At 44.2% G+C, this 57,671-nt stretch carries 44 protein-coding genes (2 of these 44 running past the window's edge); 21 read left to right on the top strand and 23 right to left on the bottom strand.

The window, feature by feature from the left end:
• Positions 1 to 2,513: the 5' portion of a hypothetical protein gene (locus J7I42_RS04300; RefSeq protein ID WP_209137536.1), read on the bottom strand. Its footprint begins 796 nt before the window's first position; the window shows 2,513 of its 3,309 coding nt (coding positions 1-2,513); the start codon lies at positions 2,511 to 2,513; its stop codon lies off the left edge, out of view.
• 278 nt (positions 2,514 to 2,791) lie between these two features.
• Here J7I42_RS04300 and J7I42_RS04295 point away from each other — a divergent pair, with 278 nt between their 5' ends.
• From J7I42_RS04295 to J7I42_RS04285, 3 genes are all read left to right on the top strand, one after another.
• On the top strand, positions 2,792 to 4,258 hold the full coding sequence (locus J7I42_RS04295; RefSeq protein ID WP_209137535.1) for a DUF3375 domain-containing protein: 1,467 nt from the start codon (positions 2,792 to 2,794) through the stop codon (positions 4,256 to 4,258).
• A 5-nt stretch (positions 4,259 to 4,263) separates the two neighbouring features.
• Positions 4,264 to 4,896, top strand: a complete 633-nt coding sequence (locus tag J7I42_RS04290) for a DUF4194 domain-containing protein (RefSeq protein ID WP_209137534.1) — start codon at positions 4,264 to 4,266, stop codon at positions 4,894 to 4,896.
• Between the two features lie 63 nt (positions 4,897 to 4,959).
• The gene (locus J7I42_RS04285) at positions 4,960 to 8,361 is read left to right on the top strand and encodes an ATP-binding protein (protein WP_209137533.1); all 3,402 of its coding nucleotides are present in this window, start codon (positions 4,960 to 4,962) and stop codon (positions 8,359 to 8,361) included.
• 150 nt (positions 8,362 to 8,511) lie between these two features.
• Here the strand turns inward: J7I42_RS04285 and J7I42_RS04280 are convergent, their stop codons facing one another.
• The gene (locus J7I42_RS04280) at positions 8,512 to 10,854 is read right to left on the bottom strand and encodes a family 10 glycosylhydrolase (protein WP_209137532.1); all 2,343 of its coding nucleotides are present in this window, start codon (positions 10,852 to 10,854) and stop codon (positions 8,512 to 8,514) included.
• 214 nt (positions 10,855 to 11,068) lie between these two features.
• Between J7I42_RS04280 and J7I42_RS04275 the strand changes: the two genes are divergently transcribed.
• A complete protein-coding gene (locus tag J7I42_RS04275; protein ID WP_209137531.1) occupies positions 11,069 to 11,494 on the top strand; it encodes a hypothetical protein in 426 nt (141 codons plus the stop codon).
• Positions 11,495 to 11,654: 160 nt separating this feature from the next.
• On the opposite strand, the gene J7I42_RS04270 is transcribed toward J7I42_RS04275, so the two are convergent.
• A complete protein-coding gene (locus J7I42_RS04270; protein WP_209137530.1) occupies positions 11,655 to 12,701 on the bottom strand; it encodes a nucleoid-associated protein in 1,047 nt (348 codons plus the stop codon).
• Between the two features lie 91 nt (positions 12,702 to 12,792).
• Here J7I42_RS04270 and J7I42_RS04265 point away from each other — a divergent pair, with 91 nt between their 5' ends.
• Entirely contained in the window at positions 12,793 to 13,515 is a 723-nt protein-coding gene (locus tag J7I42_RS04265; RefSeq protein ID WP_209137529.1) for a hypothetical protein, read from the top strand.
• 9 nt (positions 13,516 to 13,524) lie between these two features.
• Here J7I42_RS04265 and paaE read toward each other — a convergent pair whose 3' ends face one another.
• Positions 13,525 to 14,613: a 1,2-phenylacetyl-CoA epoxidase subunit PaaE gene (gene paaE, locus J7I42_RS04260; protein WP_209137528.1), complete on the bottom strand. Its 1,089-nt coding sequence runs from the start codon at positions 14,611 to 14,613 to the stop codon at positions 13,525 to 13,527.
• 24 nt (positions 14,614 to 14,637) lie between these two features.
• Entirely contained in the window at positions 14,638 to 15,237 is a 600-nt protein-coding gene (locus J7I42_RS04255) for a TetR/AcrR family transcriptional regulator (protein ID WP_014222187.1), read from the bottom strand.
• A 437-nt stretch (positions 15,238 to 15,674) separates the two neighbouring features.
• On the opposite strand from J7I42_RS04255, the gene J7I42_RS04250 reads away from it, so the two are divergent.
• Entirely contained in the window at positions 15,675 to 16,598 is a 924-nt protein-coding gene (locus J7I42_RS04250) for a PfkB family carbohydrate kinase (RefSeq protein WP_209137527.1), read from the top strand.
• Between the two features lie 79 nt (positions 16,599 to 16,677).
• On the opposite strand, the gene J7I42_RS04245 is transcribed toward J7I42_RS04250, so the two are convergent.
• Both J7I42_RS04245 and J7I42_RS04240 read right to left on the bottom strand, forming a co-directional pair.
• Positions 16,678 to 16,893: a type II toxin-antitoxin system HicB family antitoxin gene (locus tag J7I42_RS04245; protein ID WP_209137526.1), complete on the bottom strand. Its 216-nt coding sequence runs from the start codon at positions 16,891 to 16,893 to the stop codon at positions 16,678 to 16,680.
• Between the two features lie 301 nt (positions 16,894 to 17,194).
• Complete coding sequence (locus J7I42_RS04240; RefSeq protein ID WP_209137525.1) at positions 17,195 to 18,925, bottom strand: lamin tail domain-containing protein; 1,731 nt, start codon at positions 18,923 to 18,925, stop codon at positions 17,195 to 17,197.
• 388 nt (positions 18,926 to 19,313) lie between these two features.
• Here J7I42_RS04240 and J7I42_RS04235 point away from each other — a divergent pair, with 388 nt between their 5' ends.
• A complete protein-coding gene (locus tag J7I42_RS04235) occupies positions 19,314 to 20,321 on the top strand; it encodes an aspartate-semialdehyde dehydrogenase (protein WP_209137524.1) in 1,008 nt (335 codons plus the stop codon).
• A gap of 88 nt (positions 20,322 to 20,409) precedes the next feature.
• Here the strand turns inward: J7I42_RS04235 and J7I42_RS04230 are convergent, their stop codons facing one another.
• From J7I42_RS04230 to ligA, 3 genes are all read right to left on the bottom strand, one after another.
• The gene (locus J7I42_RS04230; RefSeq protein WP_209137523.1) at positions 20,410 to 21,084 is read right to left on the bottom strand and encodes a DUF2461 domain-containing protein; all 675 of its coding nucleotides are present in this window, start codon (positions 21,082 to 21,084) and stop codon (positions 20,410 to 20,412) included.
• Positions 21,085 to 21,654: 570 nt separating this feature from the next.
• Positions 21,655 to 22,218 (bottom strand): NUMOD4 domain-containing protein, encoded by a 564-nt coding sequence (locus J7I42_RS04225; protein ID WP_081200295.1) that lies wholly within the window; start codon positions 22,216 to 22,218, stop codon positions 21,655 to 21,657.
• 68 nt (positions 22,219 to 22,286) lie between these two features.
• Positions 22,287 to 24,386 carry an NAD-dependent DNA ligase LigA gene (gene ligA, locus J7I42_RS04220; protein ID WP_209137522.1) on the bottom strand — a complete coding sequence of 700 codons (2,100 nt, stop codon included), beginning with the start codon at positions 24,384 to 24,386 and terminating at the stop codon, positions 22,287 to 22,289.
• Positions 24,387 to 24,898: 512 nt separating this feature from the next.
• Here ligA and J7I42_RS04215 point away from each other — a divergent pair.
• The 5 genes from J7I42_RS04215 to J7I42_RS04195 all read left to right on the top strand — a co-directional run bounded on the left by J7I42_RS04215 (position 24,899) and on the right by J7I42_RS04195 (position 37,335).
• Positions 24,899 to 25,618, top strand: a complete 720-nt coding sequence (locus J7I42_RS04215; RefSeq protein WP_209137521.1) for an NUDIX hydrolase — start codon at positions 24,899 to 24,901, stop codon at positions 25,616 to 25,618.
• 311 nt (positions 25,619 to 25,929) lie between these two features.
• The gene (locus J7I42_RS04210; RefSeq protein WP_209137520.1) at positions 25,930 to 28,920 is read left to right on the top strand and encodes a SusC/RagA family TonB-linked outer membrane protein; all 2,991 of its coding nucleotides are present in this window, start codon (positions 25,930 to 25,932) and stop codon (positions 28,918 to 28,920) included.
• Positions 28,921 to 28,947: 27 nt separating this feature from the next.
• Positions 28,948 to 30,543: a RagB/SusD family nutrient uptake outer membrane protein gene (locus J7I42_RS04205; RefSeq protein ID WP_209137519.1), complete on the top strand. Its 1,596-nt coding sequence runs from the start codon at positions 28,948 to 28,950 to the stop codon at positions 30,541 to 30,543.
• Between the two features lie 108 nt (positions 30,544 to 30,651).
• Entirely contained in the window at positions 30,652 to 33,969 is a 3,318-nt protein-coding gene (locus tag J7I42_RS04200; protein WP_209137518.1) for a VCBS repeat-containing protein, read from the top strand.
• An 18-nt stretch (positions 33,970 to 33,987) separates the two neighbouring features.
• Positions 33,988 to 37,335, top strand: coding sequence for a VCBS repeat-containing protein (locus tag J7I42_RS04195; RefSeq protein WP_209137517.1), 3,348 nt, complete (start codon positions 33,988 to 33,990; stop codon positions 37,333 to 37,335).
• Here J7I42_RS04195 and J7I42_RS04190 read toward each other — a convergent pair.
• Complete coding sequence (locus tag J7I42_RS04190; RefSeq protein ID WP_209137516.1) at positions 37,327 to 38,253, bottom strand: hypothetical protein; 927 nt, start codon at positions 38,251 to 38,253, stop codon at positions 37,327 to 37,329. The genes J7I42_RS04195 and J7I42_RS04190 overlap by 9 nt on opposite strands.
• A 60-nt stretch (positions 38,254 to 38,313) precedes the next feature.
• Positions 38,314 to 38,916: an HD domain-containing protein gene (locus J7I42_RS04185; RefSeq protein WP_209137515.1), complete on the bottom strand. Its 603-nt coding sequence runs from the start codon at positions 38,914 to 38,916 to the stop codon at positions 38,314 to 38,316.
• Between the two features lie 601 nt (positions 38,917 to 39,517).
• Between J7I42_RS04185 and rplM the strand changes: the two genes are divergently transcribed.
• The 7 genes from rplM (at position 39,518) to J7I42_RS04150 (ending at position 44,914) form a co-directional block, all read left to right on the top strand.
• Entirely contained in the window at positions 39,518 to 39,961 is a 444-nt protein-coding gene (gene rplM / locus J7I42_RS04180; protein ID WP_209137514.1) for a 50S ribosomal protein L13, read from the top strand.
• A gap of 13 nt (positions 39,962 to 39,974) precedes the next feature.
• The gene (rpsI, locus tag J7I42_RS04175) at positions 39,975 to 40,364 is read left to right on the top strand and encodes a 30S ribosomal protein S9 (protein WP_209137513.1); all 390 of its coding nucleotides are present in this window, start codon (positions 39,975 to 39,977) and stop codon (positions 40,362 to 40,364) included.
• A gap of 95 nt (positions 40,365 to 40,459) precedes the next feature.
• A complete protein-coding gene (rpsB, locus tag J7I42_RS04170) occupies positions 40,460 to 41,404 on the top strand; it encodes a 30S ribosomal protein S2 (protein WP_209137512.1) in 945 nt (314 codons plus the stop codon).
• A gap of 195 nt (positions 41,405 to 41,599) precedes the next feature.
• The gene (tsf, locus tag J7I42_RS04165) at positions 41,600 to 42,439 is read left to right on the top strand and encodes a translation elongation factor Ts (protein ID WP_209137511.1); all 840 of its coding nucleotides are present in this window, start codon (positions 41,600 to 41,602) and stop codon (positions 42,437 to 42,439) included.
• A 294-nt stretch (positions 42,440 to 42,733) separates the two neighbouring features.
• On the top strand, positions 42,734 to 43,447 hold the full coding sequence (pyrH, locus tag J7I42_RS04160) for a UMP kinase (RefSeq protein WP_209137510.1): 714 nt from the start codon (positions 42,734 to 42,736) through the stop codon (positions 43,445 to 43,447).
• 202 nt (positions 43,448 to 43,649) lie between these two features.
• Positions 43,650 to 44,711, top strand: coding sequence for a coiled-coil domain-containing protein (locus J7I42_RS04155; RefSeq protein WP_209137509.1), 1,062 nt, complete (start codon positions 43,650 to 43,652; stop codon positions 44,709 to 44,711).
• Positions 44,712 to 44,728: 17 nt separating this feature from the next.
• On the top strand, positions 44,729 to 44,914 hold the full coding sequence (locus J7I42_RS04150) for a hypothetical protein (RefSeq protein WP_209137508.1): 186 nt from the start codon (positions 44,729 to 44,731) through the stop codon (positions 44,912 to 44,914).
• Between the two features lie 118 nt (positions 44,915 to 45,032).
• Here the strand turns inward: J7I42_RS04150 and J7I42_RS04145 are convergent, their stop codons facing one another.
• The gene (locus tag J7I42_RS04145; protein ID WP_209137507.1) at positions 45,033 to 46,106 is read right to left on the bottom strand and encodes an RsiV family protein; all 1,074 of its coding nucleotides are present in this window, start codon (positions 46,104 to 46,106) and stop codon (positions 45,033 to 45,035) included.
• 92 nt (positions 46,107 to 46,198) lie between these two features.
• Here J7I42_RS04145 and pdxH point away from each other — a divergent pair, with 92 nt between their 5' ends.
• Positions 46,199 to 46,843, top strand: coding sequence for a pyridoxamine 5'-phosphate oxidase (pdxH, locus tag J7I42_RS04140; RefSeq protein ID WP_209137506.1), 645 nt, complete (start codon positions 46,199 to 46,201; stop codon positions 46,841 to 46,843).
• A gap of 199 nt (positions 46,844 to 47,042) precedes the next feature.
• Here the strand turns inward: pdxH and J7I42_RS04135 are convergent, their stop codons facing one another.
• The 4 genes from J7I42_RS04135 to J7I42_RS04120 form a co-directional block, all read right to left on the bottom strand.
• Complete coding sequence (locus J7I42_RS04135) at positions 47,043 to 47,153, bottom strand: 30S ribosomal protein THX (RefSeq protein WP_014222161.1); 111 nt, start codon at positions 47,151 to 47,153, stop codon at positions 47,043 to 47,045.
• Positions 47,154 to 47,252: 99 nt separating this feature from the next.
• The gene (locus J7I42_RS04130; RefSeq protein WP_014222160.1) at positions 47,253 to 47,522 is read right to left on the bottom strand and encodes an HU family DNA-binding protein; all 270 of its coding nucleotides are present in this window, start codon (positions 47,520 to 47,522) and stop codon (positions 47,253 to 47,255) included.
• 290 nt (positions 47,523 to 47,812) lie between these two features.
• On the bottom strand, positions 47,813 to 48,118 hold the full coding sequence (locus J7I42_RS04125) for a DUF4286 family protein (protein WP_209137505.1): 306 nt from the start codon (positions 48,116 to 48,118) through the stop codon (positions 47,813 to 47,815).
• A 72-nt stretch (positions 48,119 to 48,190) separates the two neighbouring features.
• Positions 48,191 to 48,961 carry an exodeoxyribonuclease III gene (locus J7I42_RS04120; protein ID WP_209137504.1) on the bottom strand — a complete coding sequence of 257 codons (771 nt, stop codon included), beginning with the start codon at positions 48,959 to 48,961 and terminating at the stop codon, positions 48,191 to 48,193.
• A gap of 40 nt (positions 48,962 to 49,001) precedes the next feature.
• On the opposite strand from J7I42_RS04120, the gene J7I42_RS04115 reads away from it, so the two are divergent.
• Positions 49,002 to 49,751 carry an LOG family protein gene (locus tag J7I42_RS04115; protein ID WP_209137503.1) on the top strand — a complete coding sequence of 250 codons (750 nt, stop codon included), beginning with the start codon at positions 49,002 to 49,004 and terminating at the stop codon, positions 49,749 to 49,751.
• 79 nt (positions 49,752 to 49,830) lie between these two features.
• On the opposite strand, the gene J7I42_RS04110 is transcribed toward J7I42_RS04115, so the two are convergent.
• The 6 genes from J7I42_RS04110 to J7I42_RS04085 all read right to left on the bottom strand — a co-directional run.
• Complete coding sequence (locus J7I42_RS04110; protein ID WP_209137502.1) at positions 49,831 to 50,646, bottom strand: hypothetical protein; 816 nt, start codon at positions 50,644 to 50,646, stop codon at positions 49,831 to 49,833.
• 90 nt (positions 50,647 to 50,736) lie between these two features.
• Entirely contained in the window at positions 50,737 to 53,475 is a 2,739-nt protein-coding gene (gene metH / locus J7I42_RS04105) for a methionine synthase (protein ID WP_317196238.1), read from the bottom strand.
• A gap of 3 nt (positions 53,476 to 53,478) precedes the next feature.
• On the bottom strand, positions 53,479 to 54,507 hold the full coding sequence (locus tag J7I42_RS04100) for a homocysteine S-methyltransferase family protein (RefSeq protein WP_209137500.1): 1,029 nt from the start codon (positions 54,505 to 54,507) through the stop codon (positions 53,479 to 53,481).
• Positions 54,508 to 54,873: 366 nt separating this feature from the next.
• Positions 54,874 to 55,491 carry a recombination mediator RecR gene (gene recR, locus J7I42_RS04095; RefSeq protein ID WP_209137499.1) on the bottom strand — a complete coding sequence of 206 codons (618 nt, stop codon included), beginning with the start codon at positions 55,489 to 55,491 and terminating at the stop codon, positions 54,874 to 54,876.
• 96 nt (positions 55,492 to 55,587) lie between these two features.
• On the bottom strand, positions 55,588 to 57,051 hold the full coding sequence (locus tag J7I42_RS04090) for an Ig-like domain-containing protein (RefSeq protein WP_209137498.1): 1,464 nt from the start codon (positions 57,049 to 57,051) through the stop codon (positions 55,588 to 55,590).
• Positions 57,052 to 57,188: 137 nt separating this feature from the next.
• Positions 57,189 to 57,671, bottom strand: the final stretch of a protein-coding gene (locus tag J7I42_RS04085) for an ATP-dependent helicase (protein ID WP_209137497.1). 2,709 nt of this gene lie beyond the right edge of the window; only the last 483 of its 3,192 coding nucleotides appear in the window; its start codon lies off the right edge, out of view; the stop codon is at positions 57,189 to 57,191.

Genomic DNA, 57,671 nt, shown 5'->3' with positions numbered 1-57,671 from the left:
AATAAACTGCTGATGTCATCATGCAAACCCTCGCTGCTTTCTTTTCTTAACAAATAAGGGATTAGCGTATCGGCTGCGTTTTCACCGAAGCGCCGGTCTTTTTGTGCGAGCCGGGCCATAACCGGCCCCATGCCCCGGCGTACATCCTGGAACGGGGAAGCGCAGCAAAGGATGATGTCATCTTCATATTGAAACAGGGTGTCTTCAGTTATTTCGTTCAAAAAGGACAATCCTACTTCGCGTATCGGTCCAAAAGGATGTTCCAACAAACTAAACAACACCGCCCGGTTCACCTCCTGCGCGCCCTGTGATTGTTGTTTAAGGCGCAGTACCTGTAAGCCGAATAATAATACAGCTGGTACTTCGTGTTGCATCAGGTCTTCTATTACTATAAGAGGGACCTGGCTTAGGTCTTCGTAAAAATAATTGACCAAAGCATGGCTAACCCGGCTGAGGATCTCCTCATTCACTTTGGTCATTTCAGTAAATGCCATTACCTGAGCAATGGATTTGCCAACAACCACTTTTTTTACTTCGTTACTAAGACCGCTTTTGGTGATCAGGTCCCAGCCCCAGCTGAACACGTCAATATCAACTGCAAAGATCAGGTCTTTGACAAAATCACTTTGTTGCAGGTAATGCTGCAGGTACTGGCTTGTCCATTCTTTACCCTTGCTTCGGGCATCGGCATTGCGAGAGTTCAGCAAGGCCATAACCAGGTCAGCGTCTATTTGCTGGCCTCCGAAGTTTTCAAGCGTTATTCGTAAACCGAAGGCGGCGGGTATCTCAAAAGGTGATAATAATAATATTTTGCAGGCGTGTTTGTCCAGTTTTCCCTTGATCTCATTCCATTGCGGATGCGCGAGTAATCCGCCCTGTGCAAATTCATGGATCTCGTCCATTTGTGCTTCCATAAGAAGCTGTACATACGATTGTGGCAGCTTATTCCACAAATGCAGGAATGGGGTGCCGTTCTCATTTACTGCCGGGGTGGTGGATTCTTCTCCGCCACCAGGTGTTGGCAGGGTATCTTTCTTCTTCCCAAAAATACCCGTGATCTTCTTAAGCAGTCCTGCCTCGCCTTTTTTATTGTTGGGAATGGGGTTCTTTCTGTTAGCGAGTAATTCCTCCTCTGATCTTAAACGCCAGATCCGGTTGTTGACCAGTTTTAATTCAGGGTGTTCACCACTTAGGATCTGGTGCATGAAAATGGCATGCGCATTCTGCGGGTATTTGGTCTTTACCGTAGCGTAATTGCGGCCATTCCATTTATAATCGGAAGTAGAAAAAGCTTCTTTAAAGTCTGTCGATTTATTGTAGGCTAATAAAATACCCGTTGCCAGCTTTACATAATCGAGGCTGTTAAGATGGCCATACATGAGCAAGCGGCGATTTACCCGTTGGCGCAGGTATTTACGTGTTTTTTGCGAATAGGCCAGTCGGCTGTTGCCTTTGCGTAATTCGGTATTCGGGTTCACCCAGCCGTTTGTTTGCCGTAAATAAACTTCAGCCTTGTTATTATTGGCCGCAATGGTATGTTTGAAAAACTCAGGGTGTCGCTCGAAACGCAATGCCAGCATCCCGGAGACCTCAAAATCATCTAACAGTTCAGCCTGTTTGAATACGGCCCTGAGATGTTTAAAATAAACGGGTTTTAGCGGAGCTTGTAATAATATCTTCTTTATAACCGGACGCATCCAGCTTTTTTGGGTGCTGATCAGATAAAGCGTCTCCAGCCAGTGGTAATGAGATTCCTGATTGGTGATCCTTTCGTCTGCAATGGCTTCCAGCACACCCGGGTGACTGGCCTCCACTGCTGCTTTTATTGTTTCCGGTAAACTGCTGATAAAGATCTTTACGTGTTCCTCTTTCGCTGTGCCGCTTAGCACTTTCAGTAAACCAGCGCCAGCTATTTTTTTTATTACAGGTGATGGGTGTTCTGCAAAGATCTGTTGTAAAGCGGTCACGTTTGTTTCATTGGCACAACGCGCCAGCGCCCAGGTGCAACTGTATTGATGTACAATATCACCATTGTTAAACAACTTGATAATGTATTGAGCGGCTTCCGTGACCTTATATTCACCGGCTTTCCATATAATGCGCGACAATTTCCATTTTGTACGATGGGAACTTATATTTCCCTGTGTGGCATTGTACAATCGTTGCAGGATACCTTTGGTTGGGCCTGGGGGCATTGACATGAAAGAGGCGCCAATGGTAGTTTCGGTATTTAATTTAAATGTGTTGACGGTAGGAGCAGCTGCAACGCCGTTGGCGGATGACGAATACCCTTTTGAAATTTTTTCAGCTTCTACTTCATTGAAGATGTTTTCAGCATCGGCGAGGGGAACGGGTATCGGGGTTTTACTACCCTCTTTTAGTTTTGAATACCTGCGACCATACCTGAAGTTCACCACATATCTGTCATTACCTACATCGCACAGGTCAATTTCATACACTTTATCGGAATTTCCTTCCTTAAAATAGAGGATACTTTGTTTTACAAGGCGCATGGGATAAGCTACAAATTAAGAGGCAGGTAAGATAGAGAAAAACATTCGATAATACCAACACCTCGTTTATTTTTAATACGTTATGAATATATTGTCAGGTGAATGATGATGGGATGATTTAGTCACGGTGGGGTGTGAAAAATTCATTCCGTAACTGGGTGGTGAGAAAACAAGGAATTTATGCACAGTACGGGGACATATAAAATAAAGAATTTCCATAATTCTCCTATTTTACACCCCTTGTAGTAATCAGAAAACTATTTACAGGAGTTGTGAACATGAAACAGGAAGATTTATTGTATTTATTGACTGCGAATCCTGCCATACAAATGCTCCGCTCCCGGAGCGCCCGTTGGTATTTACCCTTTCTTTACCAGGTATATAAGGAGGAGAACCGGTTTGTTATAGGGGAAGACATATTAATACAATTATTATCTGAAGCGCTGTCGCACCAGGAAGACGGTACCGAAGATTTTGAGGAGGCGAAAATCATTTTCGGGGAAGATGAGGAGACCCGCAGCCGCAAATACATTTTAAACTGGGTACAAAAAAGAATTCTGCAGGATTTGCAGGACGCCGAAGGCAATATTCAATACCAGCTTAGCGCCCATACCGAAAAAGTATTTCAGTGGATGCTTACGCTGCAGGCGCGTAATCACGTTGGTACCGAAAGCCGGTTTAAATTACTGTTCAACTCCCTGCAGGATATAGTTGAAAAAACGGAAGACGACCGGCCCAAGCGGTTACAGATGTTAAAAGACCGCCGTGCAGAGATCGATAAAGAAATAAAAGCAATAGAACTGGGGGTAGCTCCCGATAACTACAGCAATGCACAGGTGCAGGAACGCCTGGAATTATTTACCCGCCTTTGCTATGAGCTCATCAGCGATTTCAGGGAGGTGGAAGACAATTTCAAACAGATACACCGCGCCATTGTTGAACAACATACCAAGGCCGAGCAGAACAAAGGGGCCATTGTTGGTTTTGCCTTTGCGGCGTATGATGCCCTGCGTAACAGCAACCAGGGTAAAAGTTTTTATGCGTTCTGGGACTTTCTTATTTCCCGCGCCGGTCAAAACGACTGGAAAGAGCTGACAGAGCAATTGCTCGACCTGTTAAAAGACCGGGGCATTGAGACGGATGTTCAGTTCCTGGAGAATATAAAATCATTATTGTTAGAACAGGGCAAAACGGTTTACGACGCCAATGATAAAATGGCGGAAAAGCTGAGCCGTATTATCTCTGAAAAAGAAATTGCCCGCCATAAACGCCTTCGCCACCAGATAGGCAACATCAAGGAGCTGATCTTTGATCTGATGGAAGAGGATGACGTAAAGGCTGGCATTAGTTTGGATGAAGGGGTGGAGGTAAAAATGCTGATGGAACGGCGGCTGCTGTTTGAACAAAAGAAAGCAGCGGTGGCCGTAAAACAACCCGCAGCAGCCAGCGAAAAGATCGCCGATCCGGAAAGGTTCGGCCGGATGATGAACGTTACCCATGTAGATAAAAAAAGATTATGGCAAAAGGTGGAGCATGCTTTACAGAAAAAGCAAACAGCCACTTTAAAAGAAGTGCTGGAGCTACAACCGCTGGAGAATGGCATCGCTGAAATAGTAAGTTATTTTAGTTTTTTGCGTGATAAAGCAAGCCGGGTACAGGTTATCCATAATACCAGCGAGCATATTCCGTTAAATGCAGCCGCCACCAAATTTGTAGAAGTACCTTATTTATTATTTAGTAAATAGCCGATATGAGCGCTCAGCAAAGAATATTACCCTATACATCTGTATTTGTTAAACTGTTGAAGGGACCCGTTGAATATGTGGAGAAAAGTACCTGGGAAAAACTGATCCAATACAAAGTAGAACTCACAGGTTTTCTGCTGCAACTGGGGCTGGCCCTTGTGCTGGATGAACAGGATGGTTATGCCTACATAAAGCATTACCCTTTTGAAGAAGATGAGAACCCGGTATCGTGGATCCAAAGAAGAGCGCTTACCTATGAAGAAAGCGTGATGCTGGTGTTGTTGCGCGAAATGATGGCCGAGTTTGAAGTAGGGGAAGCCACCAACCGGGAACTGATAAAAAAGCGCCGCGAAATAAAAGAATACGCCGAATTGTTCTTTAAAGAAAACGCCAGCCGGGTAAAATTCCTTAAAGAAATAGACCGGCTGATAGACAAAGCCGAGGAGAATGGTTTCCTGGATAAAACAGAAGCAAGTGAACTGGCCGATGAACAGAAGTTCCGCATAAAAAAAATTATCAAAGCAAAAGTGAGCAGCGAGGAGCTGGACCATTTTTACCAACAACTGGTACGGATCAAAGATGGTAAAGACAATCAAGAAGAGCAATTGGAAGAACAAGGGGTGAAGGTTGAAAATTAAAGGCTTGCCCGACGGCGCCCTTTCATCTTTCTTCTTTCAACTTTCAACACATAACCTGGAATTATGCAGTTAAGCGTTTTTAGTACTGATAGCCAAAAGAGCGGATTTAGGTTACAATATATGGAGATCTTTAACTGGGGAACCTTTGATGACGTAGTGCATAGCATACGGCCTATGGGGGAAACCAGTTTGTTGACCGGCGCCAACGGTAGTGGTAAAACCACTTTTGTGGACGCCTTGCTTACCCTGATAGTGCCTGAAAAACGCTATCGTTTTTACAACCAGAGTAGTGGTAGTGAGAAAAAGGGCGATCGTACCGAAGAGACCTATGTAATGGGCGGGTATGGCTCCATGAACAGCGAGAGTACCGGTTCATTAAAAACCTTGTACCTGCGTGAAAACAGAGACGAAGCCTATAGCATACTGCTGGCCCATTTTGCCAATGAAGCAGAACAGGCCGTTACTCTTTTTCAGGTCCGCTACTTTTCGGGTGGCGATATGAGAAGGCTGTTTGGCATTGCCCATAAAGCCCTGCGCATAGATGAAGACTTTAAACCATTTGACCTGAATGGCCAATGGAAAAAAGCACTCGATCAGAAATACAACAAAGGCCCCCGTAAACAAATTGAATGGTTCGATGCAGCCAGTAAATATGCCCAGCAACTGGTGCATGTGTTAGGGATGCAAAGTGTGCAGGCGCTGCAACTGTTTAACCAAACGGTGGGTATTAAAGTGCTGGGTAACCTCGATGAGTTCATTCGCACCCATATGCTGGAGCCCCGGAATATGGAAGAATCGTTCCAGGACCTGAAAAAACACCTGGCCACCCTGCTCGATGCCCGCCGCAATATTGAAAAAGCGGAAGAACAGATAAAGCTGCTGCAACCTATAGAACAACACTTCACGGCGTATAATACCTTAAAAAAGGAAATAGAGGAGAGCGAACTGCTTTTGCAAACAGCCAGGATCTGGAACAGTTATACCCGGAACGAATTATTACAACAGGCAATTGAAGAGAGCGACACCAGTATAAAAGATATTCAACAAAAGCAACAGATCGTAAAATTAACCTACGACCAGTTACAGGAAGAAGAGCGCGTGATCAAAAACCAGATCGATCAAAATAAGGCCGGTCAGCGCATGCAACAACTGGAAAAGGATGCGCAGGACCTGGAATTGAAAAAACAGGAGGCCACACAGGAACTGGCGACGTTTGCCAGCTGGTGCGAAGAGTTGCAACTGGAAGAAAAACAGCCTGCCGATGAATCCACCTATCAACGCGTAGTAAAGGAGGCCAATCGTAAAAGGCTGGAGCTGGAAACCAAACAGCGGCTAAACGAAGAAGATGAGTATGGAGCCAAGCGTGCCAAGGAAAAATCAGATGCAGACAGAAAGAAAGTGGAAGATGAGCTGAATAACCTGTTGCAGAGTAAGAACAACATGCCGGCCAATTTAATTGGGGTGCGTAAACAACTTTGTGATGTATTGAACCTTGATCAAAACGATCTGCCCTTTATCGGGGAGTTGATGCAGGTACGGTCAGATGCTTCAGAATGGCAACCGGCGTTGGAGAAGTTATTACGGACCTTTTCCCTTCGCCTGTTGGTGCCCGATAAATACTACAAAAAAGTAAACAAGTACATCAATAATAACCACCTGGGTATGCGGTTGGTGTACGAACATGTGACCGATGACCCGCTGATACAAAATCCGGATAAAGATACCGTGTATGAAAAACTGGAGTTCCATCCGGATAATCCTTTGTGTAAATGGGTAGAGCAACAGATCATCAGACAGTTTGATCATGTTTGTATTACCGATGAAAAAACATTGGACCGCTATGAAAAGGCGATCACGCTGAACGGACTGGTAAAAAACAGATCGCGGCATGAGAAAGACGACCGGAACGGGAAGCACGACCCCAGTAAATATGTAATGGGTTGGAACAATGAGAAGAAAAAAGATTTCCTGATAAAACGAAGGAACCAGTTTGCCGACCTGGTTACAAAAGCCAATGAGACCCTGGAGAAGTGTAAAAGCAAAGACGACCGGTTGCAAAAGCAATTCTATGCTATAACCCGTATTCGGGAGCATAAAGGTTTTGCAGAACTGGATATGGCAGGCATTCAGCGCGGCATTCATAAATTACAGGAACAGATCAATGGATTGCGAAAAGCCAATAAAGACCTGGATAATTTAAAAGCGCAGTTGATAGATATTCAACAAAAAAGAGATGAAGCGGAAAGTCAGCGTGGTCAGCTATTAATTGATGAGACCAGGTTAAAAGACCGCATTCAGCAATACTACGAACAGCAGGAAGTTTTACAGCCGTTGTTACAGCACATCAGCGAAGCTGATAAGGACGGGCTGCTGCAATTTCAGCAGCAACAGGCTGCTTTGTTATCGGATATTACGTTGAATAACATTGATGAGGTATATGAGGGCCTGAAGGTAAAGCAAACGCGGTTGAATGAAAAGCAAAGGGATGAGCTGCACAGAGAGGAAACGCAATTGAACAAATGTATCAACCGCATTAAGAACCCTTCTACAGAAATTAAAAATAAATTTTCACCGGAGTGGGACGGCGATGTACAACACCTGCCCGAAGATGCGGCCTACGCCAATGAGTATATTGACTGGCTGGGCAAACTGGTGCATGAGAACCTGCCTAAATACAAACGGGATTTTGAAAGCTTCATCAATGATACCATTACGTACAAGATCGGTGGGCTGAATGAAGAAATGGAAAGATGGGAGCGCGATATCAACAACAGTGTAACGCGGTTGAATCAGTCGCTGGGCGGCATTAATTTCAACCGCCTGCCCGATACCTATATTCAATTAGGAAAAAGACCAGTGCCTTCAGGAACGGACATTAAAGAGTTCAGGGGCCGTTTGCTCGATGCCTTACCACAGGCAGCCAACTGGCAACAAAGCAGCTTTGAAGAAAAATCGAAACACTTTACGCAAAAGGTACAGCCGCTAATTGATGAACTGGATAAAAATGAAAGCTATCGCAACAAGGTAATGGATGTGCGTAACTGGTTTGAGTTCTGGGCCGATGAAAAATTCCGCAACACCGATGAGATAAAGAAGACCTACCGGCAAATGGGACAGTTATCGGGTGGTGAAAAAGCGCAGTTAACGTATACCATTTTGTGTAGTGCCATTGCTTACCAGTTTGGTATTACCCGCGAAGGAAAGAACAGCCGAAGTCTTCGTTTTATTGCGGTGGATGAAAGCTTTAGTAACCAGGATGAGGAAAAAGCTACTTACCTGATGGAGTTATGTAAACAGTTACACCTGCAGTTACTGGTTGTAACGCCCAGTGATAAGATAGCCATCGTACAAAACTTTATAGCCCACGTTCACCTGGTGCAGCGTGTACAAAACCGCCATAGTGTACTGTATAATATGACTATAAAAGAGTTGAAGGAGAAAGTTGAGGAGTTGGCATTGGCATAGCGTTACACTGTCTTGTCGTGAAACGTCAAACGTGAAACGTGAAATACGATTATACGCAAAGTCTGACTAATTTTTAACTCCCCGAACCGGCGATCTGCATACATAACTAAAAAAGCCATCCGCTGCAGGATGGCTTTTTTATTAGCAGGATCAATGTCCCAGTTTGATTAGCTTGATAGTTTGTTTACTATTCCCTTGTTTTATCTGTAAATAATAAACACCTGGTATATATCGGTCGCCCAGGAAGAATAAGCCGGTAGCCGGCAATCCACTCCTTGATTCAATCAGGGTACCACCATTATCAGTTACGGAAATACTAAGTGCCTTGGGTGAGGTGCTCAGGGTCATAATAATGAACTGACCTGGGGAAGGATTGGGATATGCCTTTACCGTCAGGATGCCATCATTTTCACCAGGGAAGTTAGACACGGTAACTGTAGTAGAGGCGGTACTTGTATTGCCTGCACTGTCAGTGGCCGTGATGGAAATGGTATAGGTCCGGTCTTTGTTGATGTGTGATTTCTCTGCGCGCAATTTAACATGGTGTTCATCTACCACTATAAAGTCGGGTTCAAAATTAGTGGCCGGTTCATTGCTGGTAACTGCCAGAGAAGCCGAAACAGCGCCGCAATTATCAGTAAGCGTATAATCGATGGTAACATCGCGCATGGTATGATTTGGCGGCCATAATGTGGCTGGCGAAGCGTTTATGTCAGCGATCACCGGCGCCTCATGGTCAACCGTTCTTACATGGAGAGTGCAGGTGTCGGCATTCCCCGCCACATCCGTTGCAATAAGGGTGATCAATGTATCCTGCTGACCATTTATAATACTGCCTGCCGCAGGTATTTGTGTAAGGTTAACGGGAGCCGAAGCCTGCACGGTTACCTGCGAAGTAAAATCAGGTAATGCAACCGAACAGGCCGTGTTCAACACCAGCATGGTATCGGGCAAACATACAATGGCCGGTGGCAGTGTGGAAACCGTGTTGGAGGCCCCGCTTTCATTATGGAACCGGTCAGTGGTGGTAACTACGTAATAATAGGTGCTGTCTGGTGTAACAGCTCTGTCGGTATACGCGGTTGTATCGTTGGTTGTGATGTACAGGATATTTTCTGCCAGGCTGGTATCAACTACCGGATTGGTAGAACGATAGACAACAAATTGCCAGGCCTTATTTAATTCATCGCTGGAAACAGGTTTGCTCCAGTTAAGTACTACAGAATCATTGCCAAATTTAACAGCCGTTACATTGACCGGTTTATCGGGAGCAATGCTGTCGCGCCAGGGCATGTTGGGAAGTAAAGCTGGTTTGTTATAGAAAAACAACCGCAGCGAATCGCGGAAACCCAATTTGGTAGTGCTGCGTAAACTGTTTGTGTTATACACCGCTTCTCCATAAATATTGGGCAGTGACCGGTTCATTCTTACTTCATTGGGGATCATGGAGGGGTTTGCCCAGTTAACGCCCTGCGCGGGATCATTTACTTTATAACCAGCCAGCCCGATATAGATGTGGCGGCCAAAGGAATTGTTATTCCACCAGGGAACAACCACGCCATAATTGGCACCGGGTTGGCCAATATACCAATATACCTGTGGGCACAGGTAATCGAGCCAGCCCATTTGAAGCCACTTACGTGTATCTGCATACAGGGAAGTATAATGTTCCAGTCCGCTGGTGGCGGAACCGATAGCGGGGTTGGTGCTGTTGCGATAGATACCAGAAGGCGATACACCGAATTTTACCCACGGTTTTATGGCTTTGATGCTGTCGTACACCCTTTCAATCAGCAGGTTTACATTGTCTCTGCGCCAGTCGGCCCGTACGGTAAAACCACGGGGATCGGCATTGTAAGTAGAATCATCGTTGAACGGGGTTACGCCGGACCCGGGCGGAGAAGGATAAAAATAATCGTCGAAATGAATACCGTCTACCTCATAACGGTGTACAATATCTGTGATAACACTGGTAACATAATCCCGAACGGCCGGTATCCCGGGATCGAGGATTCTGAGGGTGCCCTGACTTAACTGCCACTCAGGATGCGTTTTGGTAACGTGGTTGGCAGCAAAGTTGGGAATGTTGTTTGAGTTACCTGCAGAGCGGTATGGATTTAACCAGGCGTGAAATTCGATGCCGCGTTTATGGCATTCTTCAATAGCAAATTGCATGGGGTCCCAGCTGGGATCAGGAGCTTTGCCCTGTGTGCCGGTAAGATCGGCTGACCAGGGTTCAATGCCGCTGGCATATAGGGCATCGCACTGACTGCGTACCTGAATAAACAAGGCTGTTATTCCGGTCGCTTTGTGGTGGTCGAGGATGGTGAGTAAAGCCGCCCGTTGCTGAGCCGGTGTTTGGGTGCGATTGGGCCAGTCGATATTGGTGTACGTGGCTATCCAGGCGCCCCTGAATTCTCGTTTTGGTGCATGTTGGGCCAGTCCCGCCATGCAAAGCATACAGGATAAATAAAGAGCTAATAAATGTTTCATGGTAGGTTATTTTAGCAGGTGTAGTCGAATTTACTGTGTATGTTGCAAAAGTTTGCGATATTTCAGGACTTTATAGCCGCAAAAAGCCGCACTGGGTCTGCATTTAATGATTACATCATATTACGGGTTACCTTTGGTGCGGAAGCAATCGTTTGCGTAGGGGCAAAAAACGGCAACCCCTACCTGAAAAATGAATTAGGAAACTGAATTATATATGTATCGGAAGAAATTAGATGTAGATGTAGTGAAGGATGTGCTGGAAGCTTTGCTTATTGCACAACCCCATTCAACATTTGTGCAAAGCCTGTATCAACAGTACCAGGAACGCGGTGGATTAAGCAAGAAGCAACTGGAGGGAATCTATAACAAGTCGCTGAAAGTAAAATCTATTCCGGATGGCAAACTGGCCACCCTGGAAGCGATGATCCTTAAGCGGCCTACCCGGTATAAATCAGCGCCCCCACCACCCAAACCCATGTATGAAAAAGATGAACGGATTGGTCAGTTAATGGACGCCATACTGGCTAAATATCCCGAACATAAACGGGTGCTGTTTTTGAAATCGAAATACGACAATAATGAAACACTCACTCCGGCTGAAGTGTTGGATGTGGAACGTTTTTTTAAAGCTTTGAAATAGTTTGTGCCTAGACCTGTGAGGCGCGCCATTTGAGCTTGAATTTATAGAATGTGTATGCGCTCCTGACAGGTCGGGTTAATTGAGATGAACCAGACCTGTCAGGTCCAAAACGTCAGGCTGATCGTGCAAGACCCAATGATGGACCTTACAGGTCTTTTTTCTAACTCTCCTCATCAAAAAACAACTTATAATACTTCTTACCAGTCATTTCATCAACTCCTTTTTCAATTAGGTCGCGCCGGCCATGGATGTAGACGTGAAAGTTCTTATCGAGCTTTAATACGGTTTTGAAAGCGCGTTGTTGTTGTTTTACCGCCGAAACGTGAATGGCAAACTCATCCTGTATTTCAAAGTTGCGGGCCGATTCAAAGTTCTTTTTATAATCCATAAAGGTATCTACCACTTCCTGGTGGTGGATCACCTCGTTGGTAAACTCTTCAATACTGAAATTCTCCTTGGTTTTAAAGTAATCCATAGAGCGGTTCAGCATATCTATCTGGTCGCTTTTTGAGACATCGAATTTCTCGGGGTATTCATTGGTGATAAAGCTCTTGCACAGGCTGAGGTATTTATCCGTATTGTGATAGTCATCGGCATAAGGTGTTACCTGTAAGAAATCGGTGACCCAGTATTGGGCATCGTTTTGCTTATTAGTAGCATCAACGATACTTACTTTAAAGCCTTCGTTGGTATTAGTATGAAAGATCAGACAGCCTTTGTCGAGTTTGTTGATGTTCACGCCTTCTTCCTGTATCACTTCCCAGCTTGGGCCATGTTGAAATACTTTCAGAAAGGTTTCTTTGGTCTCCGATTTGAAGATACCAACTGCTCTTATGAAATCACCCTCATAAGGTACATTGTCGAACTTCACTACATACAACTCCCCTTCTTTTACTTTTACGTGGGTGGATTTACTATACAGGAATTGCGCCAGCAATGCAGATTGCTCGGTAAAGCTTTCCCTTTCCTCGAAGATCCTGCGAACAAAGGCGTATACCTCGTTCATATTTACGTCGCTGAGGTGGGTAAAATGGTAAGTTTCATTTTCATTAAAGGGCCCCAGGAAATATTTGGTAAGCAGGCCTCTTACCATTTCATCATTCAGGGTGAGTGGGTTTAGGGAAAGTTTTAATTCCTCGCCGCGGGAGGGGTTACCCACTTTATGAACGATCACCTGTTCCAGCTGTACGCTATCAATTCCGGTCATAACCTGTTTTTGAGGCCGCGAAGATAAGGTTGGATAGCTATGGAAACAGACAATTTTGGCGGGGCGGCTTCAGATGTGAATAATTTCCAATTTGCAACGAATAGCTATATGCGCTTGTCATACAATAAAAGCCATGGTAAAATACCTGCTATCCTCGTTGATAGTCACGTTGTTAGTATTAGTTTCCTGCGAAAAAGATGAAAATACGATCCCGGACGGAGAAGATTATGGATGTATTCAGCGAGTGTATGTTAAGGCCAAAGACCATACGATCAGTGGTGCCGATGTGGCCATCGTCGACAACTTGTTTTCAAAAAACAAAATAGACTATAGTATTTTCAGGTATTATGAGTTTAGGCACGATACAATTCAGGATAGTTACCCGCCTTATACAAAGCGCGACAGAAAGTGGGTGCGGGTAGATCAGTATTCCAGGGATCTGCGAATTTTTAATGCAGAACGAGTATTCGCATTTTATAATGACACGCTTCCTGAACCCGATTTTTACCAGCGCACGCTGGGTCCGTATACTCCTCAACTGGATACTACTCCCAATTTATCATTACCGCGGGTAAGACGGCTGTTTGCGTATAATCTGGACAGGCACCTACCTTTGGACAGTAATTCCGTAAGGATTAACTATAGCGACACCTGCTTTTCGGCTGAATTTGGGTTTTATAAAGAAATAGTGGATAAGCATGAAACTATAAAATTTCACAAAGCCTGGCGGGTGTTCAAAAAGAACAGTAAAAATGATAGGCCAGTTGGATACTATGATGATGAAACTGGAAAACAGATAGCGTTTTCCCAGTAGTAATTAAACTTATTTAACATCAAAATCAATAACGATCCTTTCGCTTCGTGGGTGGCTTTGGCAGGTAAGGATGAAACCGGCGTCTACTTCTTCCTGTTCCAGGGCGTAGTTGGTGTCCATATCTACCTTGCCTTCCAGAAGTTTGGCCTTGCAGGTACTGCATACCCCTCCTTTGCAGGAGAAGGGCAGGTCGGCGCCTTTTTGTAAGGCGGCTTCCAGCACAGTTTCGCCATCGTAGGGAAGTTGAAAGTCAAAGGAAATACCATCCAGCTTCACGGTGACCTTGCTTATGTCATTAGCGCTTTCTTCATTTCTGCCTTCTGCCCTCTGCCTCCTGCCTTCGGTTTTTTCCCCTGGCGTGGTAAACAATTCAAAGTGAATTTTTTTCTTTTCAATACCCTGTTGTTCCAGCCAGCCTTTGGCCGTAAAGATCATTTGTTCGGGACCACAAATAAAGATGTCGTCCATGCCTTGTACATCGATCAGTTTCTCGCTCAGCAGGGATAATTTTTCCTCTGTAATGCGGCCCGAATAAATAGCGGCTTCCGTTTGTTCCCGGCTCAGCAGGTAATGAACGGCCAGGCGGTTGAGGTATTTATTTTTTAATGCCTCGAGCTGCTCTTTAAAAATAATGCTGGTACGGTGTTGATTTCCATATACCAGGGTAAACGAGCTGTTGGGCTCGGTTAGCAGGACTGTTTTTATAATGGAGATCACCGGTGTAATGCCACTGCCGGCGGCAATGGCCAGGTATTTCTTTTTATGGGTGGGGTTGAGTTCAGTAAAAAAGGTGCCGGTAGGCGGCATTACTTCAACCACATCGCCCTTTTTGAGCATATTATTGGCCCAGCTGGAGAATTTACCGTAAGGGGCTTTTTTAATGGCTACGCGCAATTCATTGTCGGCCGGGCAGCTACAAATAGAATAGGACCGGCGAACCTCTTCATTATTAATTACTGTACGTAACGTGAGGTTTTGACCATGTTTGAACAGGTATTCGTTTTTAAGGTCATCAGGTACCTCAAATGCGATGGATATACACTCAGGTGTTTCTTTTCTGATATCTGCAATCGTCAATTGATGAAAATGCGTAGCCAAAAGGGCGAATATTTAAGTGAAAAACTATGCTTGTTTACGGAGACCATCAACCAGGATCTGCACCATATTGTCTTCCAGTACTTCACCGGCAATTTTCTTTTTACTGCGGTGCCAGCTTTCAATACCACTTACAGCATGTAACATGATCAATACTGCGGTGGGGGCGTCAATTGGTTTTATTTCTCCCTTTCTAATTCCTTCTTCAATTACAGAAGCAATGCGTTGCCGGTAGGCTCTACGCTGGCTTTGCATGTTAGATAAGTAAGGGTCGGTAAGGTGTTTCCATTCCCGGTCGCTTACGTATACTTCTTCATAGTTGTCCAGCATCTGCTTTATATGGAACCGAAGGATTTCCTGAATTTTTTCAATGGCAGTCTTATTTGGATTGGCGTCAACTTCCTCAATATGCGACATGAAATTGTTAGCCGTTTTAAAACAGATCTCTTGCAGGATCTCGGCCTTTGAACTGATGTGGTTGTACAGGCTGGCAGCCTCTACGCCTACATGTTCGGCCAGATCGCGCATGGAGGTGGCGCTGAAACCCTTTTCGCGAAACAGCTTAGCCGCTTTAGCGATGATGACGTCTTTCCGTGTACCGTTTCTGTTCCTTTTAATTTTAGCCATATGAATCGGGGTTCAAAGATAATAAAATGCTAACAATTGTTAGCGTGATTTATATGATAACAGGTAAAAAAATAAAATTAGCCTACTAACGAATAATCGGCAATAACACTAAGCGGGCAGTAGTGCCTAAGCGGGTCATAATCATGGCAGCCATGGAAGAGCTGCAGTAGTTAATGTAGTTGAGCGCTGTATATATGTAATACAAACAACCAGCGATCGAAAGTAACAAGATGGCGGCAAGTTAATAAATAGTCAGCCAAAACCGGCCGGTTGTTTCAACACATCCAAAATTTCGCGTAGGTTTGCACGCCGCAATCACCCGCTTTCAGCCGGAAGCAGGCATTTGCAGCGCTTTCACCAAATTCCTTCATTAATAATTTAACTATCCACCCGGTGCCTCCTGATAGGGGTGGGCTACAGGGGTTAAAAATTTGCTTATGTCTTTGATCGTTGTGGGCACCATGGCCTTTGATGCAATTGAAACGCCTTTTGCCAAAACCGACCTAATTATAGGTGGATCTGCTACTTATGTAGCCTATGCGGCCAGCAATTTTCTACAGCCAATTCAACAGATCTCTATTGTGGGATACGATTTTCCTAAAGATGAAATGCAGGAGCTGGAGAAAAGAGGGGTTACCATGGAAGGGGTTAAGGTTGTGCCTGACAAGAAATCCTTTTTCTGGAGTGGCCGGTACCATATGGATATGAACAGCCGCGATACGCTGGTTACAGACCTGAACGTATTGCTTGATTTTGATCCAAAGGTGCCCGAATCTTACCAAAGCGCAGAGTTCCTGATGCTGGGTAACCTCGATCCCAAGATCCAGATGAGCGTGATCAAACAAATGAAGGTCCGTCCAAAGTTGATCGTGATGGATACCATGAATTTCTGGATGGAAAGCACTATGCCCGAGCTGGAAGCAGTGTTGAAAGAAGTAGATGTACTGATGCTGAACGATAGCGAAGCCCGTCAACTGAGCGCACAGTTCTCATTGGTTAAGGCTGCCAAGGAAATCCTGAAAATGGGCCCTAAATACCTGATCATTAAGAAAGGAGAGCATGGCGCCCTGTTGTTTCATGGCGACCAGGTGTTTTTTGCACCTGCATTGCCACTCGAAGATGTATTTGACCCCACAGGCGCCGGCGATACTTTTGCCGGTGGATTTATAGGTCATATCGCCCGCACAAAAGATATTTCTTTCGATAACATGAAAACGGGCATTATTGTAGGATCGGCGATGGCTTCTTTTTGCGTAGAGAAATTTGGTCCTCAACGCCTGAAAGAGATCACCCGTGCTGACATCGATAACCGCATTCAACAATTTGTTGAACTGGTGAATTTCGATATTGAACTGGTTTGAAAGACAACTCCCAAGAGTTAATATAAAAAAGCAACCCTCCTGATGATCGGGAGGGTTGCTTTTTTATTGAAAGAATTATTTAAGCATACATTAATTTACCCTTGGCTACTGGGATAGTACGCCCAAGGGAGAGTGCAGTTTCAATCCATTCATTTATTACAACCTGTACATTTTGTAAAGCTTCCATATAAGAATTGCCATCGGCCATACAGCCCGATAACTCAGGTACCTCCGCAATAAAGGAATTATCCTCGTTGCTCCAGTATATAATTATCTCGTATTTACTTTCCTTCATTTAAATTAATTTGTAGTTAATAATCAATTCTCTTACCTGCTTTACCTGGTATGGTTTGGCTTTTCCGTTTGAAGGTTGAATATTTATAATCTCTTCAATACCTTCTTTGAAATATATATGATGACTGCCTGTTATTCTTACTTCGAAACCTTATTTAGATAATATACATTTCAATTCGTCAAATTCCATATTTCGATCTGCAAAACCAGAAAGCAGCTTTCTAATCAATTTCTCAAATTTACTCATTTTGTTCTGGATTTTTATAATGACTAAAATGGTGTTGCCCTTTTTAAAAAAGGCTTTAAAACCTCCTCGCCAGCGTAACTACCTGCTTAAATTTCTTGACCTTTCCCTGCCCGTTAAAGAGTTCAGTGAAAACCACATAAGTGCCGATGGGCAGTTTATTTAGTTTGTCGCCCAGTCCATCCCAGCGGAACCGGCCAGTGGCGGACAGTGTAGCGTTTTGAACCAGGTAGCGCACCAGTCGGCCATTGGTATCATAGATGCGGATGTTGGCCACAAAGCCAGGCGCTGCCAATTCATAATCTATTACTGCAAAATCATTGAACCCATCATTATCTGGGGAGAAAACAGCAGGATTTATAACCACCTGGCCCTGCACTTCCCTATCGCCTATAAGTTGGGAATTAGGATATCCCGGCGTACCAAAACCTGCTGTAGAAGCTGCCGATGACCAGTTTGATCTATCCTGGGTAGCAAGATTATAGTTGAGACGTTCCAACGCAATCCCTTCTTCATTATTGATGAGCCCGAAATGCCAGCTATGTTCATATTGCAATTCATCAATGACAGCGCCTTGTATATTCATAAGAACAATGGTGCCTTTATCATCGGGTAGTGAAGGAAGGGCCGGCAGTTCCATAATTAAAGACGGGTCCTTAACAAGATATTGCTGTTGAAGCCAGAATTTGTTTTCGGTGAACACGAGGTATTCGCCTGGAAATAATAACCACGAAGTGGCGCTTATTGGTGCAATACCCGTTAACTGCCGGGTTACATTGCGGGTAGCCAGGTAGAGTTGTTTCAGATCGATGACCTGGTTACTGCGATTATATATTTCCACATAATCGTAACCACCGGGCAACGGGTTAAACAGCAATTCATTAATAACTACGGCCAGGCTTTCGGCCATAACCGGTGAACCTGCTTTGGCGGTGTTCAGTTGGTTAATGTTGTTACCGGCGCAATCCTTTACATTGTTCGCAGTTAACTCATATACAGTTTGGGTATTCAATGGTGCTGTCAGCTTTAACACCACTTCTGTACACAGGGGCATAATAATGCTGGCTGTGACTGGATGCGCCATACCGCTATTGATGGTATAGTTTTCGGGTAATACCGCAGATAGGCTATCCATCGGTTCTTCAAACAAAGCCGAAATGGTGAGGCTGTCTGTTGTAGTGGTTCTAATAAGGGCCGGTGGCTGATCGTCGGGGTTGTTGTCTTCCACGGCGTTTTTCTTACCAGGTGTACCACCCGTATTGCTGGAACTGGCTTTCCAGTTATTGATGCCTGTACACGGATTCCTGGTATCGATCATTTCCAATGACCAGCCGCCCTCGCTTTTAACCGCATTCTGGTACCAACTGGTGTTGTAGCCAACCGCATGTATCAATCTGCCATCAGCAGCATAAAGCGCAATAACATCAATGTCGTTATTGAGGGAAGGAAAGTTGCTTACGCCAATGGTTGCACCAAAAGGGGTAAATAAAGGTGCCGCACTGTTTGGACAAACAATGACAAAGCTATCGGGTTTCAATATGAAATTGGCAGCAATAGTGGCTGTTGTTGTGCCATCGCTCAGTTTCCAGTTACGTATATTAAAGGCCGTTGTAGAAACGTTCTTTAGTTCAATGAATTCAGTATTGGGTAACTGCACGGGTGGTGTGGGATCGGGCAACAGTTCATCAATAACCACATCGAACCGGTTGGGCAGTTGGGCAAAAGAACCGGTTGTAACCAGCAGGAAACCAAATACTGGCAGCAAACGTTGAATTGCAGGTAGCACCATAATAGATAGATTTAATACTATCTAAGCAGAGCCAGGTTAAAAGGAGGTCAAATCTATTGTATATTAATAGTATGAGCCGTTTATTGTCGGTTAACTTTATTTATTGATATTATCGTAAGCTTCCTGAATCGAAAACGGACGGGGGAAGGAAAAAATTAAATTTGGGCATACAACAAATGCTGACTAATTTTGGGCCTCGAAATGCGAATGATAAAGAAACATACAAAGACTACCAAGACAAGCTCCATACACGGGGAAGGTTGAGGACTACTTTGTATATCAACATATTCAGGAGCCTTCCCCAAAAACGGGAAGGCTTTTTTTATTTTAACACTCCTGCCTGAAACCTGGAGTGTTCAACCAAAAAACAAAACAAAAGGAGCAAAACATGAAAGTTGCGGTTGTAGGTGCCACCGGTTTAGTGGGTACCAAAATGTTACAGGTATTGGCCGAGCGAAATTTTCCGGTTACAGAATTGTTACCCGTAGCCTCTGAAAGGTCTGTAGGTAAAGAAGTTGAGTACAAAGGAAAGAAGTTCAAAGTAGTTAGCATGACAGATGCTATTGCCGCAAAGCCTGCTGTGGCCTTGTTTTCAGCTGGTGGCAGCACATCACTGGAGTGGGCGCCTAAATTTGCAGAAGCGGGTATTACTGTTATTGACAACTCTTCGGCCTGGCGTATGGACCCTACTAAGAAATTAGTGGTGCCTGAAGTAAATGCTCATGTATTGAGTGCGGCTGATAAGATCATTGCCAACCCTAACTGCTCCACCATTCAAATGGTAGTGGCTTTGCAACCTTTGCATAAAAAATATAATATTAACCGTGTTGTAGTATCTACTTATCAAAGTGTTACCGGCACTGGTAAAAAAGCGGTTGACCAGCTGATGGGCGAACGCCAGAAAGCCGAAAAAGGTTCCAATGGCGAATATCCAATGGCTTATAAATACCCCATTGACCTGAACGTTATTCCCCAGATCGATGTGTTCCTCGATAATGGCTACACGAAAGAGGAAATGAAAATGGTGAATGAAACCAAAAAGATCATGGGCGATGATGCCATTCGAGTAACTGCCACCACCGTTCGTATTCCGGTTATGGGCGGCCATAGCGAAAGTGTGAACGTTGAGTTTTCAAAAGATTATGAACTGGGTGAAGTAAAACAGCTGTTACAAACAGCCCCCGGTGTAGTTGTAGTGGATGACCCAGCCAGCCAGCAATATCCCATGCCTATGGATGCGCATGAAAAAGATGAAGTGTTTGTAGGTAGATTACGTAGGGATGAAACCCAGCCTAATACCCTCAATATGTGGATCGTTAGCGATAACCTGCGTAAAGGTGCTGCTACCAATGCGGTTCAGATTGCGGAGTACCTGATGGGGAAAGGTTTGTTGTAATAAGATATTAGAAATAAAAAATGAGGAATGTTAAAGGTGTTACTTTTTCATTCCTCATTTTTCATTTGACATGCTTCATTTAGCGTCGTTATTCAGCTGTATCGAGCGCGCGATTGACAAATTGTATCATTGGCTGCAGTGTTTCAAAGGCAACCAGTGTTTTCTTAACAAGATTTTTAACGGTGAGCTCGCTGTCTTTTACAGACTGCATGGCTATCCAGCTTTTCAACTTTAAATATTCGGCGGCGGGATTGTCTTTTTCGAAACCTTGTGGTACCCGGCTTAATCCAATGCCTTCTTCTTTGTACAGGTCGCCATAAACCGTTGTGAATTTTTTCGTCTGCACAATCTTCTTAAACTCATCGAAGCAATAGTCAATTTCCTGTCTGACCTTCTTCATCTCAGGGGGCATGGGCATCCAGATACCGCCACCTACAAAACTTTGGCCCGGTTCCAGATGAAAATAATAACCGGCGAAGATTGATTTACGGCCGCCGCGGTTTATGCTGGCGCCCATATTGTTTTTATAAGGAGATTTATCTTTTGAGAAGCGAACATCGCGGTTAATACGGAACATACATTTTTTAGCTTCCTGTTCGCGTATGGTTTCATCTTTTAAACCATGCTTATCGATAATAGCCTGAATAAACGTTTCAAAGTCTTTTTTGGCTTCGTCGTATTGTTTACGATGTGCATCGAACCATGGCTTGTTATTATTCTTGGAGAGGTCTTTAAGAAATTTTAATGTAGAGGATTGTAGCATAGGCAAAGATAAGGGATTGGAAGTTGATGAGTTGACCAGTTGATCAGGGAATAGTTGATAGAGGTGATAAGGTTGACAGGTTGACGAGGGGAAGTTGATAGGGTTGAAAGGTGACAGGGTTGACAGGTTAACACGTTGATGGGGTTGACACGGGAGAAATACAGGAATTAGGTCACCTACGCCAAGGCTTCGGCGACCGAAGGAAGTGAATTTGGGCGCCGCAAGATAATTATTAGTCTGAACAGTAGTGAGTGTATTCCTGAGCGCAGCGAAGGGGTATTGCATCGAACGCAGTGAGATGCCCTGTTTTTTTCACGTTTCCCGTTTCACGATTAAGTGAGTCTCAAATTTCGCGAGTCCCAAATTGCCGATTGCCGATTCAGGACTGCTCTCGGCTGAGCCAAGATCGATTCCTGATTGCCCTCTGTCGGCTGCCAAAGTGCGGTTCGAATATCGCGAGCCTACTCACCACTCCTGAGCGGAGTCGAAGGACCAAAAAAAATAAGTGGTGTGAAAGCTAGCCTTTACAGTCACACCACTTATTATTTTGTCTGCATCAATTACCGGGCACTATTTGATCCGGCCCCAGTTTTCACCACTCTTAATGCGGTACATGGTCATCTCGGAGACGCCAAATTTTTCCGCCAGTTTTTTGATGGTGATCTTCCGGTTCTTGTCGTTGAGGATCTTTTTTATGCCTTGAACCTGCTTCGCATTCAGCTTCAGCCCTTCGGTGCGGTTTGCCTGCACTTTTTTGTAGGCAATCTTGGCCGGGCTGTGTTGCTGATGTTCAATCATTTCTTCCAGTGTAGCCCATTTCAGGTTCTTCACTGCGTTGTCAAGCTTATTGTGATTGATGTGAATCACATACTTGTTTTTAAGTGAAGCTTTTTTCAGAAATAACCGGGCAATCTCACGGTGAATGTACAAAGTACCGTTGTTGCCTGGACGATGGAGATTCAATGTTCTGTAACCGGTAGTTAAAGAACCTTGAAGGAGTTTACCGTCTTCAACAACGTCTTCTGTGTAGCTGGCTATGCGTCCCATAGAGGATAACGCATACTTTTTTCGGAGGTGTTTCCAGCCTGGAAACTGCAGTGGTTTCCACACCTCATTGGGGAGTTTTTTTATCATCGCCTTTTCCTTTTGGCTAAAGTTACAAAAAAACAAATGTGAAATTCAAACAATTGATAAGAATCATATCAATGATGTATAAGGGACAGGAATTCGGCTTCGGTTATAATCTTGATTGAGGTTATCTTTTTGGCCTTTTCGAGCTTACTTCCTGCCTCTTCTCCCGCTACCAGATAGGTTAAATTGGCGCTAACGCTGCTCAGCAGCTTGCCTCCGTTAGTTTCAACCATCGCTTCCGCATCACTTCGCTTGAGCGTGGGCAAGGTGCCTGTAAATAAAAACGTTTGACCGCTCAGGTTGCCTCCGGTTACCAGGTCTTTTTTGTCGTTTTTAAGCTTCAGTCCCAACTGTTCAAGCTTTTGCAGGGTTGCTATATTGTCCAGATTTTGGAAAAATTGATGAACACTGCCAGCCACCTTTGGCCCAATATCCTCAAGGTTTTGCAGTTCTTCGAGCGAGTAATCCTTTAGATCTAACAAGTGCTTAACCTCATGGGCAAGCGTTTTTGCTGTTGTTTCACCTACATAACGGATACCCAGGGCAAATATCAGTCGGTGTATAGGCTGGGCTTTTGATGTTTCAATGGCTGTTTGCAGGTTGGTAATGCTCTTTTTGCCAAATCCTTCTAACGTACCAATTTTATCAAAAGGCAGCTCATAAATGCCAGGTACGTCTTTAAGGAAACCTAACGAATAAAACTTACGAATATTGGCTTCCCCCAGGCCTCTGATGTCCATGGCATCTTTGGCGGTGAAGTGAATGATCCGTTCCACCACCTGGGCTTCACAGTTGATGTTGCTGCAGCGCCAAACAGCTTCTTCTTCGGGCTTCTCCAGTTTATCTCCACATACAGGGCATGTGGTTGGGAACACGATCTGCTGTTCAGTGCCATTCCTCAACTCGGGCAATGATTTAACAATGTAAGGGATCACATCGCCAGCCCGCTCAACCAATACGGTATCACCGATCATAAGGTCTTTGTCTTTGATCACTTCTTCATTAAACAATGATACAGAACCCACTGTAACGCCACCGATTGGTACGGGGTCTATCTTGGCCACAGGCGTAACCGAACCGGTACGGCCAACCTGAAATTCAACTGCCCGTAATTTACTGGTAGCCTGGCGAGCCTTGAATTTATAAGCAATGGCCCAGCGGGGATGATGGGTGGTCATACCCAGCGCTTCCTGTTGGTGAATATCATTCACCTTTATCACCATGCCGTCGATCTCATATGGCAGGTCGTCGCGTTGTTGTTCAAATTCATTACAATAGGCAATAACAGCTTCTATCCCTTTCAACACCTTCTTTTCCTTTACCGGACTGCGGAACCCAAGGTCCCATAACATATTCAGACAACCGCTGTGGGTGTTCACAATGGGGTCCACCTCTTTGCCTGGTAATTGGGTATAATGGCTGACCTGATATAAGAATGCTTCCAGGTTTCGCTTACTCACCTCCTTTGGGTCTTTTATGCGCAAAGCGCCGGCTGCTGCATTTCGGGGGTTGGCCAATGGTGCCAGGTTTTGTTCAGCCAGTTGATCATTATACTTTTTGAAATTTTGTTTGCTCATTAACACTTCTCCCCTGATCTCTATTTGCTCAAGTCCATATTTTGAGATGGCTGCCGACAAAGGGATCGTTCTGATCTGTTTTATGTTGGTCGTAATATCATCACCCTGTACCCCATTACCCCGGGTGGCACCACGTGCCAGCATGTCTTTTTCAAATATGAGGGAAATGCTGGCCCCATCGAACTTTGGTTCAACGCAATACTCCAATTCCTCCACTTTTGCCAGTTCTCTTGCCCGGCGGTCAAAGTCAATAAGGTCATCGGCATTATAGGAATTGTCGAGCGATAACATCGGCACCAGGTGCGATACCGTTGGAAAGTCCTTGGTAAGCTCTTTGGCCACCCGCTGGGTAGGCGAATCGGGTGTACGCAAAGCAGGGTTCTCCTTTTCCAGCTTTTCGAGTGCCTTATATAATTGGTCGTATTCGAAATCGGCAACCAGCGGGTCGTTCATAATGTAATACCGGTGTTCATGAAAACGCAGTACATCCCGCAGTGTCTCAATGTCCTTGTCGGTTATATGACCTTGCGAGTTCTGTTCCATTAAACCGGTAGTAAGCTTTTGCAAAGCTTTTGTTTGGTCGGGAGAATACATAAATATGTTATTACTGTTTTATGCGAAGTTAAATCAATGCCCTGTTTTGAAAACAGGCCCTTTAGTCACCATTTTAAGGATTACGGTCTTGATAAATATCAATTATTGTATACGTATCCGACGGCAAAATAGCCCCTTTTATTCAAAAAAGGCTACTGTCCCCTTAGCCTTAACAGTTATAAAACTAATTAACTGGCAATGAGTTGCGGCAATTGTACGCTTTTGCAAACAGGTATGGTATTTGAAACATGATGATGGTCAAAAAATGGAGGAAAAAATCTGGAAGCGTTCGGGAGTGAAACAATCAATATATCTTTACCAGTAATAATAATAACCGGCTTGCGGGCGCGTCCCGCTTGATTTTGCAATTGACAATGCAATTGCGTGCCAATAGACTTCTTTACCGGTTAAGTGTGATTTGCTAAAATTTCCAAACCTGCCTGTTATAAATTTCATGACAGGTTTTATGTTTATATCACCTATTTCTTAACCCTGACAATCTGCTATTAGCCATGGGAACAGCATTGCAAAGAACCATTCAACAATTAAGATCTGAAGACCGCGAGTTTTTTCAGATAGCAATTTCGGTTGACTGTGTAATTTTCGGTTTCGATAAAAACGAGCTGAAAGTATTACTCATTAAATCAGACCTGGAAGAATTCAATAACCAGTGGTCGTTATTGGGCGACCTGGTGCGCCCCGATGAAAATCTTGAAAGCGCCTCCTACCGGGTATTGAAAGATCGTACAGGTCTTGATGATGTATACCTTGAACAGGTGTTTACTTTTGGCGAGGTAAGCCGCCACCCTGCCGGACGGGTGATCAGTACCGCCTATTATTCGCTGATCAATATCAAAGATCATCAACCCATGCTTGGCGACAATGAGTTGCACTGGCATCCGGTAAATGAGATCAATACACTGGCGTTCGACCATAAGACCATTCTGGATACCTGTTTGCAAAGACTGCAATCAAAAATTGAAGAGCACCCCATTGTTTTCAATTTATTACCTGAAAAGTTCTCGCTCCGGGAGTTGCAAAACCTGTACGAAGCCATCCTCGGCGTAAAAATGGACCGTCGCAACTTCAGGAAGAAGTTCTTCTTAATGAACTGGTTAGAAGATATGAATGAACTGGAACAGGATGTTCCCCACCGTCCGGGCAAACTCTACCGGTTTAACGCTACCCGGTTCTCTAACGGTAAGAAAACCCAAACCCCCATGCCGGTATAACCCCTCCCCGGTTAACATAAAAAACATTTCTTATTTAAAATTGGGCTATAAAGCAGCATTTTAATGTTGTGACTGTCTATTTAAGAGAGTCACGCTAATCTTACCATGCAATCTGGTACATGAAAGCCTGCGTCCCAGGCCATGTTCCCGGATCATATCTTCTTGCAGTAAGGCAGTATTCTGTAGCAATTAAGTTTTTGTGAAGCATTGAGCGGAGCTTGTTTTATTTTTTGGAATCTAAGAAATTAAGTATAATTGTGTATAGGTTACACATTGGTATCATTGTTTCTTAACCAATAACTACTTCTATTATGCCCTCAAAACGATTGCTAAAGGCAGTACTGCCTTTACTGACTGTCATGTATTCTCTCGCCGTTTATTCTCAAACAAAACAAATTACGGGTAGTATCAAAGACAGCAAAGGTGCCGGCATTGTTGGCGCTTCTGTTGTTATTAAAGGTTCCAAAGGCGGAACTACTACCAATTCTGAAGGCATCTTCAGGCTAGCAGTTCCGGAAGCAACCAAAGCGCTAACTGTTAGTGCCGTAGGCTTTACAACAATCGACGTAGACGTTTCAACAATGACCGCTGTTGAAGTTAAACTGGAAGAAAGCAACACCAGCTTGAACGAGGTGGTTGTGGTTGGGTACGGTACCGCTAAAAGAAGGGATATTACCGGTTCGGTAGCCTCCGTTTCAGCAAAAGAGTTTAACAGAGGCCAGATCAACTCTCCTGAGCAGTTATTGCAGGGTAAAGTTCCCGGGTTGCAAATAACTAACAGTAGCGGTCAGCCCGGTGGCCTGGCCGTTGTAAAGATCAGGGGTAACAATTCTATCCGTTCGGGTAATACACCGCTGTATGTGGTAGATGGTATTGCACTGGATGGCCGCACACCCCGGCCTGGTTTTACCTCCAACTCAGTGGGAACTTCTCCTCCCAGTGACCCGTTAACCTTTATCAACCCTAATGAAATTTCTGATATACAAGTATTAAAAGATGCATCTGCATCGGCCATTTATGGGGCGCGCGGCGCCAATGGAGTAGTTTTAATAACTACTAAAAAAGGCGCCATGGGCGCAGGCAAGGTCGATGTAAATGCAAACGTGGGTATCAGCGATGAAATGCGTAAAATAGATGTGCTGGATGCAGGTGGTTACAAGGCGGCCATTGCACAATATAATGCGCCTAATACCGACTCGGGTGCAAACGTTAATGCATTTGATAAAATTATCCGGAATAATGCCTACACCCAAAACTACTCCCTGGCTTTAAGTGGGGGCAATGACAATGGTAAATACAGGGCTTCTTTTTTTATGGGCAACCAGGATGGTATTATTTTAAAGACCAACCTGAAAAAATATGTAGCCAACTTTAATGGTCAGTATAAATTCTGGGATAAAAGAATAAGTCTCGATTTCAGTGCCACTGCTGCCAATGTAGCTGAAAAAATTGCACCCATTTCACAAGATGCCGGTAGCAACGGTAACCTGATCTCGCTGGCCCTGATCTGGAACCCTACCCTTACTTTATATAATAAGGATGGAACTTATAATCAAACGAATCAGAGTGGACAGGCCAATCCACTGGCCCTATCAGATGCCTACAACGACAAAACTAATACAACTACTTTACTGGGTAATTTCAGTGCAGGCTATAAATTCGCTGATTGGCTCGAGTACCGGTTTTTGTATGGAGTAAACTACGGTGTAGGTGATCGTAATACCGAGATCCAGGGTTGGATCAAACGGATTGGCGGCGACGCTCCGGATAATGGGCTGGCATATACGGCCAATGGCAAATTGTTCTCACAAACAATAACACATACGCTCAACTTTAATAAGGAGATCGCCCAGGACCTTTCTCTTAATGCAGTGGTGGGGTATGAATACTGGAAAACAAACTTTTCGAACAACAATCAGTATGTGTATGGGTTCAATTACAACCTGACAGAACAGTCACGTACCGGTATTCACTACTACGACAATATGCAGGATGGAAAGCAGGCGAATCTGCGGTCCAGCGCCTTCAAGGACCCTACTGTTGAACTGCAAAGTACTTTTGCAAGAGCTATCCTGAACTTCCACGATAAATACTCACTTACTGGTACAATCCGGTCCGATGGATCGAGCAAGTTTGGTAAGAGCAATAAATATGGATGGTTCCCTTCTGTAGCGGCAGCCTGGACCATAAGCAACGAAGATTTCATGAAGGACAACGGTATAGTGGATAATTTAAAACTGCGCGTGGGTTATGGAGAGACCGGTAACCAGGAATTTACGGCAGATGCTGCGCAGACCGTATACCGGTATACGAGCAACGGGTCACTTCAAACGGTACACTTTGGCAACGATAAATTAAAATGGGAAACGGTAAAGGCGATCAATGCGGGTATTGACTTTACCCTGTTAAAGGGCCGCATATGGGGTACAATCGATTACTTCAATAAGAAAACAACTGATCCCATCATTCTTACGCCAGTAGCACAACCAACGGGTTTGGGCGGAACGTTATTCTACAACTATAGCGGCGCCTTTGTAAAAAATTATGGCGTGGAATTCTCTCTGGGTGCCGACATTATTAGCGGCAAAGACTTTACCTGGAGCGCCAATGGAAACATTACTTTCTTAAAGAACAGGTTCGATTATCCGCCAGCAGGCAATACGCCCTTCCTGTTAACGGGGGCATTGCATGGACAGGGTACCAGTGGCGCATATGCACAGGCTATAGCGCATAATCAGCCCATTAACGTATATTATCTGCCCATATTTCAGGGATTTGATAAAGACGGGATTGGTACCTATAAAAACAGCGGTATCCCTGAGTTCGTCGCCGATCCCAATCCAAAATCATTTATGGGATTCAGTACCGACCTGAGATACAAAAAATGGAACCTGAACCTGGGTGCGCATGGCCAGTTTGGTTATAAGATCTACAACAATACAGCCATGAGCGTATTGAACATTTCCAATATTATTGGTGGTAGAAACATTGCTTCAGGACTGGTAACTACTTCAGAAAGCCCAGCCAATCCTATCACTACCTCTACCCGTTTCCTGGAAAATGGCAGCTATCTTAAACTTCATAACGCATCGCTGCGGTATGCATTTGGCGATGTGTCCAAAATAAAGAACCTCAATGTTACTTTCTCGGTTAACAACGTATTTGTAATATCAAATTATAAAGGATTCGATCCCGAAGTAAATGTGGATAAAGCATTGAACGGCATTCCTTCCCTGGCGATAGACTATATCGGCTATCCCACGCAAAGGACTTTCCTTCTCGGGCTTAGTTTCTCTTTATAAAAACTATTACAACTTAAAAAAACAAGTATGAAGCTTACATATATCTCAGCAATAGGTTTGGTTTTATCAATGGGTTGTACAAAACTGGACCAGAGCCTTCAGGACAGCTTCTCCAATCCCGCTGCCAACACTTCCACGGCAAGTGCGCTGTTAACTGGTGCTTATAATAGTATGGCCGGATTAATGCATGCACAGGATCAAATGTTTTCCTTACAGGAAACTACTACAGATGAAGCGCTAATACCGGTACGTGGTGGCGACTGGGATGATAATGGTGTATGGAGAGTATTACATGCCCACACCTGGACACCTATTCACTCCCAGTTTAAAGCAGTATACAATGGACTGGGTAACCTGGAAAGTTCTGCTATTACTGTACTGGCTTTTAATCCCAATGCCACCCAACGCGCAGAAGCATTGTTCCTTCGCTCCCTTGCACAGTTCTATTTTCTCGATCTGTATGGTCAGGTACCTTACCGTCCCGTTTCAGAATACAATTCTATAGGTCCTGCCCCGGTATTACAGCCGAAAGAAGCCATCGATACATTGGTAGCTACGTTAACAGCCATAATACCGCAATTGCCTGCTACAAACAAACCATATAAAGCCAGCCCCGATGCGGCCCGCTTTTTATTAATGAAGGTCTTGTTAAACAAAGGCGCCTTCTTAAACCGGCAAACACCTACTTTTGATAATGCCGATATGCAACAGGTAATAGCATTGGGAAATACTATTATAACCACTGGTGGTTATAGTTTAACCCCCAACTACTTCGATAATTTTGGTCCGCAGAATGCCACTACTTCTAATGAGATGATTCTGGCATGGCCCAATACCGGCGCGTCTTCCAATCCGGATGGTATTACCAGTGGGGGGATCAATGCCCGTTGGATGATGACCCTGCACTATAATTCCTGGGAAAAGAAAAAAGGGGAAGCAGGCTGGAATGGCTTTTCAACGGTGGCCGATTTCTATAACACTTTTGGCGCAACAGATAAAAGGGTTGGCGGCAACGCTTATCCTGGGGTTACAGATGTGTCGGGATTGAGACCCGGCTTATTGGTAGGCCAACAGTTTAATGAAAAAGGCGATTCAATAAAAGACCGCCAGGGTAATCCATTGAAATTTACACCTGAAGTAAAACTGATTGAGACCGATAAGAACCGTCTGGAAGTAGCCGGGATAAGAGTGATCAAATATCCGCCTGATTATGCGGCCTATTCTGATGGAAACCAGAAAAACCAGCTGCAGATCTTCCGGTATGCCGATGTGGTGTTGATGGTGGCAGAGGCCATGTTACGCCAATCTTCACCCAATACGGCCGGAGCGCTGGGTTTAATAAATCCGCTGCGGGCTACTCGTGGTGCCACTGCTTTAGCCACTATTACCCTTGTTAATCCGGGTAACGTGTATGATCCTACTACATTACTTGCTGAAAGAGGACGTGAAATGTATTGGGAAAGCTGGCGCCGCCAGGATCTGATCCGGTTTGGCGTATACCTGAAACAATGGGCATTAAAAGATGCTGATGCCGACCCGCTGAGAAACCTTTTGTTCCCCATTGCACCTGACGAATTACTGGCTAATCCGAATTTGAAACAAAATCCCGGTTATAGCGAATAACTTTTATCATTATATTTATTGTATATCACAAAGGTCATTATTCAATAATGACCTTTGTCCTTTCAATAACCTTTAGTACTCCTTATATTTAATAATATTACTATTTGGATGCGTTTAAAAAGATTGCTTGGCTGCCTGCTTACCGTTGCTGTTTGTTATTCCTGCAACAACAAAAAAGATGATCGTTCAACTTTATTTGAACTGGTCGAAAATTCTGGTATCAATTTCAATAACCAGGTGGTTGACCAGGAATATGACAACAGTTTTTTGTTCCGCAATTTTTATAATGGCGGCGGAGTGGCCATTGGCGATATCAATAACGATGGCCTGGCCGACGTACTGCTTACCTCGAATATGGATGAAAACAAATTATTCCTGAATAAAGGTGATTTCAAATTTGAAGACATTACCGCCAAAAGCGGCATGAAACAGGATAGTATGTGGAGCACTGGCGCTGTTATGGTGGATATTAATAACGATGGCTGGCTCGATATGTATGTTTGCAACTCGGGCCATATGAAAAACGGCCACCGCCGAAATAAGCTGTATCTCAATAACCATGACCTCACTTTTACTGAATCTGCGGCAAAATACGGGTTGGCAATTTCTGCTTATACTACCCAGGTTTCTTTTTTCGATTACGACCTCGATGGCGACCTGGATTGTTTTATGATCGATAACAGCCCCATGCCCGTGAATACCCTGGGGTATACCAATCGCCGTGACCTTCCGGCCAAAGACTGGGACGTTGCTGCCTTTGTAAAAGATGGCGGTGATCACCTGTACAGGAACGACAATGGCCATTTTACTGAAGTAGATAAAGAAGCCGGTATCCACGGTACTTTAATGAGTTTTGGCCTTGGCGTTTCAGTAGCAGATATCAACAACGATGGCTATCCTGATATTTACGTAGCCAACGATTCATACGAACGCGATTATTTATACATCAACCAGGGCAACGGCACTTTTAAGGATGAAATGGAGCAATGCATGAAGCAGAACAGCTTTTCCTCCATGGGGGCCGATATCGCCGATGTTAACAACGACGGCTATCCTGATATTTTTACTACCGATATGTTACCCGACAATGATTATCGCTTAAAAACCCTGGGTGCATTCGATAACATAGATCAGTACCGGAATAAATTGCAAATAGGATTTTACCATCAGTACATGAAAAACTGTTTGCAGATAAATAATGGCAACGGCACTTTTTCTGACGTGGCCAATTACAGCGGGGTCTGTGCCAGTGACTGGAGCTGGGGCGCGCTGTTGTTCGATGCTGATAATGATGGTCTGAACGATATATACGTGTGTAATGGCGTGAACCGCGATGTGACCGACCTGGACTTTATGGACTTTTTCGCTAATGATGTAATTCAGAAAATGGTATTGACCGGTAAAAAGGAAAAAGTACATGAAGTGCTGGAGCATATTCCCCAAACACCTGTTGTTAATAAAGCATTCAGGAATTTGGGCAATTTGCAGTTTGCTGATGCCGGGAAAGACTGGGGTTTCACCCAGCCCTCTTTTTCAAACGGGGCAGCCTATGCCGATCTGGATAACGATGGCGACCTTGATCTGATCGTCAATAATATCAATGGCCCCGCCTTTGTTTATAAGAACCACGCCAGCCAACAACATACCAATCATTACATCAGTGTTTTGCTAAAAGAAAATTCCCCCAACACCTGTGCCATAGGAAGCAAAATAACCATCCATGCCGGCGGCTCCATTATTACCCGCGAAGTGATACCAAGCCGGGGTTTTCAATCCTCAATGGATTATAAACAGGTGATTGGGTTGGGTAAAACAACTGCCATTGATTCAATGGTAATTATGTGGCCCGATCGTACTGTAGCTACCATTATGCATCCGGCTGTAGATACCATGCTGGTACTTACTAAAGCCGCTGCCACAAAAAGCCTGCTGCCAGATACCCTGCAAAATAATTCGTTGTTATTTACACTTGCTCCCGCTGTATTCGATAAGCACGTGGAAGACGATTATGTGGATTTCTATTATGAAAGGAATATTCCCGAAATTCTTTCCCGGGAAGGCCCCAAAATAGCTACTGCTGATGTAAATGGCGATGGATTGGTGGATATATACATTGGCGGAACCAAAGATCATCCCGGGCAATTGTACATCCAACAAAAGACAGGCGGATTTATAAAAAAGCAGGAGCCGGTTTTTCTACAGTTTAAAGATCTGGAAGATGAGGCCGTGTTATTTTTCGATTGCGATAAAGATGGCGATGCCGATCTGTTTGTAGGACCGGGTGGCAATAATTCTCCGCCTTATAGCCGTGAAATGCAAAGCAGGTTGCTAAAGAACGATGGCAAAGGAAATTTTACCCTCGATGCGGCCGCATTTAAAAGTAATGGGATGAATACCGGTGTGGCCGTTGCTAATGATATTGACCAGGATGGCGACCTGGACCTGTTTGTTGGAAGCCGAAGCACACCCCGCAATTATGGGGTGCCGCCTGTTAGTTTTATTTACCTGAACGATGGCAATGGCCATTTTACCGATATTGCTCAAACAAAGAATCGGGAGATTGCCAATATCGGTATGGTGACCAGTGCTGTATGGGCCGATGTGACGGGCGATGCCGGTAAAGAGCTGATAATAGTGGGAGAATGGATGGCGCCCCGGATATTTTCTTTTAACGGCGATCATTTTACAGAAGTTAAAAGCCAGCTGGGGGAGTTGTATGGATGGTGGCAAACTGTAGTAGCTACAGATATAAATCAGGATGGAAAAACCGATCTTGTGTTGGGTAATGTGGGCGATAATTTTTATCTGCATCCCGATGCTGCCAACCCGGTTAAATTATGGATCAACGATTTCAATAGCAATGGATCAGAAGATAAAATACTTACCCGTACAGCAGATAAACGCGATGTGCCGGTTTTTCTGAAACGGGATATGCAGGAAGAAATACCTTCCATAAAAAAGGAAAACCTGCAGCATAAGGATTATGCAAAAAGGTCTATCCAGGAATTATTTCCAAAGGAAATGATAGATAAAAGCGGTGTAAAGCTGTTTAACTATTCCAAATCCTGTATAGCGATCAATAAGGGCAATGGACAGTTTGAAATTCAGCCTTTGCCATACCAGGCACAACTTTCTATGGAGAATGCGGTTCTTTGTACAGATGTAAATAAAGACGGGGCCATAGACCTGGTGCTGGGCGGTAATAAATATGGGTTTCCACCCCAGTTTGGCAAGCTGGATGCAAGCTATGGCGATGTATTGATCAATAATGGCAAAGGCCGGTTTACCTGGTTATCCGCCAGGCAATCTGGATTGATGGTTGATGGCGAAGTGCGCGACATCACCCTTATACCGGGTGCAGGTATTAATTATGTATTGTTTGCACGAAATGATAATTACCCGGTCCTATACAGTATAAAAAAGTAAACAAGAGAATTGAAAGTTATGATCAGTAGTAAGCATTGGGCAGGCTTTTGTTTGATGATCCTATCAGTCCATATTTTTTCTGCATGCAACAGGGGTGATAAACAACCTCCGTTGTTTGAGTTGCTGGATGAAAGCAGTACAGGTTTACATTTTACCAATACCCTAACACCAACTGATTCGTTCAACATTTTTCATTACATGTATTACTATAATGGCGCTGGGGTAGGCGCCGGTGATTTTAATAATGATGGACTGGTGGACCTGTTTTTTGCCTCGAACCTGGAACAGAATAAATTGTTTTTAAATACCGGTAAACTGCATTTTAAAGAAGTAACAAAAGAAGCCGGTATTCCCCAGGACCATGGTTGGAGCACGGGTGTTTCCGTTGTAGACATCAACAATGATGGCTTACTTGATATTTATATCTGCCGTGTGGGTAATTATGGCCCATTGAAAAACCATAACCAGTTTTTGATCTGTTCGGGTATTGATAAAAACGGAGTGCCGCAATATGTTGACAAAGCGCAGGAGTTTGGTGTTGATTTTTCCGGATTTAGTACACAGGCTGCATTCCTCGATTACGATCTAGATGGCGATCTGGACCTGTATTTGTTGAATCACTCTGTTCATGCCATCAGCAACTTTCGCCCGCGTAAAGAGTTTATAGGTACGTATGAAACGCTTTCTGGCGATCGCCTGTTCAGGAATGATGCCGCTGGTGGCGGGGTAACCAAATTTACCGAGGTAACCCGGGAATCAGGGATCAACAGTTCTGCTATTGGGTATGGTTTGGGGATAGCGGTGAGTGACATCAATCTCGATGGATATCCTGATATCTACATTGGGAACGATTTTCATGAGAACGATTACCTGTACATCAACCAACGCAACGGCACTTTCAAAGAAGAGCTGGGCAAGTGTATCATGCATAGCAGTCAATACAGCATGGGAGTTGATATTGCTGACGTAAATAATGATGGGTATTCCGAGATCATTTCCATGGACATGCTGCCTGCCGACCCTTACATCTTAAAAAGGTCGCTGGGGGAAGATACCTGGGACCTGTACAATGAAAAGATCAATATTGGTTATAACTACCAGTATACCCGTAATAACCTGCAATTAAACGACCGGAACGGAACGTTCAGTGAAGTTGGCCTGTATAGCGGCGTATCGGCTACTGATTGGTCATGGGCAGCCCTGTGGATGGATTTTGATAACGATGGGATGAAGGACCTGTTTGTATCGAACGGTATTCCCAAGCGAATGAATGATATAGACTTTATCAATTACATAGGCAACGAAGAAATTCAAAATAAGCTAAGGACCAATAGAAGTCATGAAAAAGACCTGGCGCTTACCGATAAATTTCCCCAGATAAAGATCCCCAACAAGTTCTTCAAAAATACGGGCAATCTTGCCTTTGCCGACCTGGAACAACAGGTAGCAAATGACAAACCCACCTATTCAAATGGCGCCATTTATGCCGATCTTGACAACGATGGAGACCTGGATGTTGTGGTGAACAACATCAACGATCCGGTTATGGTGTATGAAAATAAAAGCAACGACAAACATGATAAAGCCTATGTTGATATAAAGCTCAAAGGCCCCGCCGGTAACCTAAATGGGGTGGGCGCCAAGCTGGTACTGTTTGGGCGCAATCAATTATACCTGTACGAAAAACAGGGGGTGCATGGGTTTATGTCGGCCATGGAGATACCCGTGCATATTGGTCTGGATAAAATAAGACCTGATTCTGCATTTGTTGTTTGGCCTGATAATACTTGTCAGCGCATCAATCTTACGGCTAATAATTCCCCTTTAACGCTCACCTGGCAAAAAGCGCTACCCGCATTCGATTACCACCTCATAACAACTTTTAAGAAGAATCCTTCAGCTCCCGTTATTAATATAACCGACAGTGTTCGGCTCGATTATCTGCATAAAGAGAATCGTTTTGCAGAGTTTGACCGCGAGCCGCTGATCCCGCACATGCTTTCTACCGAAGGCCCGGCACTGGCAATAGCAGACATAAACAATGATGGATTAGCGGATGTATATATTGGCGCCGCCAAATGGGAAAAGGGCGCTGTTTATTTACAAAAAACAGGGGGTACGTTTTATCGTACGCAGCAGCCTGATCTTGATAACGATAGCACCTATGAGGATGTGGATGCCTGCATCACCGACGTGAACAACGATGGCTTTCCTGACCTGGTAGTGACCAGCGGTGGGAATGAATTTTATGGTAACGATGCACACCTGTTGCCGCGGGTTTACCTGAACGATGGTAAGGGGCAATTCACCCGACTACCCAATGCATTTACGGGATTGTATGAAACCTTTTCATGCATTGTTCCCTACGATTTTAATAAAGATGGTTTTGTTGATCTGTTCATTGGTGGCAGGGCTGTACCCTGGGCATACGGACAAATTCCTCAGTCGTATCTCTTACAAAACGACGGCACGGGTAAGTTTAAAGATGTAACTGCTGCTTATGCCAAAGACCTGGGTAAAGCGGGCTTTGTGACCCGGGCCCTTTGGTTCGATCTGGATAAAGACGGTGATAAAGACCTTATTTGTTCACTTGAATGGGGCGGTATAGATGCCTGGATCAATAACAATGGCCAGTTTACCCGCAAGGCGCTTACCGATAAAAAGGGATGGTGGAATTTTGTATTGCCCTGCGATCTCGATAACGATGGGGATATTGACCTGGTAGCAGGGAATCTGGGTTTGAACAGTCGACTGAAGGCATCGGAAGAACAACCGGTTCGATTGTACTACAATGATTTTGATGAGAACGGGAAAAAGGAGCAGGTGTTAACGTATTTTGTACAGGGCAAAGAAATACCCTTTGCCAACAAATCAGAGCTGGAAAAGCAGATGCCGGTATTAAAGAAGAACTTTTTGTATGCGGAAGACTTCGCCAAAGCTCGTTTGAATGATCTTTTTACTGCTGAAAAATTGGATGCATCAGAAATATTAACAGCCAATTACTTTGATAATGCCATATTGATCAACGACGGTCATATGAAGTTCACCACCCAACCCCTGCCCTGGGAAGCGCAGTTAACAAGTTACCGCGACGCTGCAGTGATAAACGCCAATAACGACAGTTTACCCGATCTGCTACTTGGAGGCAATTATTATGAGAACAATGTTGAAATGGGGCGTTATGATGCCAATTGGGGTACCGTTTTAATAAATAAGGGCAACAATCGGTTTGAAGTGGAAAACCCTAATGGCTTGCCAATAAAAGGACAGGTACGCCGGATACAAAAAATTGAGATCGCACAGAAAGAAGCGTTTGTACTGGCCCGGAACAATGACAGTTTAATGGTAATAAAGTTTTCAAAATAGCGGTACATAAACATCGGTGATCCACCGGGTAGTGTCGGGTTCTGTGGTCCTGTCTGTTACCAGTTGTTGAAAGGGCAGCGCCATCAGCGTGCGGTGGTAATCCTGAATATATAGTTGAAATTGGTATAAAGCTTCTTTTACCGTGGCATCACCGCCATGTACCCGCGCCATCCAAAAGCGATTCAGCGGAATACGCTGGTTGAAAAAGCGTCCATTGGCAGCTAATGATCTGTTAATAGGAAGGGCTACCATTACCTGGAACCCGAAAGGATTTAAAGGCATGATATTCATGATAGGAATGCCCGTTTGTTTTGCCTGTTGGGTGGCGCTGTAAGTTTTTAAATCACTGATCAACGAATATACTTCCTGAACGGTAGGATAAGTAGCCTGGTATTTTTTTGTGCTGATCAGAAATGAGTCTTTAAAAACTGTTTCCTGGATATTAATGCCGTAAATATTTTCTTTTTTCTCTGCAAAGGTCTTGAAATGACCAAGCACCGCAGCCATGTTTTCTTTTAAGATAATGGCCTGTCTGTAACGCTGAATGCGGCTAATAGGGTTAAGTGAGGTAGGATAAATGCATGTCCATTGAATATTGGTAGAATCTCCTGTTGGCAGCAAGTGCAACATGCTGTTAATTGATAGATCTTCATGACGGATGTTGATCTCAAGGGTATTCAAGAGCATTTTTGAGATCACATAATTCCCTTTTTGAAAGGTAAAGGTGTTGCTGTGCCATGAGGACCCAGGCCACCATTTCTTCCATTTTTCAACGGTGGCCATATTTCTGTAGGCGCCAGGGGTGGTGCAATTAACGGGTGTTACCTGTACAATGTCGAGGCGGGCAGGTATAAAAAGATAAATACTTGCAAAAGCCGCAATAATAACAAAAGCCAGTACTAATAGCCATTTTTTCATAGTGCCTTTATAACAATCTGTATTTGCAAAATAGCGAATATTGATGTTACCGGCAACGGCTTATTGGATCTCTTTCTGATGATTGATAATGAACTGAATGATTTCTTCCAATGGGGTATTTATGCGCGCAATGGCATCAGTAATATCGTCACGGTTAACCTGGGCGGCAAAAGAAGGTGTTTTTAATTTTTTCAACACGCTTTTTACGTCCATGCCGTCGTATTTAGTTGGACGTATAAGGGCTGAGGCATGAATAAAACCGGAGAGCTCATCAAACACATAGATCATTTTATCCATGGTGTTGCTGGGCTCAACGCCAAAATACCGCGGGCCATGCGAAGCAATGCAATGGATCACTTCGGGGTCAATATTCCGGCGTTCCAGTTCTTCAACAATTACCCGGCAATGGGCATCAGGGTATATTTCCCAATCGGCATCGTGTAGCAACCCGGCCAGCTCCCATTTACGGGCGGTCAATTCATCGGCCTGTTCTTTTTCAAGGGCCCAGGCTTTCATAACCGCGGCCACCTGTTTCATATGCAGGCGCAGGCGATCGTTGGGTACCCATTCGTTTAGTAGTTGGTGAGCTTCCTCAATAGGTATCAGGTTTCCGGTGTTGGCAACATCCCCAAAGGTGTTGCGGCCGAGTAAGTGGATGGACATGGTTAGTGAAGTAAGTTTTTAATTCTTGACGATTCGTAAGATACGATTTGATTTTCTAAAACTAATTTGAAATGGAGAGGAAGGCAGCCTTATTCTTAAAAGTAACTGAATGTAAAGACGGGATAGCGTTGAATTATCCGCAATCAACAGGAATGCGGTGACGGTGGGTACCGTAATAAAAAAACCGAGAGCAAAGGCTGTTGAAAAGAGTACCAAAACGGCGGGAATGAAAAGGAGTTCATTGTAAAAAAATAACCACCCACAGCAATGCGGATGGCTATTGTAGTAAGCTCGGTGCAGGCCCGCTCATGACCCGGAATCTGGGACCGGTTTTGCTCAAATGAGTGCTCCGAAACGCCCGCTGTATGCGGTTTTTAAGCAGTATGATAAATAATATGTCAAAATATTTATTGAAAATCAACGAATTGTAAAGATGCGATGGAAAAATAGTCTTATATTTTCTTGTTGTACCCATTGGAAGGGTCTATCTTTGCGACCCGTTTTTAGTTACGTGATTAAAAGGCGGAAACAGCAAGCGGGATGGCGTTGCTGTTTATTTCTTAACCGGCTGAAGCAATTTTCAGCTAAAAGTTTTTAAAAAATGAGTAAACTACATTTCACTACCCAACATGCGAATGCGGCTACCGTAAAACGCAACTGGTATGTTGTAGACGGTACCAATCAAACCGTGGGACGCATGTGCGCGAAAATAGCAGCTATTCTTCGTGGTAAGAATAAGCCCTATTATACGCCACATGTTGATTGCGGAGACTACATCATTGTTATCAATGCCGAGAAAGTAAAATTCACCGGTAACAAAACTGAAGAAAAAGAATACCTGACCTTCTCAGGTTATCCCGGTGGTCAAAAATCTGAAACAGCACGTGAACTCCTGCGCCGTCGCCCGGAACTGGTAGTGGAAAGAGCTGTAAAAGGTATGTTGCCTAAAAATCGCCTTGGCCGCAAAATGTATAAGAAATTATTTGTGTATGCCGGCGACCAACACGAGCATGCTGCACAGAAACCTCAATCTTTAACTTTCTAATTGTTTACAATACATGGAAAAGCAAAAAAATGCCGTAGGTCGTCGTAAAGAAGCTGTGACACGTATCTGGTTGTCACGCGGTACTGGTAAGATCACCATTAACGATAAAGACTACAAAGAATATTTTTCACTGGTTTATTTACAAAACCAGGTTGAAATGCCTTTAAAAGCAGTTCAGTCTCTTGATAAATTCGATGTTAAGATCAATGCTGCCGGTGGTGGTATGAAAGGTCAGGCTGAAGCCGCTAAGCTGGGTATCGGCCGTGCTTTAATTGAACTGAATGCTGAATTCCGTCCTGCATTAAAAGCAGCCGGTATTCTGAAACGCGATCCGAGATCTGTTGAACGTAAAAAATTCGGTCACAAAAAAGCTCGTCGCAGCTACCAGTTCAGCAAACGTTAATCTATACCGGCGCCTCCGTCTTTTGGCGGAGTGCGTTTTGGAAACGTTGGCGGTTATTATCAAAATTTCAAATCACACTTTTTCAACTTAGTTAAATGGAAAATAACACTTCATTGCAACAGCAGTTACTGGATGCCGGTGTACACTTTGGTCACCTGCGTAAGAAGTGGAACCCAAAAATGTTGCCTTACATTTTTGCTGAAAAGAAAGGTATTCACATTATAGATCTTAATAAAACTACCGAACACTTAACCGAAGCAGCTGCTGCTTTAAAGCAGATTGCCCGCAGCGGTAAAAAGATCATGTTCGTTGGTACGAAGAAACAAGCTAAAGAGATTGTTACTGAGTGCGCCCGCAAAGTGAACATGCCTTTCGTTACTGAGCGTTGGTTGGGTGGTATGTTGACCAACTTCAACACCGTTCGTAAGAGCGTTAAGAAAATGCAAAGCATCGACAAAATGCTGGGAGAAAGCTCCACCGCTGAGTCGCTGACTAAAAAAGAGAAATTAACTCTCGGTCGCGACCGCGATAAAATGGATAAAGTACTGGGTGGTATCAGCCAGCTGGGCCGTGTACCTGCCGCTTTATTCATCATCGACATCGGCCATGAGCATATTGCACTGGCTGAAGCCAAAAGACTGGGTATTACCACTTTTGGTATGGTTGACACCAACTGCGATCCTAATAAAGTCGACTTTGCAATCCCTTCAAATGACGACGCTACAAAGTCTATCGCAATCATCACTCAGTTCATCACTGCTGCTATAGCTGAAGGTCTTGCTGAAAGACAAGCTGCTAAAGACGAAGAAACTGATGATCAAAACGATGACGAAAAAGAAAAGAAAGCTCAACGCCTGTTAGAAGAAGCTGAAGCTGAAGGCGGCCGTGGCCGTGGTGGTAACAGAGGCGGTGGCAGTAACGCTGGCGGCGGTGGCCGTGGTCATGGCGGTGGCGGTGGTCATCGCGGTGGCGGTGGTCAAAACAGAGGCGGTGGTAACCGTCCTGGTGGCCAACGTGGTCCTGGCGGCGGAAGAAGATAGTAAAGTTTGTGGTTTGTAACAGGCCACAGAACACTATTGAACATCCGTTGTGTCACTTTCTTGTACCGTTGGTACGCGAAGGATAAGCAGAATTAATAAAATGAAAATGATCCCTCAAACAGATCCTGTAAGTTTATTCAGGTTATTTGTGGGATCATTTTCAAATTTTCATCATATTTAAATTATCAATTTTATATGTCAAGTGTTGCTATTACTGCCGCTGATATTAATAAGCTGCGCCAGATGACCGGCGCAGGGATGATGGATTGCCGTAAAGCATTGACTGAAACCAATGGCGATTTCGAAGCTGCTATTGACTGGCTTCGTAAAAAAGGCGCCAAGGTTGCTGCACTGCGTGGCGATCGTGAGGCAAAAGAAGGTGTGGTGCTGGCTAAAACAACAGCCGATAATAAAACCGGTATCGCTATCTGCCTGAGCTGCGAAACCGACTTCGTAGGTAAGAACGCTGATTTCATTGCCTTCGCACAAAGCATCATCGATGCTGCTGTTGCCAGCAATGTAAAAAGCGTTGATGAGCTGAATGGTACTTCAATCAATGGCGCTAAAGTTGCCGACCTGGTTAACGATAAACTGGCCAGCATTGGTGAAAAGATCGGTCTTACCAAATTTGAGCGTGTTGATGCTGACTATGTAGCTTCATACATTCACGGTGCTAACCGCATAGGCGTACTGGTGGGTATGACCAAAGCTGCTCCAGAAGCTGGTAAAGACGTAGCCATGCAAATTGCTGCTATGAACCCCGTTGCTGTTGATGCCAGCTCAGTTTCTGCTGCTACCATCGAGCGGGAGCGCGCCATCGTTACCGAACAGATCAAAGCTGATCCTAAAATGGCCGGTAAACCTGATGACATGATCAACAAGATCGCAGAAGGTAAACTAAACGCATTCTTCAAAGAAAGCACCCTGGTAAATCAGGCTTTCGTAAAAGATAATTCCAAAACCGTTGGTGACTACCTGAAAAGCGTAGATGGCGGTTTACAGGTTACTGAATTCAAGCGCGTAGCTTTAGGATAAGGTAATCCGGATAATGTGATTTGCTTTCACATTTATAAAAGGGAACATCCAAAACGGGTGCTCCCTTTTTTATTTGCCCTGAAATACCATTGTGAGCAACCCATTTTAGTTGTGATTTGCTTTCAAATTAATAATGAAATGCCTGTTCAGGGTTTCTCTTTATATTTTAATAAAAAGTCCTTTCTTTGCACAGCCCTTTGAGAACTAAATCCTCAGTTCTTGGTTCCTTAGTTCTGTGTTTAGCGTTGATGAAACTAGAATTTGACAATCACAATATAAAAAGGTCATTCATACATGCTACCAAAGTACAAGCGCATTTTAGTAAAGCTTTCCGGTGAATCGTTAATGGGCGATAAGAGTTTTGGAATGGACCCCGCTATCCTGGCGCAATATGCACACGATATTAAAGAGGTGGCCGATCTGGGTGTTCAGGTTGCTATAGTAATTGGGGGAGGTAATATTTACCGGGGAATGAACGAGGCGGAAACAGGCATTGAACGCGCTCACGGTGATTATATGGGCATGCTGGCCACGGTTATCAACGGAATGGCCATGCAGGCCATGCTTGAAAAAATTGGGGTTTTTACGCGTTTACAAAGCGCCATAAAAATGGAGCAGATCGCTGAACCCTATATCCGTCGCCGGGCTATTCGTCACGTTGAAAAAGGCAGAGTGGTGATCTTTGGCGCCGGAACCGGTAACCCTTACTTCACTACAGATACAGCCGGTTCTCTGCGGGCCATTGAAATACAGGCAGATGTAATTTTGAAAGGCACCCGTGTTGATGGTATTTATACCGCCGATCCTGAAAAAGATCCTACCGCTAAAAAATACGAATCCATCACCTTCCAGGAGTGCATCAGCAAAAACCTGCGGGTAATGGATATGACGGCCTTTACACTTTGCATGGAAAACAAACTCCCTATCATAGTATTTGATATGAACCAACCCGGTAACCTGCGCCGTGTGGCCTGTGGTGAAAAGGTAGGTACCCTGGTAAAAGTATAAGTGACTGATAAACATTAACTTAAATTTATTATCCAGGCTTTTTGCATTTATGGAATTAACGTATTAAATTTCCAATAAGAAAAACCACCATTCTGGTGGTTTTTTCATTATCTCCTGGTCTAACATCCCTTGAAAAATAATGCTGTGTATGAAAGAAGATCACACTGTGTGATGCAGTGTTTATTCTAATTCCGAAGCCGTTATGAACTGTTTATTGGTTATACTGGGGTACCAGATGTATGTTGGGGTCATGGAAATTATTGTCTTCCTGCTGGGCGGGGTAGCATTGGGCTTCTTTATTCATTTCTTTCTGGTGAGCCGCAGGACCATGTCTATAAATTTACCCAGGCCCGAACCACCCATTATTGCCGATGCTGCTTTTCAAAATACCGACGAATGGCGGGTGAAGTATTTCGAGGAAATGGAAGTGCAGGAAAAGATCCAAATGCAATTACGACGGGAACTCGATACCGTACGCGATAACGAGGAATTGCTTACCATAGAAGTTGAAGAACTGCACAAAGAATTAAAACGCCGGCACGAGCCACCTCCGGCCCAACCGGCTGTGCTGCACGCCAGTTCTCAGGAAGAACAGAGTGAAGAATACCTGGTGCGGTTACAAAGGACCCAGGACTCCCTGAGTGAACAAAATCAGCAGATCACCTTATTGCTCGACCAGATAGAACTGTTGAAAAAAACAGAGTACAAACACATTGACACCATAAAAGCCAATGAAGAACTGAACGCCCGCCTGAATGAAATGCTCCTGGTCCTACGTAATAAAGACGTACGTATTCACGAACTGGAGCAGCAACAGTTACTGTCGGAAGAAATGGAAGAGCGGATGCAAAAGGCTTATGAGGAGTTCAATGCCATACGTGAGAAACTGTCAAGGGTGGAACACCTCAGTAATCCACCCAGCCGCCAGTTTGAGCTGGAAGAGCTGCAGCAGACCCATTTTAAACTGATCAGGGAGTTTGATGAATACAAACAAAAGCACCTCGGGCTGCTGGAAGAAAACCAGCGGTTGTCAAGGCTGTTATCTGATACGGAAGAAAAGCTACGCGAATCGAATTTTCAGCGGCAGCAATTACAAAAGAAGATCACTTTCCTCGAAGAGCTGAATCGCGATCTGCAACAGATCTCAGAGCACAATAAAAAGCTCGAGAATCAACTCAGGCGCATGAGTGAAATAGAAGTGATGCTGGCGAGGGTACAGGGGAAGAATGGCGGTAAGAGTGGTAATGAGCAGCCTGAAGCCTGAAGCGTGAAAAGTGAAACGTGAAACGGCAGACCGGGCCTTCGCTTTGCTCAGGTCCGGGAATGGGCAATGGGCAATGGGCAATGGGCAATGGGCAATGGGCAATGGGCAATGGGCAATGGGCAATGGGCAATGGGCAATGGGCAATGGGCAATGGGCAATGGGCAATGGGCAATGGGCAATGGATTTTTGGCGGCGCAAGGTAGTTATTAATCTCAACAGTCGCGAGTGCCGACGCTTGCAGTCGGCATCTCTGATGGAGTCTGATACTCGTCAGAGTCGTCAGACCCGACACGCGAAGCGTAGTCGGGACCCACTCACCACTCACAATCCCAATAACTTCTTAAACTCCGGTTTCAAGCAAGCGTCCAACTCCTTAAATGGAAGGTATAGTTGAATTTCCCCCATAGCATAGGAGCCGATTTGATAGGGATTATAATTAAAGCGGATACCTTTTGAGGTGAGCGAAATGTTTTTCGTTAATGAAATGGTGTCTTCAAGCAAGTACTCAGAAAGTTTTTCTTCTTTTTTCACCTTGTAAACGGTACGGAATTTCTTTTCCAGTAACGTTTGTAATTGGTTATGACAGGCTGCAGAGTCCAGCACATCGTTGATAGTAAGCTTACGGTTATGTACCAGATCGATACAGGTATAAATAGTGGCATACATACCGTGGGCCCCGCCGCCATCGAAATAACCAAAGTCAGAAATTGTAAGCAATTTATCAGAAAGGTATTCTATTTGTACCGTCTGGCTCTGATCATAATTTATTCCTTCGTCTTCTTTTCTTACCGGGTTCAGTTGTGCGTTTTTCAATCTGATCAATACTTTACCTATTTCCTCGGACCCGGGTTTAACGCCAAACGCGTCAAAAATGGCTTCTTTAATGAGGCTGGTTGCCGGATGAGTGGCTGAGGCCGCAGGCCAGATGGTAGAAGCACTATATGCTAATTCTGTACGGCCAAATTCTTCTTTAGCCAACTTTTTCTCTCCGTGTGTGTATATGTAATCAAAGGCCAGACCATTGTTATCTTTTCTCAATGCAACCCGGAAACTCAACAGTTTTCCTTTGTACGACCAGGTACCGGAAAAGGAGCTGTCTTTAAAATTACCCGATAGTGTTTCGGTATTATTGCCTTCGTTATCGGAATGACTGAGCGTTAAAAAGCCGGATTTATCCATTTGTCCCGATACAGCAATGGATTCTTCTGTGCTGTTGTAATAATAACTTCCGGAGAATTGATTGTTATTCCGGAACAAATAAAAGGTAACGGGGTATTTATCAATGGTGCCGGTAAAACAGTAATAACGGGTTATAACAGGGGCCGGTTTACTGGTTTGGGCATATGTGGTAGTAACTGTGCCAAGTATAAATAACAGAATGTATATGTGTCTCATACGATGTGCCAAATTAACCGGTAAATGTCTATGATCAAAATCAGCGGGGTTAAATTCGTATCACTTTAACTTTGCTCCACTAAATATAGCCTATGTCATCTACAATCGCAGATATACGTAAAGATTATAAGCTACAGTCATTATCAGAAAAAGACGTACATACCAATGCCATTGGCCAGTTCAGTAACTGGTGGCAGGAAGCCATAAACAGTGAGATTGACGAGGTAAATGCCATGACGCTGGCCACTGCTTCGGCCGATGGGATACCGGCTGCGCGTATTGTACTGCTGAAGGGTTTTGATGAGCGGGGGTTTGTGTTTTTCACCAATTATGAAAGCTTTAAAGGAATGCAACTGACAGAAAACCCGCGTGCATGTCTGGTGTTTTTCTGGAAAGAACTGGAACGGCAGGTACGCATTACCGGACTGGTTGAAAAAGTGAGCGATGAAGAAAGTGATACTTATTTTAACAGTCGCCCCGAAGGCAGCCGTATTGGGGCCTGGGCTTCCCCGCAAAGCCAGGTAATTGAAAGCCGGGAATGGCTGGAGGAAAGGGAGAAAACATACACAAAGGATTTCTCTGGAAAACCATTAAAAAGACCGGACCATTGGGGTGGTTACCGGGTGAAACCTGTTACTATCGAGTTCTGGCAGGGCCGTCCCAGCCGTTTACACGACCGTTTGCAATATACACTTGAGGGGAACAATGGATGGAAAATTGAGCGTTTGGCGCCTTAAGGGAAGGTAGCGGTTTCCTGTAGATTGAACGGAAAATGACTTAAGAAAGGGCCATTTAGGATAAAAGAGTACGAGGTAGGAAAGCCGAAGTATGAGGCCGGAATAAGATGGAGGAGCCTGGTGGTTATATATTTTTGAGGTACGAGGTATGAAGTAAGATCAAATTTGAGGTTTTTTCTTACCTCATACCTCTTACTTCTTACTTCTTTTTGTCAGCGGCAACAGCCTTTTTTACCCTTGCAGGGCGGCTTTTTCCGTATGAACCTTTAAAGGTTTTGCCTTTTTTCGTTTTTTTATCTCCTCTACCCATGTTATGTGTTTATTAAAGTGATTGTTAATTAACGCAAAAATAAAAAAAGCTCCGATACTTCGCATGCAGTAACGGAGCCTTTCGTGCTTTAGGCAGAAATTATAATTTAGCCTGCAATTCTTTACCAGCTTTGAAACGGGCAACTTTTTTAGCTTTAATCTTAATCACAGCACCGGTTTGCGGATTACGACCATTGCGAGCTGCTCTTTTTGATACAGAGAAAGTACCAAAACCAACCAGGGTAACTTTACCACCACCTTTTAAGGTTTTAGTAACTGCTTCAATAAAAGAATCCAGAGCAGCATTAGCCTGTGTCTTAGTAATGCCTGAATCATCGGCAAGTTTTGCAATTAATTCAGCTTTGTTCATAGTGTGATTTTTTAAAAATTATGCAGAGACAAATTTAGCCGGTTTTTGCTTGAAACAAAATTTTTTGGTCGAAAAATTAACATTTGATAAAATGCTGAAAGCCGCTTGGGGTAAGGTTTTTAGCAAATTGAAATGTTTTGTAATACGTTTTGTTAATTGATGTTACACGCTGAAATGCTGTAGGGCCCTGTGTTTCATGCGTTGTCGGCTGAAATGCTGACGGGTAAAGGGTTTCGTGGAATATACAATAAATTTGGCTTGGCACGCCATTAAAATATTATTATCCACACTCAGTGCACAACCTCCATTACCGTACGGAATGCAATAAAGCGATCACCCCATTTGTCGAATGATCTCTTTTGCAATACAGGTGAAAATTCCTCCATGAATTGATAGTAATTCTCCAATGACAGCGCGAAATATTGTATTACATAGGTCATTCCCTCCGAATCATCCTGTTCCAGTAACCTGAACATTTTCCATTCTGTAAACAATCCCAATGCCATTATCTCGGGTATATGTTCCTGAAGCAGCCATAGTAACCATGGTTCCTCAATAGAATGAGCAATTTTAATGGTGTTGTTGTATACAATCATGGTAAATGGGTAAATAGAGATTTACATATTACTGTTGTGATAAACGCAGATAAGTTGTAAAAATTACAATTATTACGCTTTTGTCAGTTCTAAATATACCGGACAGTGGTCACTGTGTTTAACATCGTGGTAAATGTCTGCACTTTTTAACCGGCTGCGCAGGGGATCGGTAGCTGTAATGTAATCGAGCCGCCACCCTTTATTTTGTTCCCTTACTGTAGGGAAACGCTGGCTCCACCAGCTGTACCGGTGTGGTTCATTGTGAAAAGCCCGAAAGGTGTCTATCCATCCGTTTTGGAGGAACTGGTCCATCCAGGCCCTTTCATCAGGTAAAAAGCCGGAAGTATTTTTATTGCCTTTGGGATCGTGAATATCTATTTCGGTGTGTGCAATATTGTAATCGCCGCACAATATGAGGTTAGGATATTTTTTCTTCAGTGTTTCCAGGTAGTTATGAAAATCCGAGAGCCACTGGTATTTGTAGGTTTGCCGTACATCGCCGGTTGTTCCAGAGGGAAAATAGGCATTTATGAGTCTGATATCACCGAAATCAAGTTGTATTACCCTGCCCTCATCATCGCTTACGGCATGTTGGTTACCGTATTCAACGTTATCGGGTTTTATTTTAGTAAGAACTGCTACGCCGCTGTACCCTTTTTTTTGTGCAGAGAACCAGTAATCTTCATAACCACAATCGATGATCTGCTGACGGTTAACATTATCTTTTGTGGCTTTTGTTTCCTGCAAACAGATAATATCTGCCGGATCGGTTTTTAACCAATCGCAAAAACCTTTGGTCATGGCGGCCCTTATGCCATTCACATTATAACTGATAATGCGCATGTTTTTTTGTTTAATTTGGCTGGCAATTTACACTATTGATATGGAAGCAGCTTCAGCAAAGAAAAAGATTGAGCCGATAATACCACCGAAAGAACAGGTTTATTTAGAAGGACCTAGAAGCCGTCGCTATGAACTGGGTTTTGCCTGGCGGGTGTTCAAACAATTCATACAGGGTTTTCGTACACTTCACTTTGTGGGTCCCTGTATTACCGTATTTGGGTCGGCCCGGTTTAAGGAAGACCATCCTTATTACGATGCGTCCCGCGAGTTTGGTAAACGCATTGCAGAAATGGGATTTACTACTATGACTGGGGGCGGTCCCGGCGTTATGGAAGCCGCTAACCGCGGCGCCTTTGAAAATGGCGGTGTTTCAGTAGGTTGTAACATCCGGTTACCATTTGAACAGCAGGCAAACAAGTATATGAACAAGTCCATCACATTCGAACATTTCTTTGTTCGCAAAGTGCTGATGGTTAAATACTCTTACGCATTCATCATTATGCCGGGCGGTTTTGGTACTATGGATGAGTTTTTTGAGACCTTAACACTGGTACAAACAAAAACCATTATCCAGTTTCCCATTGTGTTGTTTGGGAAGGAATATTACAGCAACCTGTGGAATTATGCCGAATTTATGGCCCAACAGGGAACCATTAGCCGCGAAGATATGAAGCTGGTATTGTTAACCGACAGTGTTGACGAAGCCATGGATCACATTCGCACGTATATAAACCAGAACTATAAAGTAAGACCGCGTAAACTGTTCTGGTGGTTGTTTGAAAAACGATAATTGAAAAGGTTATAAAAGAAAAAGGGGCAAAGCAGTTATAACACGCTTTGCCCCTTTTCTATGTATAAGTAACTTCTTTTTAGATCTTTTTACCGGTGTGAAGGGTAATACCCAGGCTTAACACCATTTCATAAGTGCCAAATGCCTGTTTGGCCTTGCCCTTATAAATGTGCAGGTGTGAGTACCGGGCATAATCTATTTTATTGGAGAATTCCAGATAAACGGTGTTGAAGAATGTAGCTTTAATAGCACCCTCAATACCAGTGTTCCAGCCACCAAATTGAAAATCAGGTTTGTTTTTTAAGCCATTGAGGCTGTTCTCTACGTGGGGGATAACCGGGCCAATACCTGCTTTTCCCAATGCATCAATTTGAATTTTGCCATTGGCCACTTGTTCCAGGTGCCAGCGTTTTACAATGTTAAACAGTAAAAAGTTAGCGCCGTTATTCAGGTAGTAATAATAGCCATTGGCTGCATTAAAATCTATTACGGAATCACCAGCCTTTTTTTGACCATTGAAGGTACCGGTTGCTGTAATGGTTTGGTCGGCGAAGATATATTTAGTGTGGTCGAAGTTGATCTCAACACCCAGTCCTTTTTCCTGATTAAACATAAACCCGAGACGGTAATTATACTGCGGAATGGTAAGGGCTTTGCTGAAGAGGCCTTCATTCCAGCCTTCGTGGTCGTGGGCTTTTACATGATTGAACTTGTAATAATTGCCCAATTCAGGCTGTACGATATGGATATTGCTATGTGTATACCATTCGGTATTATAGCCCCAGGAGAACCAGATCTCCCCTTTTCGTTTCTGATACTTCGATTGCGCTGCTACAAAAAAAGGTACAACCAACAATGCTATTGCCATAATAGCATTCCTACGGGAATTACTCATGATGCTACGGTTAAAAATACATTTTCCAAGGGAACGTTGCCCAAACGAATATGCTTGTTTTAATATTGTGAAATAGGTCTTACAAAATTATTACACATCGTACTCCAGAACCGGGCGTAACCACCGTTCTACATCTTCTACAGACATATTCTTACGGCCGGCATAATCAACCACCTGGTCTTTCTGGATCTTGCCTAATCCAAAATACTGGCTTTGCGGATGTCCAAAGTACCAGCCGCAAATGGAAGAGGCAGGATACATGGCCAGCGATTCTGTTAATGTAATGTGTGTTGCTGGTTCGCCACCCAATAAATTAAACAGCTTATATTTTTCAGTGTGATCGGGACAGGCAGGATAACCTGGCGCTGGCCTGATGCCTGAATATGATTCTTTTATTAAATCTTCATTGCTCAGGTGCTCTTCTTTTGCATAGCCCCAGAATTCCTTACGCACTCTTTCATGTAAGCACTCTGCAAGCGCTTCGGCCAGCCTATCTGCTAACACCTGAAGCATGATTTTGTTGTAATCGTCGTGATTTTCTATGAACTTTTTTATGTGTGGGTCTATTCCCTGTATGGTTACAGCAAAGGCACCCATGTAATCGGAAGCCTTGCCCTGACCTGGTTTAATGAAATCAGCCAGGGAGAAGTTAGGTTGTCCGGCGGCCTTTTTGTTTTGTTGGCGCAAGTGTTCCAGTTTTGCTATTTCATTTCCGCTTTCATCATAAATAAAAGTGGAATCTTTACCATCACCGGCGGCATTCCAAAAGCCGATAACACCCCGGGCTGTTAACCATTTTTCTTTAATAATGGTTTTAAGCAGCTCGTTGGCATCCTCAAACAGTTTGGTGGCTTCTTTTCCTACTTTCTCGTCTTGCAAAATGGCCGGGAACTTACCATGTAATTCCCAGGCAATAAAGAACGGGCCCCAGTCGATATAGTTTACCAGTTCGTTCAGGTCGTAATTGTCTAAGATGCGGGTGCCGGTGAACTGGGGAGTGGTTGGGGTATAACCTTTCCAGTCAATGGCTACCCTGTTTTGTTGTGCTTCTTCGAATTTCAGGTATTGCTTGGCGGTTTTCTTACTGCCAAAATCATCGCGCAGCTTTTGATATTCCTTACCAATGTTGTTCAGGAAATCGGGCTTTTGTTCTTTGCTTAACAATGAACCGGCTACAGTAACGCTTCGTGAAGCATCCAGTACATGCACTACCCCGTTTTCATATTGGGGGGCTATTTTAACAGCTGTATGCATGCGGGAGGTAGTGGCCCCACCGATCAGCAAGGGCTGGTTCATGTTGCGCCGTTTCATTTCATGGGCCACATGCACCATTTCGTCGAGCGAGGGGGTAATAAGACCGCTTAACCCGATGATATCCACTTTTTCCTTTTGTGCGGTTTCCAGTATTTTATCGGCCGGCACCATTACGCCCAGGTCAATGATGTCATATCCGTTACAGCCTAATACAACGCCTACAATGTTCTTTCCAATATCGTGTACGTCGCCTTTTACAGTGGCCAGCAAAATTTTGGCTGCGCCTGAAGCCTGGTTTTCCCCGCCCGCAGCACGCAGTTTTTCTTTTTCTTCTTCAATGAACGGGGTAAGAATGGCCACCGATTTTTTCATCACGCGGGCGCTTTTTACCACCTGGGGAAGGAACATTTTACCACTGCCAAAAAGGTCGCCCACCACGTTCATACCGTTCATTAGAGGCCCTTCAATAACATCAAGTGGTTTAGGATATTTCTGTCTGGCTTCTTCTGTATCCTGGTCTATATAGTCTGTAATGCCGTTTATAAGCGCATGTTTCAGGCGTTCCTCTACTGAGTTATTGCGCCAGGCTTCGTTCTTTACTTCGTTCTTGTCTTTTGCTTTTACCGTTTCGGCAAAGACGATCAGTCGATCGGTGGCATCTTCACGGCGGTTCTGAATTACGTCTTCGCACAGCTCGCGTAATTGCGGTTCTATTTCATCATAAACGATCAGCTGGCCAGCGTTCACAATGCCCATATCCATACCGGCCTTAATGGCATGGTACAGGAAAACGGCGTGCATGGCTTCGCGTACCGGCTCATTACCGCGGAAGGAGAAGGAGATATTACTTACCCCGCCACTTATTTTGGCGAGGGGCATTTTTTGTTTAATGATGCGGGTGGCCTCAATAAAATCAACCGCATAGTTATTATGTTCTTCAATACCGGTTGCAACGGCAAAGATGTTGGGGTCAAAGATGATATCCTGCGGATCGTACCCTACTTCTTCAGTTAAGATCTTGTAAGCCCGCCCACAAATATCAACCCGGCGTTGCAGGGTGTCGGCCTGGCCATTTTCATCAAATGCCATTACCACTACAGAGGCACCATACAGCTTACAGATATTTGCTTCCCGGATGAACTTTTCTATTCCCTCTTTCATGGAAATAGAGTTTACGATGCACTTACCCTGCACACATTTCAAACCTGCTTCAATGATCTCGAATTTTGAGCTGTCGATCATGACGGGGATCTTGGCTATATCGGGTTCACTTTGTAACAGGTTCAGGAAGGTGGTCATAGCTTTTACGCCATCGAGCAGGGCATCGTCCATGTTTACGTCCAGCACCTGGGCGCCACTTTCTACCTGTTGACGGGCTACGCTAAGCGCTTCTTCATACTTGTTCTCCCTGATCAAACGGGCAAATTTTTTAGAACCGGTCACGTTGGTACGCTCCCCTACATTCACAAAGTTTGTTTCAGGGCGAATGACCAGGGGTTCTAACCCTGATAACCGCAGGTATGGTTTTATCGAAAAGTTTGCAGGCATAATCTGTTTTACCTTTTGTGAATTTATATCTTATAACGCCTTTTCCAATACTGGTAAGGGTCTGGGTTTAAAGTTGCGAACGTGATCGGCAATATGCTTAATGTGATCGGGCGTGGTACCGCAACAACCACCAACAATATTTACAAAACCTTCACGGGCCCATTCTTCCAGGAAGTGGGCGGTTTGTTCGGGCTGCTCGTCATACTCGCCCATTGCATTGGGTAAACCGGCATTGGGGTAAGCTGAGGTAAAGCAGGAGGCTATCTGGCTTAATTCTTCAATATGGGGCCGCATTTCCGAAGCACCTAACGCACAGTTCAAACCAATGGAAAGTGGTTTGGCATGCATTACTGAAGTATAAAAGGCTTCCAGGGTTTGACCGCTCAGGGTCCTGCCCGATGCATCGGTGATGGTACCACTGATCATGATGGGAACTTCCGGTTTTGCCTCGTCGCTGAAATATTTTTTGATGGCGTAGATAGCGGCTTTGGCATTGAGCGTATCGAAGATGGTTTCTATCAGCAACAGATCAACACCTCCGTCTACAAGTCCTTTAACCTGTTCGTAATAAGCGCTTACGGCTTCGTCGAAAGTTAGGGCCCGGTACCCCGGATTGTTTACATCGGGAGATAAAGAGAGGGTTTTATTAAGCGGGCCAATTGCGCCGGCTACATAAGCCCGGTCCCGGCCGCCTTTATTGGTAGCAGGGTCGGCAAAGAATTCCTGTATAGCCTGTTTAGCAATTTTAGCGGCTTCAAAGTTCAACTCATAGGCCAGGGGTTCCATATGGTAATCCGCCAATGAGATGCGTTGGGCATTGAAAGTATTGGTTTCAATGATATCGGCCCCGGCATCGAGGTATAATTTATGAATGCCTTTGATAATGTTGGGTTGGGTAAGAACCAAAAGGTCGTTGTTGCCTTTGAGGTCGCTGGCCCAGTCTTTAAAGCGTTCACCACGATAATCGGCTTCTTCAAGCTTATGCCGTTGGATCATGGTGCCCATGGCGCCATCAATGATCAGGATGCGTTCCTGCAGACTCTGTTGAATTGTTTTCATGCTGCCCTCCTTTTGTTTTTCAAAGCGGTTTATGTTGATGAGCAGTACCGGACGATGAAGTGTCCGCCAGACAGCGGTACGATGTCGATAGTAGTACTATCGATGACTCCATAATAAGAACCGAACTGGTAAACGTTGGGAAACTGTTTTAGAGAGAGTTTCTTGTCGTTTATTAGTTCAGTTTTAGCATTTTGCCCGGTGTTTGTCAGGATGCCAGTTATAGGATCCTAACCTGCTCAGGATGCATAGGCCGAACAATAAACAAATCCGCCTATGCGGGGGCAAATTTACAGCTTGTTATGGTATTAGCAAACTTGTTATTAATGGTGGGATAGTAGTGATCTAAAAGCAACAACAGGCTGAAACCTAGTGTTGCACGTACTTTTCAACTGGCAGGCGGTTGGTTATACTGCGGGCAAGGGTCATTTCATCGGCATATTCCAGCTCACCACCAAAGGCTATACCCCGGGCTATAGTGGTTATTTTAACAGGAGTGCCCTGGAGCTTTTTCTGAATATAATAAATGGTGGTATCACCCTGTATATTAGGGTTTAAAGCAAAGATGAGCTCTTCGGTCTTCTCTTTAGGTATGCGTTGTATCAGCGGTTCAATGGTAAGCTGGTCTGGACCGATACCATCAAGGGGTGATATTATGCCACCCAACACATGGTAGATCCCACTGAATTGCTGGGTGCTTTCTATGGCAATTACATCACGGATATTCTCAACTACACAAATAAGCTCCTGCTTGCGCAGCGGGTTGGCGCAAATGGCGCAGGTAGTAGCATCAGCTACGTTATAACAACGTTCGCAAAACTTGATCTCACGGCGCATTTTAAGTACTGCTTCACCAAATGCCGCCACATTACCGGGGTCCTGCTTTAATAAATGCAGTACCAATCGCAATGCTGTTTTTTTACCAATACCAGGTAATTTGGCAAATTCACTCACCGCATTTTCCAACAAAGAAGAAGAGAATTCCATACTACAAAGATACCAAACAGTTTGTGGTTTGTTGTTAGTGGTTTGTGGTTGTTCTTTCAGTTTGAGCCAGCTAACAAATAGCTGTGCTTGAATCCTTTATAAAGTTATGTCCACGATATTGTCCCAATTGGCTTTTACAGTTAGTTTACGGCTTATGGGAAGTACTTTTTCAGGCTGTTTGTGATGTCCAAAGAAGGCCCCGGTATCCCAAACCCCATTTTTATTATCGTCGTATAAAATGCGCAGGTCATATTCGCCAGGTTGAAACAATTTGGCGTTGAATTCCCTGCCGCTCAGGGGATAGGAATATTTTACCTGGTCGCCCGACACAAACTGTAAAACGGGGTTTTTCTTGAAATCGAGGTTAATAAGGCGTAATCGTACCAGTCCATAATCGCTTTGTTTCTTGGTGCGGAATTCGATGGTATCGTTTTTACCGATCTTACCACCCGCAGAATCCTCAGCAAAATCTTTGTCTACAATGAGTTTATAAGGGGTGTTTTCAATCCAGGCATAAGAAACGGTGATCTTTTTTTTGCTGGTATCTCTGGTAAAATGGTAATTGGAGAGCGGCTCATTCTTATCGTTGGCAAGTATCACTTTGGTGCTGTCGAAGGTTTTGAGCTCGGTACCAAACCGTAATTCAAACGGACTCAACAGGTCTAATTCATTATTGGTCAGGTTGGTCTCTACTTGCAGACGGGCTGTCTTATCCTTTTTGCCATTTGTTGGTTTGGCTGCCTGTGGGGGTGCTGGTTTGGCAGGTTGGGCTGTGGCTGGTTTGTTGCTTTTTGCTTTAGTTGTATCTTCTTTTTCTGTAAAAGCGTATAAGGTCATTGACTTGGGCGAAATGCCGGGAAATACCCGTTCATCGGCAAACGCTATCAGCTGGCTATTGCTCATGTAGCGGCGCTGGCCGCCATCATCTTTCATGGCATATAATGAAAATGAATCAGCAGGCAGGTTTTTGAAATTGTAATTGCCATCTTTATCAACCCGGGCAATATAGCGGGGTTTTTCTTTTATAATGGCCGAATCATCACTGCTTCTGTGCAACATAACAATGAGGGTAGAATCGGTTTTACCGGTTTCGGCAATGATCACTTTGCCGGTAAGCTTTAATGAATCAATGTTGCTGCCCGTGGAAAACAGATAAGTGAAATTCTTTAAAATATTACCCTCGTTTATATCTTTTATGGCGTTGCCAAAGTCGATGGTATAAGTAGTGTTAGGTTGTAAGGTATCTTTAACCGTTACGGTTACGGTACGCAGTTTTGATTCAACAACCGGGTTTACTTTGGGCACCGGCGATACCAGCAGGTTTTCCTGGATATTTTCAATTTGAACGAATTCGTCGAATTCTATTGTGATCTTTTTACCGGTAAAGTTCCGGGCCGAATCGTGTGGGTTAACGCCCATCAGTCTGGGGGGAAGAGAGTCACGGGCACCACCGGTAGGCGGGGCCATGTTGGCGCAACCTGTTTGCACCAGGGTACTCGGAAGCAGCGCAAGGATCAAAAAGAACGGCGAAACTATTTTTAGTAAGGAAGCATACTTCATAAGGCCGCAAACTTAAGCCCTTTATTGACAACTGTTGCTTCAAAATCCGTTAAATCGGGGTAAAGGGGGCCAGGTACCGGTCACCGGTTCAACCGGCACCCTGGAATGGGTAACGTTAAATGGTAAGCAATACCTGGTTACAGGTCAGCTTCTTCTTCAGAGGTGAGGTCGTGTAACGCGACCGCCAGCTTATTGGTCTTAACAAAATTGCACCAATGGCAGTCCTCTTTACCACAACCGATATAAAACTCACGGTTCTGGATCTTTTCCCATACCTGAACAATTTGTTGCGAAACGGTAGTGATATCAGATGGTTTTATAACTACTTTTTCCTTGCGGTATACCTTCTTTTTATCGGGTTCAATAAAGTCAAATTCGGTACTTATTACCTGCCAGTCGCGGCTTTCGTAGTTATCCACCAGGATCTTATAGAATACGGCCTGGCGCCAGTAATCGCCGCCATTGGGGTCTTTTTCGCTGGGCGGCTGTAGTTTGGCCCTTGCTTTATCGGGATCGCCGGTTTTATAGTCAACGATGTTTACCTGTTTGCCGTCAAACTCCAGTTTATCGAGCTTTCCTTTCAATTGAACGCCATTCACTACCACATTGCGGATATTCCT

The sequence above is a fragment of the Niastella soli genome (genome assembly GCF_017742245.1).
Taxonomy (GTDB): Bacteria; Bacteroidota; Bacteroidia; order Chitinophagales; family Chitinophagaceae; genus Niastella; species Niastella soli.
Note: the sequence above shows the minus strand (reverse complement) of the source record. Positions and strands in the feature narration are given on the sequence as shown.

What these genes read in the sequence shown, in the direction of transcription:
- J7I42_RS04240 (WP_209137525.1), bottom strand. Translation starts at nt 18,925, where the DNA reads ATGGTGCTACCTGCAATTCAACGTTTGCTGCCAGTATTTGGTTTCCTG.
- J7I42_RS04235 (WP_209137524.1), top strand. Translation starts at nt 19,314, where the DNA reads ATGAAAGTTGCGGTTGTAGGTGCCACCGGTTTAGTGGGTACCAAAATG.
- pdxH (WP_209137506.1), top strand. Translation starts at nt 46,199, where the DNA reads ATGTCATCTACAATCGCAGATATACGTAAAGATTATAAGCTACAGTCA.
- J7I42_RS04090 (WP_209137498.1), bottom strand. Translation starts at nt 57,051, where the DNA reads ATGAAGTATGCTTCCTTACTAAAAATAGTTTCGCCGTTCTTTTTGATC.
- J7I42_RS04280 (WP_209137532.1), bottom strand. Translation starts at nt 10,854, where the DNA reads ATGAAACATTTATTAGCTCTTTATTTATCCTGTATGCTTTGCATGGCG.
- J7I42_RS04290 (WP_209137534.1), top strand. Translation starts at nt 4,264, where the DNA reads ATGAGCGCTCAGCAAAGAATATTACCCTATACATCTGTATTTGTTAAA.
- J7I42_RS04215 (WP_209137521.1), top strand. Translation starts at nt 24,899, where the DNA reads ATGGGAACAGCATTGCAAAGAACCATTCAACAATTAAGATCTGAAGAC.
- J7I42_RS04110 (WP_209137502.1), bottom strand. Translation starts at nt 50,646, where the DNA reads ATGAGTAATTCCCGTAGGAATGCTATTATGGCAATAGCATTGTTGGTT.
- J7I42_RS04205 (WP_209137519.1), top strand. Translation starts at nt 28,948, where the DNA reads ATGAAGCTTACATATATCTCAGCAATAGGTTTGGTTTTATCAATGGGT.
- J7I42_RS04190 (WP_209137516.1), bottom strand. Translation starts at nt 38,253, where the DNA reads ATGAAAAAATGGCTATTAGTACTGGCTTTTGTTATTATTGCGGCTTTT.
- J7I42_RS04230 (WP_209137523.1), bottom strand. Translation starts at nt 21,084, where the DNA reads ATGCTACAATCCTCTACATTAAAATTTCTTAAAGACCTCTCCAAGAAT.
- J7I42_RS04130 (WP_014222160.1), bottom strand. Translation starts at nt 47,522, where the DNA reads ATGAACAAAGCTGAATTAATTGCAAAACTTGCCGATGATTCAGGCATT.
- J7I42_RS04275 (WP_209137531.1), top strand. Translation starts at nt 11,069, where the DNA reads ATGTATCGGAAGAAATTAGATGTAGATGTAGTGAAGGATGTGCTGGAA.
- J7I42_RS04135 (WP_014222161.1), bottom strand. Translation starts at nt 47,153, where the DNA reads ATGGGTAGAGGAGATAAAAAAACGAAAAAAGGCAAAACCTTTAAAGGT.
- J7I42_RS04155 (WP_209137509.1), top strand. Translation starts at nt 43,650, where the DNA reads ATGAACTGTTTATTGGTTATACTGGGGTACCAGATGTATGTTGGGGTC.
- J7I42_RS04285 (WP_209137533.1), top strand. Translation starts at nt 4,960, where the DNA reads ATGCAGTTAAGCGTTTTTAGTACTGATAGCCAAAAGAGCGGATTTAGG.
- tsf (WP_209137511.1), top strand. Translation starts at nt 41,600, where the DNA reads ATGTCAAGTGTTGCTATTACTGCCGCTGATATTAATAAGCTGCGCCAG.
- pyrH (WP_209137510.1), top strand. Translation starts at nt 42,734, where the DNA reads ATGCTACCAAAGTACAAGCGCATTTTAGTAAAGCTTTCCGGTGAATCG.
- J7I42_RS04185 (WP_209137515.1), bottom strand. Translation starts at nt 38,916, where the DNA reads ATGTCCATCCACTTACTCGGCCGCAACACCTTTGGGGATGTTGCCAAC.
- J7I42_RS04120 (WP_209137504.1), bottom strand. Translation starts at nt 48,961, where the DNA reads ATGCGCATTATCAGTTATAATGTGAATGGCATAAGGGCCGCCATGACC.
- J7I42_RS04125 (WP_209137505.1), bottom strand. Translation starts at nt 48,118, where the DNA reads ATGATTGTATACAACAACACCATTAAAATTGCTCATTCTATTGAGGAA.
- J7I42_RS04200 (WP_209137518.1), top strand. Translation starts at nt 30,652, where the DNA reads ATGCGTTTAAAAAGATTGCTTGGCTGCCTGCTTACCGTTGCTGTTTGT.
- J7I42_RS04250 (WP_209137527.1), top strand. Translation starts at nt 15,675, where the DNA reads ATGTCTTTGATCGTTGTGGGCACCATGGCCTTTGATGCAATTGAAACG.
- J7I42_RS04295 (WP_209137535.1), top strand. Translation starts at nt 2,792, where the DNA reads ATGAAACAGGAAGATTTATTGTATTTATTGACTGCGAATCCTGCCATA.
- ligA (WP_209137522.1), bottom strand. Translation starts at nt 24,386, where the DNA reads ATGTATTCTCCCGACCAAACAAAAGCTTTGCAAAAGCTTACTACCGGT.
- J7I42_RS04270 (WP_209137530.1), bottom strand. Translation starts at nt 12,701, where the DNA reads ATGACCGGAATTGATAGCGTACAGCTGGAACAGGTGATCGTTCATAAA.
- rpsB (WP_209137512.1), top strand. Translation starts at nt 40,460, where the DNA reads ATGGAAAATAACACTTCATTGCAACAGCAGTTACTGGATGCCGGTGTA.
- J7I42_RS04255 (WP_014222187.1), bottom strand. Translation starts at nt 15,237, where the DNA reads ATGGCTAAAATTAAAAGGAACAGAAACGGTACACGGAAAGACGTCATC.
- rpsI (WP_209137513.1), top strand. Translation starts at nt 39,975, where the DNA reads ATGGAAAAGCAAAAAAATGCCGTAGGTCGTCGTAAAGAAGCTGTGACA.
- J7I42_RS04225 (WP_081200295.1), bottom strand. Translation starts at nt 22,218, where the DNA reads ATGATAAAAAAACTCCCCAATGAGGTGTGGAAACCACTGCAGTTTCCA.
- rplM (WP_209137514.1), top strand. Translation starts at nt 39,518, where the DNA reads ATGAGTAAACTACATTTCACTACCCAACATGCGAATGCGGCTACCGTA.
- J7I42_RS04115 (WP_209137503.1), top strand. Translation starts at nt 49,002, where the DNA reads ATGGAAGCAGCTTCAGCAAAGAAAAAGATTGAGCCGATAATACCACCG.
- J7I42_RS04210 (WP_209137520.1), top strand. Translation starts at nt 25,930, where the DNA reads ATGCCCTCAAAACGATTGCTAAAGGCAGTACTGCCTTTACTGACTGTC.
- J7I42_RS04195 (WP_209137517.1), top strand. Translation starts at nt 33,988, where the DNA reads ATGATCAGTAGTAAGCATTGGGCAGGCTTTTGTTTGATGATCCTATCA.
- recR (WP_209137499.1), bottom strand. Translation starts at nt 55,491, where the DNA reads ATGGAATTCTCTTCTTCTTTGTTGGAAAATGCGGTGAGTGAATTTGCC.
- J7I42_RS04145 (WP_209137507.1), bottom strand. Translation starts at nt 46,106, where the DNA reads ATGAGACACATATACATTCTGTTATTTATACTTGGCACAGTTACTACC.
- J7I42_RS04100 (WP_209137500.1), bottom strand. Translation starts at nt 54,507, where the DNA reads ATGAAAACAATTCAACAGAGTCTGCAGGAACGCATCCTGATCATTGAT.
- J7I42_RS04245 (WP_209137526.1), bottom strand. Translation starts at nt 16,893, where the DNA reads ATGAAGGAAAGTAAATACGAGATAATTATATACTGGAGCAACGAGGAT.